Origin of the sequence: Bacillus sp. FSL R7-0646 (assembly GCF_037969865.1) — a bacterium.
Classification (GTDB): Bacteria; Bacillota; Bacilli; order Bacillales; family Bacillaceae; genus Bacillus; species Bacillus licheniformis.
In genome coordinates this window covers 3092119-3149789 of record NZ_CP150217.1, presented here as the reverse complement: position 1 = coordinate 3149789, position 57671 = coordinate 3092119, and the positions used below count along the sequence as shown (strand labels likewise).

Sequence of the window (57671 nt, the reverse complement as noted above, 5' to 3'; positions counted from 1 at the left end):
AGCGCTCATTCAGGAAATCGTCAATGAAATCGGAAAGTCGCTGGACATGTTCCGGGACGTCAACCGTGAAGTACAGTCGGGACTCACCATCACAGATGAAACAGATACAAGCTTTAAGCAGATTTATGACATGACAAACGAAATCGCGGGCAAGCTGCAGACGATGAATGCGGCAGTTGAAGAGCTGTCAGAAGGGTCACAGCAAGTCGCGGGAGCGGTTGAAGAAATTGCAGACGTATCGCGTGAAAGCTCAGGAAGCATTCAAGACATTGCCGCTTCGGCTGAAGAACAGCTCGCTTCAATGGAGGAAATCAGTTCTTCTGCGGCTACGCTTGAACAAATGGCTGAAGAACTGCGCGATTTAACGAAAAAATTTAAGATTGACTAAACATCAGGCTTCCGCCGATCCGGCAGCCTTTTGCCCGGGAAAAGCATCTTTTTAAAGGAACGGGGAAGGGTATAAATAGGTTTAAACAGACTGTCATCTATCGTACACTGGTTGTACAGGAAAGGATCAATCATGCGACTGGAAGGCAAGAAAGTGATCGCGCTTGTCAGCGATGAATTCGAAGATTTAGAACTGTGGTATCCAGTTTTGAGGTTGAAGGAAGAAGGAGCGATCGTACATTTCATTGGTGAAAAAGCGGATCATGAATACAAGGGCAAATACGGAGTGCCCGCTGTCTCAGATTATGAGCTGAAAAGCGTGAACATTGAGGAATACGACGCCGTTCTGGTTCCGGGAGGCTGGGCGCCTGACAAGCTCAGAAGATATCCCGAGGTCCTGGAGATGATTCGGTGGTTCAACGAAAGGAAGAAGCCCATCGGACAAATCTGCCATGCCGGCTGGGTGCTGATTTCTGCAGGAATATTGGAAGGCAGGAAGGTTACAAGCACACCGGGGATTAAAGACGATATGGAAAATGCCGGAGCCATATGGGTGAATGAAGCAGCGGTCGTCGACGGCCATATCGTGTCAAGCCGCCGCCCGCCGGACCTGCCGATCTATGTCAAAGCCTTTGCCGATCTTTTGGCGCAGTCCTAAAACAGATGAGCCGCCCGTTCATTCGAGCCGGGGCGGCTCATTTGCTACATGTGATCAGCGGGGAAAACGAGACCGATCTGTTTGCGCGCTTCATCTATGACCGCCAATGTGTCTATAGAACGTTCAAACGTGTTAAGCGAAGACTCGATCCGCCCTTGTTTAATTAAATTGATGAATTCCTCTGTTTCATAAAACATGGCCGGTTTGTCATCAGGCAGCGTAAGATGTTCAACCCGACCGTCCCGATAGCGGATGTCGACTTGTTCGGGGCGGTGGATTTTATCGATGACGATAGAGCCTTCTTCTCCTTGAATTTCAGCCGGGATGAAGGAATTTGAGATTTTCGAGTGCATCAGTACGGCTTCGTGCTCCTTGTATTTTAACAGCACTGTTCCTTCACCGTCCGCCCCTGACTCAAGGATCAGCCCGTTCGCTTTGACTTCGAGGGGTTTGCCGAACAGGACGATCGCGGGATGAACGCCATAGACGCCGATATCCATCAAGGAACCGTTCGATAAAGCCGGATTAAATGCGTTTAAGACGGTTCCGTTTCGATAGGCGTCATAGCGGGAAGAGTATTGGCAGTAGCTGGCTGTAAAACGGCGGACTTTGCCGATTTTGTGCAGGTTGCGACTGATGTTTTTAAAATTCGGAAGAAACGTCGTTTTCATCGCTTCCATAAATGTTACGCGGTGTTCCTGCGCTGTTTTTACCATTTCTTCCGCTTCTTTGACATGGGACGCAAGCGGTTTTTCGCACAGGACGTGTTTTCCGCTTTTCATGAATGTAACTGCCTGATCTTTATGTAAAGAGTTGGGACTTGCGATATATACCGCATCAATAACATCGCTCTCAGCCATTTCTCCGATATCGGTAAAAACCGCCTCGGCTCCGTATTTCTGCGCGAATTCACGTCCGCGCTCTCCGGTCCTTGAATATACCGCGGTTAATTGAAAATCTTCGATCAAACGGGCCGCCCCAAGAAACCGGTCGGTAATCCAATTTGTTCCGACTACCCCGAACCGCATCATGCTATTTTCCCCTTTCGCTGTAGGATATGTTTATTATACAGTGTTTTCTTTTGCCGGCGAAAGACAAAAAGACGGAAACGCCGGCGTATATCTATATAACAATAAACGTTTTCAAGCGGAAAGAAAGACCAATAGCAATGGTTTTATTTTTAGTATGAGGAGTAATAGTGTACAATTTAATTTATAAAACCAACGTTAATGGAGGATCGCCATGGACTCTTTGCATATGTGGGGCGGCAGGTTTAAAAAGTTTTTTTTAGACAATAAATTCGTCCTGTTTCTGCTTATTCTGCTTTTGATCGGACTGAACATCCTTGTATTTACAAAAGCATCGTTTATTTTCACGCCTTTCATCGTTCTTGTGGAAACCATCGCTCTGCCTGTCGTGCTGACAGGTGTCGTTTATTATTTGTTAAATCCGATCGTTGATTTTCTAGAGCGGAAAAACGTGAAAAGAATTTATTCGATTCTTCTTCTCTACATTGTGATCATCGGTCTGATCACGATTTCGATCGTCTCTGTTATCCCGCTGTTAAGGGAACAGATCACAAGCCTTGTCGATAACTTCCCAAGGTATGTCCACATTGTGGAAGACCAAATTAAACAGCTGATCGGAAGCCAGTTCTTTAATCAGGTCCAGCAGACGATGAACATCAATCTGACCGATTTGGCAAGCAAATTATCCGATCAGGCTACCACCATTTTAAACAGTACGTTTACCGGTGTGGGAACGTTCATAGGCGCCGTGACAGAGGTCGTGATTTCGATTGTGACCGTGCCGTTTATCCTGTTTTACTTGTTGAAAGACGGCAAAAAACTGCCGCTGTTTATTCTAAAACTCATACCGGTCCGCCTGCGGGAGCAGACGTATGTGATGATGTCCGAGATGAATCACCGGCTGAGTTCGTATATCAGGGGGCAGATCATCGTCAGCTTCTGTATCGGCTGCCTGTTGTTTATCGGATATATGATCATCGGTCTTGATTATGCTTCTCTTTTGGCCCTTGTGGCGGCGTGTACGAGCATCGTTCCGTATCTCGGACCGACGATTGCGATTACGCCGGCAATCATCATCGCTTTGGTCACTTCTCCGTTTATGCTTGTGAAGCTGATCATCGTTTGGACTGTGGTGCAGCTGTTTGAAGGAAAATTTATTTCGCCGCAGATTATGGGAAAAAACCTGCACATCCATCCGGTAACAATCATCTTTGTGCTGCTGACGGCAGCCAAGCTGTTCGGCGTGATCGGCGTCATTCTCGCCATCCCCGGATACGCGGTCATCAAAGTGGTTGTCACGCATTTATTTGAATGGTTTAAACAGCGTTCACACCTTTACGAAAAAAACGAAGAAGTCTGAATCCCGCTTGCATAATCGGCTTTTAATATAAATAGTTTATTAGAGGACAAGTTTTAAGGAAGCGAAAGGAATGACATATGAACATTTGGGATATTATTGTCGCTATCATACTTGGAATTGTTGAAGGATTAACCGAATATGCCCCTGTATCGTCAACAGGGCATATGATTATTGTTGACGATGTCTGGCTGAAATCGAAAGAACTGCTTACGCCGGAGGCGGCGAATACCTTTAAAGTCGTGATTCAGCTCGGCTCCATCCTTGCCGTCGCCATCGTATTTAAAGACCGGATTCTCAATCTTTTAGGCATGAAGAAAAACATTACGGAAGAGCAGAAATCGGGAAACCGCCTTTCCATCGCCCAAATCGCTGTAGGCCTTGTTCCCGCCGCTGTGCTTGGATTTTTATTTGAAGACTATATTGATCAATACTTGTTTTCCGTCCGCACCGTTGCGGTCGGTCTCATCGCCGGTGCGGTGCTGATGCTCGCAGCCGACTGGATCAATCGGCGCAAGGATACGACAGATTCGGTTGATAGGATGACGTATAAGCAGGCGCTTGGCATGGGGCTGTTTCAATGTCTGGCGCTTTGGCCGGGCTTCTCGCGCTCGGGTTCGACGATTTCAGGCGGGGTTATTCTCGGCTTGAGCCACAGAGCGGCCGCTGATTTCACCTTCATCATGGCGATTCCGATCATGATGGGTGCAAGCCTGCTCTCTTTAATCAAAAACTGGGCATATTTGAGTGCAGACCTGTTGCCTTTCTTTATCGCAGGGTTTATCAGCGCTTTTATTGTCGCTCTTTTTGTCGTCCGTTTTTTCCTCCGGCTGATCAACAAGATCAAGCTGGTTCCGTTTGCCATCTATCGAATCGTTTTAGGGCTGCTTCTGTTCATTTTGTTTCTGTAAGAGTGAAAATGCGAACCGATTTCCGGCTGGAAATCGGTTTTGTTATGGGTGAAAAGAATGATATTCTATTATTTCCCACTGTAAAACCGCCTGCCAACTTACTATACTAGTAAGAGGGAGGAGATATTGAAATGTTTATTATCGCATGTTTATTGATTATCTTAGGCCTCATGCCTTTTTTATATAAAGCGAACCACAATACAAAAGATGTGAAAGTCAACACGATTTCGGTCGAGCGCGTGCAGGCTCCCGCTTTAAAGAAAAAGCTGAACATTCTTCATCTGTCCGATCTTCATTTAGAAAACATTTCGATTTCACCTGAACGGATTCTTGAACTTGCCAATAAAAAACGAGTGGATCTCATTGCTTTAACAGGAGATTTTCTTGATAGGAAGAGAAATATTCCAAAGCTTGCAAACTACTTAAAAGCTTTGAAAAAACTGAAGCCGGCATACGGGATGTACGCTGTATTCGGCAACCATGACTACCTATTGAAAGACGAACACTTTCGGAAGCTGAAACGTGTACTGGAAGATAACGGATGCATCACCCTACAGAACCAGCATGTCTCCATTGAAGTGGAAGGCGAGACACTCAACATTATCGGGATTGATGATTACAGCACGAAGCGAAGCGATATTGCCGGTTCATATAAAGGGCTTAAAGAGGGCTACAACCTTGTATTGACGCATGATCCGAACGTTGTGCTTGATATGCAGGAATTTCACTTTGACTATCTTCTTTCAGGACATTTTCACGGCGGTCAGATTCATTGGCCGAAGCCTTATCATCTCGTGAAGATGGGAAAGCTTGTGCGAATGAATATGATAAAAGGTCTTCACTACCATCATGACAAACCGTTTTATATCAGCGAGGGATTGGGTCAGACTGGGGCGAACATCCGAATCGGAAGCCGTCCGGAAATGACGTTCCACCACATTTCTTAAAAAGAAGAGGCTGTTGCATTTTTTTGCATCAGTCTCTTTTTTATTTATTTCTGCAGATAGGACTTGAACAATTTTTCTTTCGAAATAAACAAATATTGGGAAGGGGGGATTTTGCGAAGAGAAAATTGCTTTGTTGTTAAATATAAGATCGGTATCTGCGTCAGCTTCTTGAACACTCTGTAAAACTGGTTCGCAGGCTCAACCGCTTCAAAACCGAGCCTCTCAACTCCTTTATGCAGCGTAGTGATGCCGATGATGCCTTTAATTTGGTCTGACCGGTGATGATTTTTGATATATTCGGCCAAGATCGGCATTGAAAAATACGCTTTTTGATAAATGAGAATGCCTCTTCTGACAGCGCTCTCAATATTTTGAAGCTCCTTGATCAGCTTAATATTGTGCAGATGAATTTTGATCAGAACATCGTTTTTCTTAATAACCGTCCCATCGCTTAACACCACATCGATCCCTTTGTACTTTGTTAGACGGACGCGAAAAATGCTCGTTTTCGTTTGGTCAATGAGTGTCAGTCTTGAAAAAAAATAATAAAACGGGTCAATTACACTCCAAATTGACAAAAAACAGTTTCTCAAGTCGTCACTTTCCTTTCCTGAAAAAATACACTTATATTTTGGCTGGATATTTGAAAAATATAAATGGAAAACATTTTTCTTCTGAAATGGAGGATGGAGATGACAAAGATTCTGATTTTCCCTTTTTTAAGCATTTCCACCGGTCATCATCACGTTGCCGATTCGCTGCAGACAGAACTGCTCCTCAAATCCCATCACTGTGAAAAAATCGACATTTTTTCACATGCTTATCGGCGGCTGGAAAAGGCCTCCTCTGCGGCATATTTGTCATGGATTCAGTATTTTCCGAAAGTCTACAGCTCGGTCTATCATCTCCTGGCGTGCGGGCGCCATGAAACGGCAAAGCGCCACCTCTTGTATGAGCTGATCTTTTTGAAAGGCATGCAGCAGATTATTGCAGAAAAAAAGCCTGATATCGTGTTCTGTACGCATGCATTGCCCTCCTATTTGCTGAACCGCTTAAAAGGCCAATTTCCCGACATGAAAGTGGCCAATGTATATACCGATTTTTTCGTCAACCGAATCTGGGGAAGAGAGAAGATTGATTATCATTTCGCGCCGATCAAAGACATCAAAGACCAGCTGATCGCAGAAGGCGTTGATGAAGAGAAAATTTTTCTGACCGGAATACCTGTGCACCGTTCCTATAAAACGGAGAGAAAGCCTGAGCAGGACGGGGACAAAAGAGCGTTTTGCAACATCCTCATAACCGGCGGAAGCATGGGGGTGGGCGGCATTTTTAAACTCGTGCGGGAACTGTCGCCGAACGGGGATGTCGCATACCAAATACTATGCGGAAAAAACCGAAAGCTCTACCGGTATGTTCGTGATTTAAACAATCCATATATTAAAGCGCTGCCTTATATCGAAAGCAAGACTGAAATGAACCGCTTATACGCGGAGGCGTCGGGCATTATTACGAAGCCCGGCGGCGTCACGATCAGCGAGTGCATTGAAAAACAGCTCCCTGTTTTCATCTATCATGCGCTGCCCGGACAGGAAGAGATGAATCTCGATATTCTGAAAAAGAAAAACCTTGTCATCGAACTGAATCAGCAAAAACAGCAGCCGATTGAACAGCAGCTGCTTTCCTTTTTCCGTTCGGATGAAGACATCAGGCGCTATCAAATGAGCGTCGATCAATATTTGCGCGAAAAATCGGACCGTGATTTCAGCGATATTTTAGACGGGATCATTCATAACCGGAGCGGTTTAGGGAATGCTCACGTATAAGGGAGGAGGAAGAACGATGTCTGAGAGCAGCAAGAAATCAGTCGTCATGTTGCTGATCGATTCATTAATGGATGAACCGCTCAAAGAAGCCGTGAAAAACGGACAGGCTCCTGGACTGCAATATTTACTGGAAAACGGGCGTTATGTGCCTGATATGATCAGCCCTTTTCCGACGATGTCTGTCAATGTCGACAGCACATTGCTTACAGGGGTGTACAGCGACCAGCACAAAGTGCCTGGCCTTGTGTGGTACAACGCGAAGGAAAAACGGATTATCAATTATGGCAGCCACATTCGAGAGCTTCTGAAATTAGGCATCAAACAATCCTCCAGAGACGTCTTTTACAATCTGAATCAGGTTCATTTAAGCCAACAGGTGAAGACGCTTCACGAAGAGCTTGATGAAAAAGGAATCGAAACGTGCTCGATCAATGCGCTCTTGCACAGGGGGAGCCGGGACGGCTATTTGCAGATTCCCTTTCTTTTTTCAATGATTTCCGGATTAAACCGGTCAGTCAAAATCAACGCATCCCAGCTGTTTTCGTACGGCGGTTTTTCCAAAGTGAATCCGGCCAACCGCTCGCTTTTCAAAAAATTCGGTTTTAACGACCGATTTTCAACCAATGAATTGGTCTATCTGATTCAAACAAACAAAGTACCGCCTCTTGCGCTCGTCTATTTTCCCGATCTCGACCAGCACGTGCATAAACACGGGAGGAACGACGCAGCGGGGGTGGCGAAAGCCGACCGGCATGTTCAAAGGATTTTAGACAGTTTTTCGTCATGGGAAGCCGCTTTAAAGGATCACATTTGGATCGTGATGGGGGACAACGGACAGGCCTGGATCAGCGGCAATAAAAAAGAAGCATTGATTGATTTGAGAAGCCTTTTGGACGCCTTTCGCATTGTGAAATTAAAGAAAGGTGTGACGGCCGATGACGACATCGTTCTTGCAGTTAACGAAAGAATGGCGTTCATCTATTCGCTCGATAAAGCGAAGCTTCCGCTCAAGAGGATAGCGGACATTCTGCAAAAGGACGAACGGATCGACATCATCTGCTGGAAAAATGAAGCGGATTCAATTGAGGCCGTTTCGGGGGAGCAGCACGGGAAGCTCACATTTCGGCCGGGAGGCAAATGCACGGACGAATTTGGACAAACGTGGACGCTGGAAGGGGATTTACATATTCTCGATTTGACGGTTGAGCAGAACAGCCTGACATACGGAAAATTTCCTGATGCGCTGGCCAGACTGTACGCTTCATTTTTTTCTCATGAAGGCGATTATTTGATCGCCAATGCAAAGCCCGGATACGAATTTATCGGCGAAGGGTCGCCGACGCACGTCGGAGGAGCCAGCCACGGTGCACTGCATAAGCAGGACACCCTCGTCTCCATGATCATCACCGGAACCGATACAATGCCGGCATACAATCGTCTTGTCGATATAAAAGAATGGATCCTCGATTTAGTCAAATCACGGGGAGCGGGGGAATGACTAAAGCCCCCTCCCCGCCATTATGACGGTTGTCTGATGCCTTTGACAAATGCTGCAAGCGCCGAAGCGATCATCACAAAAAGTGAAACTGCCTTTATGATTGTTTGTAAGAGCGCATGTTCTACGACAATGTTGGAGTGCACACATAATGCCAAAATAAATATGGCAATCAATGAACCGTATTTTTCCCCCATAACCGTTTCTCCTTTCGAGCCGTCATCCTCCAAAGAACAGGTCGAGAATGTTTCCGGCGGTTGAAGATTGTTTATTGTACAGCTCTGAATACCCGCAGTTTTTGCAATAAACGACGAGAAAACGGTTATGCTGCACATCGAACAATTTTGACAGGCCGGTGCCGGTCGTCGCGATTTCTTTTTGCCCCGCATCTGTGCTTCCGCACTTGATACATCCTTTATGTTCACGCATGGCGCTTCTCCTTTCGCGATGTAAAATCCAACCAAGTTCATTATAATGGAATGTTCTTCAAAAGAAAATATTTCTCAGGAAATGATCGGCCGGAAAACAAGGAAAATCAGACTGGATCTTTTTGCTTATAAAAGATCCTTATCGACTGGTAATTTTATTTTTGTGCCGCGGAAAACAATTCTTTTAACCTATTCATTCGTCTGGGACCATCCTGTAAGATAAACCTATTACAATATCATCCACTAGAGGAAAATAGTTTTTATTGACTAGGATAAACGAAAGGGGAAGCTGCTTTGAGCGAAGGTTTTTGGGATTCAGTAGGCAACTTTTTACACATATCCTACACGGAAAATGAACGAAAACGCGATGAGTATAAAAATTTATACGACTATTTATCTGATAAAGAAAGCGATGTCAAGACGAAATTAGCAGAAATTGATGCAAGTTTGAAGGCTTACCACAGCAATCTCCCGGACTTGAAAATCCCTTCACACGAATTTGAGGATACCCGCCATGAAAAGGATGCCAAGCTGAAGGAATTGGTCAAGCATTTTAAAGATATGGTCGATGACATCCAAAGCGCCAAGACGAAGGCGAAAAGCAAGTGGGAGTATTATAAAGCAAAAGCTGAAGCTGAAGAGAAAAAGGCGTAGAGGAGGAACAGCCGAGTCATGGACGGATATGGATACTACAACTATCAAGCGGCGAATCCGAAAGTAAGCGGAGAGACTGTGAAAATTTCACACAATGGAACAATAAAAGCGCATTCCCATGCGAAAGCGATCGAAAAACATGTCGGCGATTCGCTCAAAAAAGCAAAGGAATTGAAAGCGTACGTCGAAAGCGGCAAATGGAGCGGGAAAACCCGCGACGCATTTTTAAGCTACCTTGAGCTGATTATTGAATTGAATGCCGATATGAAAGACGCCTTGAAAGAGCATACCGCTGCATTAGATGCGCTGGAAAAACACATCGACGGTTTTTCGCAGCTCAGTGAAGTGCAGGAAATCAAAAACTTATAACAGGGAAGGAGAATGACATGCAGGTGAAAGCAGATACGCTGTCGGCGGCAGAACTGTATGTTTTAGCAGGAGCAGCCGGAGTTTCCTACATATTCGGTCTTCCGGAACGCGAACAGCTGGCCTTGGTCGAGCCGGATTGTGCAATAAAAGCAAAGGACAGCCTGATTGAAAAAGGCATTCTTTTAAAGGAAGGCAAGCTGACCAAGACCGCTTTTTTTCTGATTAAGCTGCTGCAACATTACCAAGAAAGCGGAGAATACGTGCGCTTTAATAACGTGATGTGCGCATTTCTGCCGGACGACGAGGAGCGCGTTATCGCCCTGACTGAAATAAGCCCGGGCAAAGGGTACACATTAGATTATGTGGAAAAGCGCGAAGTTTATTTATCGCTCATTTCAAAGGTGTCATTTTTAGTAAGGGAGCCGCGTGATCAAGACCGCGCCTTTTTGACAAAACCGATGAGCGCCGCTGAAAAAGCGGAAGTCAGGGCAATGAATCTTGATGAAAAAGAAGTTCTTGCTGTGGAAACGTTCAAGCTAGCCTCACAGCAAAAACCGGCAGACCCCGGCTTCCAGACGACAACACTTTACTTTACAAAAGGCGAAGACTTCATCTCGGTTGATCCTTTAAATGATCGATATGAATGGATCAGCCTTTATATCATGAACAACCGGATCTATGATGCACTGCAGATCAATTTCAGAGCAGGGAGGGCGATGATATGAATGCAGAAGGCGGAGCAGGAGGCGGCGGTACAAACATCCATCTCGAGTTTGAAGAAATGATCACCATTTCCAATAAGCTGAAAAGCATCTGCGATATTTATACAGAAGGGGTTCAGAAGGAAATCAAAAACCTCTCAGAATCCGATTTTTATAAAGCCGGACAAGCATCAAAAGCGATTGAAAGCTACGCGGATATTCTCGGAAAGACGATGGAGCTGTTTGATAATTACTGTATAGCTTCCCACATTGTCAGTTATGCGATGGAGAAAATGTATGAAACAGATAAAGAGCTCCAAAAACTCTACAAGATTCAGAAATAGAAATGAGGCGATCATCTAAATGGATGTGAAATACGTACCGGAAGAATGGCAGGGCATGAAAGACGGTCTTGATGCGCTGACGGGCGGCCAATACGGCGGCGGTATGAAATCCGGCCTTATAAAACTCAATGATCTCTTGGAAGATATCGAATCCAAAATCAAAGACAAGGACAGCGACAGGTCGATCAGCTTTACCCACACCAGCAAAAAAAGCAAGATCGAGGAACTGTTTAAGGATTATCAAAAGCTGGCCGACTTTTGCCTGAAAGCCGGCAGTTTGGTGGCAGACCACATTGACAGCCCTTTTTATAAAAAAATAGACGCGTTCGCCGAAAAAATGCGCGGACTGACCATACATAATTACACCACCGTAAACCGGATCGGCTCCAAGGAAACCACTTACGTCGGATACGGCATGTCCAAGCAAGCGGTTGAAACCGACAAAGCGAAAGTGAGCGTAAATGATATCTTCAAAGACTCGGAATCGTTTGATCACGTACTGAGCAAAGAATTTGAAGAATTCCAGATCAACCACCCCGACATTGAGTTATCGTATGAAGAATACACGAAAGCGATTGCCTCTTCCCGCGGATTTGAATACGAATCAATCGGCGATGTCCAAAAGAATCAGGAATTATGGCGGGATCTTCTGGCCGGAGCAGGCATTATCGTGCTCACCATCTTTTGCGCACCGGCAGGTCTCACGGTGGCCGTCGCCTACGGAGGAGCCAATATCGCGAGCGCGGCAACAGGAAAAGACTGGATGACGCAGCGGGAGTTAAACACAGGCGAAAGGTTTGAAAGAGGCGTGTTCGGCGCCCTTGACATCATCCCAGGCGCTGCCGCGGCGAAAGGCTCATTTAAAAGCGCAGCCACAATCGGCCAAATTTCAAGCAAAACAGAACATATGGTACAATCTCTTAAAGACAGCAAAAACATCTGGGCGAACCGCATGAAGGTGAATGGGCTGAAAGCTCAAGACCGGCTCAACGACGCAGGCTTCGCCATTAAAAAACAATTCGCCAAAAGCGCCGACGCTTTGAGCGATATTGCCCGCGGTGCGGAAGCAGGAGCAGGCGGCACCCTCGTCCGAAAAGGGTCCAATTACTCCGCCCACGTCAACGACGCCCATAAGGCTTCGAAAACGAAGATGCAGGATTCGATTCAGCGGGTTGAGAAGGAGATTGAGGCTGGATCCAGCAAAGCTGTTAAAGAAATAAGTAAAGCAGATAAGGCAAAACTGGAAGGCTGGTCTTATCCTCCAAGTGAAGAAAAATATTTAAAATACAAAGAGGTTTATGATAATCCCAAATACTATAATCAAGAGACTGGAGACATCAATTGGCCGCCAAATAACGGATTTGATGGTGAGCCTGTGAAAATGAAACTAGAACAAGGAACCATTATTGATAGATATGGAGGCCCGAATGGAACCTTTGTTTCTCCAGCGGGGATTCCATACGAACAAAGGGCTTTAGCTTTACATAGTGATGATGCACCTTATCATAAATACAAAATATTAATAGAATTTGAAGTCGAAGGTGGGAAAATTGCTCCTTGGTTTGATAGGCCTGGAGGAGGCATTCAATACTTCACAGGAAATACAAAAATTAAGCATTTAGAAACGGGTGAATTGTTCGAAGCTACCGTCGAAAATTTATTGAAATTAGGTTATATAAGGGAAATTAAATAAAAGGGGTGGACTTTTAGTGAATATTAATCAAACACATAAAATTTTGAATAAGTTGGGGAAATCAACTACTCTTGAAGATAGTTGCATTAAAGAGAATGTTGCTCCGTATGAAAATTTTTATATATTGAAGAAAGACAAAGATAAATGGGTTTATGGTTTGTTTATGGTTGAAAGACAAAATAATCCTTATTTGCAAATAACAAAAGAATTTGACAATGAAGTTGAAGGGGCAAAACACTTTTTATTGGATAGGTTATCTTCTTTTTATTTTTTAGAAAAGTTTCAGCTTTTTGTGATGGAACATGAAGAGTTGGATATAGGTGGACCTACATTCGATCAAAGTAAACTTTTTGAAGGCATGTATATATTAGGGATCCCTGCTTCTTTATTTGTTTTGGGACAATCACAAGTAAAAAATAGAGCGATTATGCTAGAGAAGAAAGACGAAACAAGTTCAATTGTCTCTTTTGTCAACGATAAAGGTAATGTGATTCAATCTACAGTAGCAATCCAAAATCAAAGAGCACTGTTTATTGCGTTCAAAAAAGTTTATTTGCTTTATCAATTTGAAAATGAAGTGAAAAACTTGTTGGAAACTGAAGGAATAGCAAATAATTTCTCTGAAGGAGACATAAATACTTTTCTTTCGTAGAATTTTTCATCGGTCACTATAACAGAGGGTTTTGTTTTAATTTAATATCTTTCTGAAAATGAAAAAGGAAACGACAAGTTAGATAGAATAGTTAGTGAATTTTTTAATAATTAATTAAATGGATTTTCTAAACCGAAATTTGAAAAATGAAGAGCAAAAAAACTAAAACGCATGGAAATCGATCTCCATGCGTTTTAAAGATTATCTAACAAAGCAGGTGTGCCAAATGAAAAGACGAACAATACCGTTTCAGTGGAACGAAGATAACCATTTATCTAACTTTAGAAAAAGACTGTACTCCACTATCATTGGCGGAATTATCGGTGATGCACTGGGCGTCCCTGTGGAATTTAAAGCCAGAAACTTAAATATAACTGGAATGACAGGGTACGGGACATATAATCAGCCGCCTGGAACATGGTCAGATGATACATCACTCACTTTGTGTTTAATGGAGAATCTGATCGAAGAAAAAGATGAGACCGAATTGATGAAAAAGTTTGCTGCGTATCGGGAAGGGTATTGGACTCCATACGGCAGCATGTTTGATATTGGCAGAGCCACTGATGATGCAATCGAGCGTTTCAAAAGGGGTGTTCCGATTGAACAATGCGGCGGAGCAACTGAGTTCGATAATGGAAACGGAGCGTTGATGAGAATATCTCCGTTGGCTTTTACACTATGGAACGAATCCGATTTTTCAAAAAGGCAAGCTGAGATCGAACGGTGGGCCTTTATTACACATCGTCATCCCCGATCAACGCTGGGATGCTTCATTTATATAGAATTTTTAATAAACTTATTTGATCATTCTCCTGAAGAGGCATATAAACAAGCTGTTCATTCTTGTCTGGAGAATTTGAGAGGAACCGAGTATGAAAATGAGTTTTCTGCGTATAAGAGGATACTTAATGATGACATTGCGAGAGTTAAAAGAGAAGACATTATGTCAGACGGCTATGTTGTGCACTCTTTAGAAGCGGCATTGTGGTGTTTCCTCAATTCAGACCGTTATTCTGATGCCGTATTGGAAGCAGTGAACCTAGGGGAAGACACAGATACAATTGCCTTTATTACAGGTACGATGGCTGGAATGTATGATCAAATGAAAAGCATCCCGGAAGAATGGATCGCTGCCTTGGCAAGGAAAGAAGACATTCTGGATTTGTCTGAAAGGTTCATTCAGTTCTGCTTTGAAAAATCGGAGCGATAGATTGTCTATGTGAAAAAGAAAATGGCCGGCTGACAGAGCATTTTCTTTTTCACATCAAAAACCACTTGCTTTTCTCCAAAATTCCATCTATAATAAATCATGTCTCAAATATACGGGGCATTAGCTCAGCTGGGAGAGCGCTACACTGGCAGTGTAGAGGTCAGCGGTTCGAGCCCGCTATGCTCCATCTTTAAAACCCTTGATCATTCAAGGGTTTTTTTGTTGCCTTTTTTCGCGAGCCATTTTCCTAGGTTTATGGCCTAGCTGTCCGTACGGTATTTGACGACTGGCCATTTTTCTTTTCGCAGAGCGTTCATCAGCTCAGGGCCTGCATGCAAATGCTCTTCAACCAGTTCTCTCGGAGTCAGCGCCATCCACTGATTTAATGAAATGTCTGCGAAGCGGCTGCTTTTGAATATTTCTAAAAACCACAGGCTTTCGCTGCCTGTATTTTGAATGTAATGTCCCATGGCAAACGGGACATATCCGACATCCCCCGCCCGGTAATTAAAGGTCCGGGCAGTCCCGTTTGCGGCGAATACTGTCATTCGCCCGGTCCCTGAGATATAGTACTGCCATTCATCGTTGTTCGGGTGCCAATGCATTTCCCTCATTCCGCCGGGCTTGACTTCGACAAGCGCGGCGGCGATCGCTGTCGAAATCGGAAAGTTTGAAGAATCAACAATTCGCACCGTTCCGCCGGGTGTTACAATAGGCTTTTGTGCAAACAGCCTGTATGCGAAGCTTTTTGGTACGGTTCCATACGGGTCCGGCACTTTTTGGTTTTCGAGCGGTCCCGGCGCTTTTGCTTGGAAGATGTACCGCTGTTTGTCGGGGATGCGGGCGAAGGCGCTTTCGTGTACACCGAAATTCGCGGCCAGAACATCTTTCGGTGTGTGTGCGAACCAATCGGTAATCGTGAAGGTATCGAACTCGGAGAAGTTCCCGTCATCAAAAACGAGGAGAAATTCGCAGCCATCCTCAAGCCCTTGAATCGAGTGCGGTATTCCGGCGGGAAAGAACCACAAATCTCCGGGGCCGACATCGGCGATAAAGTTTCGGCCGTCCTGATCGACGGCGGTAATGCGCGCATGGCCCAAAATCATGTAAGCCCATTCCGATTGCTTATGCCAATGCAACTCGCGAACCCCGCCTGGCGTCAGCCGCATATTGACGCCGGCAATCGTCGTTGATACCGGCAGTTCCCGGGCTGTTATTTCACGGGACCAGCCGCCATGATTTAACTGCATATGTGTGTCTGAAAAAGAAAACTTTAAATTAGGGATTGCTCCGGCATCTGTTTTTGGAGGAACGAACATGTCGGGATTCTCTAAATCCCGCATCACGTCGCGGGGGCCAAAATCGGTCGCGCCCGCACCATCGTTTCTTATTGGATGCGGCACGTGATTGTACCAAGCTGGAGTCCCGGCTGTTCTTTTCATGCGGAAAGCTCCCTTCACAGGTCGTGTATACCGAAATTTATGACAGGGACGCTTAAAATATATCAAATCGGAGCCTTATTAAGACACTTTTAAAAAACTAGATGGACAGATTTGCATTTCCTTTGGCAGCAGAAGGAAACCTTCGATTTAAAGTCTGCACGGCACGGGCTCCTGCTGTTTGCCTTCCACCGCTAACGATTACTGGCTGAATGATTTCGCCCGAAGCTGAATAAGAATGAGATAGAAAGCATCCGGGCAATTTTCGAACGGCTACATGAAATGAATACTATGGGACAAGAAAGAAGGGAGCGTTGATGAAAAAGCTTTGCCGTGAAGTTTGGGTAGAGGTAAATCTTGATGCGATCAAAAAAAATTTGCGCGCGTTTCGGCGGCATATTCCGAAAAAGAGCAAAATTATGGCTGTCGTAAAAGCGAATGCTTATGGTCACGGATCGGTGGAAGTTGCACGCCATGCACTTGAACATGGTGCGAGTGAGCTCGCCGTTGCCTCGGTGGAGGAAGCGGTCGTTTTACGAAAAGCGGGGATTAAAGCGCCGATCCTTGTGCTTGGTTTCACCCCGCTGAGCTGTGTGAAAGAAGCGGCAGCTTGGAATATATCGTTATCAGCTTTTCAAGTTGACTGGATTAAAGAAGCGAACGAGATATTGGAAAATGAAGCAGATCCTAACCGGCTGGCTGTTCATATCAATGTGGATACCGGCATGGGGCGTTTAGGTGTACGAACAAAGGAAAAGCTTTTAGCAATCGTGGAAGCGCTGACGGCAAGTGAAAACCTCGAATGGGAAGGAATTTTTACGCATTTTTCCACAGCTGACGAACCGGATACTGAGCTAACCATGATTCAACACGAAAAGTTTATCAGCTTTCTTCGCTTTCTGAAAGAACAAGGCTTTAAGCTGCCTACGGTGCATATGAACAATACGGCCGCGGCGATCGCTTTTCCGGAATTCAGCGCTGATATGATTCGCTTAGGCATCGGAATGTATGGATTATATCCTTCCGATTATATCAGGCAGCTTAATCTCGTTAAGCTTGTGCCTGCACTAAGCTTGAAGGCGCGAATCGCTTATGTGAAAACCATGTTGACTGAACCGCGGACGGTTAGTTATGGTGCTACATATGTTGCAGAGCGCGGGGAAGTCATTGCCACAATTCCGGTCGGCTATGCTGACGGCTATTCCCGTGAACTTTCCAACCGCGGTTTTATTCTTCATCGAGGAAGACGAGTGCCGGTGGCGGGAAGAGTAACAATGGATATGATAATGGTCAGTCTGGGAGAGGGTGAAGGTAAACAAGGAGAGGAAGTCGTGATTTACGGCCGGCAAAAGGGAGCAGAGATATCTGTTGATGAAATTGCGGAAATGCTTGATACGATCAACTATGAAGTGGTATCTACCATAAGCTGGCGCGTCCCTCGTTTTTATATAAGAGACGGCGAGATTTTTAAAAAGTCGACCCCGCTGTTATACGTGTAGTTTTCCCATACTCACAGGCCGTTTGCTCGATCATTGATCAAAATAAAAAAGAGCAATTTCTTGACAAAAAAATTTATTTATGCTATAATTTACTAATTAAATATTGGTGTGTATAATAGGATTCTCCTGGCCGGGAGAATCCTATTTTTTTGCGTTTATGAAGGAGTGTCCGACATGAAAAAAGATGAATCGAGTATAACGTCCCTTATTTCGGCTTTTGGCAGAGCTTATCACAGCCAGTATGATGAACCAAAAATCTTTGATGATAATCTGGCCAAATCGCTCATTTCCCAACAAGAATTTGCTGATATCAAAAACAGCTTCATTCAAGGCATACAGTTCTTCAACAAAGCTATAGCGGAAAAATACGAGGGAGACGATGAAGAAATATTAAGATGGATCACACAAGTTCAGCTCTCTCCGACGCCGCTCGCCCGTGCCGCTTATTGCGAAAGAGTGCTGCATCATGAGATTCGGCTTGGGACAGAACAATACGTGATTCTTGGGGCAGGGCTGGATACTTTCTGTTTTCGGAACCTAGAGTTAAAGGACAAAATTGATATCTTTGAAATTGACCACCCAGCGACACAGAAATTGAAAAAGGAAAAGCTGGACAAAGCCGGTTTTCACATCCCGGACCACCTTCATTTTATTCCTTTGGACTTTGCCAAGTCGTTTTCTTATCAAGAATTGGCTGATAAGGGTTTTCATTTTAACAAAAAAACGTTCTTCAGCTTTTTAGGCGTTTCTTACTACTTAACAAAGGAAGAAACCGAAAAACTGCTCGGGGAATTAATGGCTGACCTCCCTTCAGGCAGTTCGATCGTTTTCGATTATGCTGATGAAAACTTGTTTAAAGAGAAAGGCTTCTTCAACAGGGTGGAAAATATGGTAAAAATGGCAGCGGCAGGAGGAGAACCGATGAAATCATGCTATTCGTATCAGAAAATACAGCACATGCTGCAGCAATCCGGACTGCTCGTTTACGAGCATTTATCACCTTCAGATATTCAAGGGCGTTATTTTAAAAATCGAAAAGATGATCTGTCAGCCTTTGAAACGATTCATTACATTCATGCCGTAAAAAAATAAACATAAATCTAGAAAAACGCCCGGGGCCGGGCGTTTTTCCTATTTAAGCCGCGCGGTCGTCTTTCTGTTTTTCTTGGGGGAGTACAAGCTGTTTAGGAGGGCATTTGCGCTGCGTCAATTCGGACACAGCGAAGATCGTCATAAATGCTGTGACTGCAGCCAGCGTCCGGAAAGGAAAGAGGACCGTGCCGTCTTCAATCATCGGATACGGCAGAAGCGGCGGAATGCCGAATGCGGGTTCACCACCGCCGAGCCTCAGAATGACTGCAACTGCAAATCCAGCAATCGACCCGTAAAGATTTGCTCTTTTATAAAAGAGGGCCATTGTTAACTGGGGAAAAAGAATGCAATAAACTAAATCCGAAGCCAAATACCATAAAGTATAAACGCTTTTGACATTCAGCGCGATGACCGCTGCTCCCGCGCCGAACAAAATGATTGAGCGTTTGACGACTTTTTGCAGCTGTTTTTGGGTGGCCTTCGGCTTGATGAGCGGACGGTAAATATTCCATGCGGCCATTGATGATGCCGATAGAATCGATGAGTCCATGCTTGACATGACGGCTGCTGCGATTGCACCCAAGCCGAGGCCTGCGATGATTCCTGGCGTCAAATACGCAAGCGTTTGCGGCAAAATCATCGCCGGGTTATCCGGAGCGCTCGCTCCGAACAGGCTCCAATCGGTACTGTTTCCGGCAGCTCCGATGATTACGCACGGAATGGCGGCAATGATGCAGATCACTCCGGCAATTATCGACTGCCACATGGCGGCGCTTTCCGATTTTGCCGAAAGAACGCGCTGAAAGTACACCTGCCATGCGATACCTCCGAAAATTAAGAGGAGCGCATTATCCCACCAGTTCCAAAACAGGTTTCCCCAATCCGGGTTTTTCCAGCCGTCCAACGGTGGAAGCAGATTGGCGCTGCTGCCGAAATCGTGCCTGTAATTTGCCCATACGCTATCGAGAGCACCGACATTCGACAATACAAATGGGACGACTAAAAACAGCCCGAGCAAAATGACAATCATTTGAAAGACATCTGTGAAAGCAACTGCCCACATGCCTCCGGCCACCGTATAAGCGATGGCGATCATCGCCGAAAGAATAATCGACGTTTGGAAATCGATATTCAGAATCATTCCGAAAGTCGTGCCCAATGCCGTTAAGATCGCGGCGCTCCAAAACAATTCTCCTAACAGCGCCGGTATATATAAAACGCCGGCCATCCGCTTACCGAAGCGCTGTTCGAGAGGATCGATAATGGTCATAAATTGATGACGGCGCATTTTTCTGGCGAAGAAAATACCGCCGATAATCAGGCTCAATGCGTAGCCCCAAGGCGCTTGGGCCCAGATGAGGCCGTCGCTGTAAGTCGATTCGGCCGTTCCGTTAATATATCCGCCGCCGACCCATGTTGCGGCCATCGTCACCATTCCGACGAAAAACGGCATGCTCCTTTTTGCCACGATCATATCGGAAAAAGAATTTGATTTCTTTGCTGCGTAAAAAGCGCCTAAATAATAGGTGAAAGCAAAGAATATCATCATGGAGATAAAGCCGCCCCAATGAATGTCCGCATTCGAAATGCCGATATACGCGAGTATGCCTCCCGCAAACAGCGCAAAAATACCTAATTTGATCCAGTTTTTTTTCTTCTCAGCATAATTCATGTATGCACATCGCCTCCGAAAATATTTTTTGAATTTTCTTGAAATTAAAATATGAAAAAAGGTTTTGCCCCACTCTGGGAAGTATGCAAATTGCTGACTTCAGAGCGGATAAAACCTTTTTATTTCTTGTTATCAATCGGTATAAACTCAAAAATCTCTCCGGATTGGACAGATTTAGCGAGTCTCAGCAGCCAGTCATAATACGGTTTTGAATGTTCAAGCTGGTCATAAAGAGTTCTCGCTTCCTCTTTTATGCTTTCGTCAAGCCCTTCGCTTTCGATGATGTCCTCCAATGCTTTTTGAGCGTCTTGAATAGCCATGAGATTCACTTTGACTTCCCTTTCCCATTTTTTAGGGAAAAAGCTTGTGAAAAATTTGAAGAAATCCTTTTCAGCAACAAAGCTGTGTTTTCTTCTTCCTCTGTGGAATGTCTTTTTGACGACGTTTAAGTCTTGGAGCTTTTTTACGCTTGTGCTCATGCTGGGCTTGCTCATTTGCAGTTCTTCCCGCATTTCGTCCAGCGTCATTTCATCCGAAAGGTACATCGTTCCGTACAAAATGCCCGCACTCCGGGTAATGCCGTACAGATCCATTGTTTCTGCGATTGAATCAATGACAAGATCTTTTGCCTGTGCGATCGTTTCTTTTGCTGAAACATCACGGGGATTGTCCATAACTTGCCTCCTTTCACAGGAGCGGAACATCGGCATTGCAGATTCAATGCCCCCCGAAAAATCGGGGATTGTTCTAAAATCCGCGTTAAGTTTGTTAAGTTATTTCTGTATGTTCTTTATCTTAACGAAAGAAATTGAAATGTCAAAATCAAAAATTTTTTTCAAACGGTCTCAGCCCATGTGAGCTCTGCATTCACATAAAATTCAAAAAAAATAATCAGCCTGATTTGCTTTGACACAAAAAATGGCGCATGATAAATTCAAAGTGTTCAAAACATTAAATTTTTATTTAACAAACTTTGCGTAATGAGGAGGCTGCTTTTATGAGTCAAACACTTTTCATTGACGGAAAGTGGGTGGGCGCCAAAAAAGGCGAGACTCGCCAAATTATCAATCCTTACAATCAAGAGCATATTGAAACCGTCAGTGAAGGAGACAGAGAAGACGCTGTTAGGGCGATTGCTGCAGCGCGCCGCGCATTTGACGACGGCGAGTGGGCGAATACGCCGGGTCTTGAACGAGGCAACATCGTATTAAAGATCGCCGAACTGATCAGACGCGACCACGAAGAGCTGGCAGAACTTGAATCGCTTGATACCGGCAAGACGATTGAAGAAAGCAGAGCCGATATGGATGATATTGCAAACGTATTTCAATATTATGCAGGGCTTGCGGATAAAGACGGCGGAGAAGTCATTTCTTCACCGATCCCCGATTCTAAAAGCAAAATTGTCAGGGAGCCGGTCGGTGTCTGCGGGCAGATCACACCGTGGAACTATCCGCTCCTGCAGGCAAGCTGGAAAATCGCTCCGGCTTTGGCGGCGGGCAACACGATCGTTGTCAAACCAAGTGAAATCACACCGCTGACAACCATTAAGATCTTCAAGCTGATGGAAGAAGCCGGTGTGCCTGAAGGGGTGGCCAACCTTGTTCTCGGCCCCGGGGCGACTGTCGGCGATGAACTTGCCAGAAATAAAGACGTCGACTTAATTTCCTTCACCGGCGGAATTGAAACCGGAAAGAAAATCATGCAGGCTGCAAGTACGAATGTGAAAAAAATTGCGCTTGAGCTTGGCGGGAAAAATCCGAATATTGTGTTTAAAGACGCAGATTTTGACGTAGCGGTTGACCAGGCGCTGAATGCGGTATTTTTCCACGCAGGACAGGTTTGCTCTGCGGGCGCTCGTCTTCTCGTTGAAGAGTCCATTCATGATGAGTTTGTCGCAGAGCTTGTCAAGCGTGCGAAAAAAATCAAGCTTGGCAACGGATTTCACGAGGAGACACAGAGCGGTCCGCTTATTTCAGCTGAACACCGCAGCAAAGTTGAAAAATATGTGGAAATCGGCTTGCAAGAAGGCGCCAAGCTGGAAACAGGCGGAAAACGTCCGGAGGACCCTGAACTTGCAAATGGCTTCTTCTATCTGCCGACAATCTTCTCGAGCTGTACATCAGATATGAGAATCGTTAAGGAAGAAGTATTCGGTCCTGTATTAACAGTTGAAACATTTAAAACAGAAGAAGAGGTTGTCTCACTTGCGAACGATACGATTTACGGCCTTGCCGGCGCCGTTTGGTCAAAAGACATCGAAAAAGCGGAGCGCGTCGCTTCCAAACTGCGCATGGGAACCGTCTGGATCAATGACTTCCACCCTTATTTCGCACAAGCGCCTTGGGGAGGTTACAAGCAGTCAGGCATCGGCCGCGAGCTTGGCCGCATGGGCCTTGAAGAATACACAGAAGTGAAGCATGTCTACCGCAATACGAAACCGGCGGCTGTCAATTGGTTTAAAGCATAAGAAGGAGGAGACTATTCATGGCTTTAAATATGAAAGTAGAAGCGATGAACAAATTCCACACGTTTGAAATCCCTACCGTCATTAAGCATGGAATCGGAGCCGTTAAACATGTGGGGGAAGAAGTGAAAAAGCTTGGCGTTTCAAAAGCGCTGCTTGTCACAGACCCTGGCATCTACAAAGCCGGTGTAACAAACCCGGTCGTTGTATCCCTTCAGGAAGCAGGCGTAGAAGTTGCCGTCTTTAATAAAGTCGAGCCGAATCCGCCTGTCCGTCTTGTCGCTGAAGGTTCCAAACTGTATGCTGAAGAAAACTGCGACGGCCTTGTCGCGGTCGGCGGCGGAAGCTCAATGGATACGGCGAAAGCGATCGGAGTTGAAGCCACTCATGAAGGCTCAGTCCTTGACTATGAAGCGGCAGAAGGAAAAAAGCCGCTTGAAAACCGGATTCCTCCGCTTACAACGATCCCGACGACTGCCGGAACCGGCTCAGAAGTTACACAATGGGCGGTTATCACAGATGAAGAGCGCGAATTTAAATTCAATACGGGCGGCCCGCTGATTGCAGCTCATTTGACAATTATCGATCCTGAATTGCATGTATCAATGCCTCCGCACGTAACAGCGATGACCGGCGTTGACGCTTTGGCTCATGCCATCGAGTGCTATACGATGAAATTTGCCCAGCCGATTACTGACGCGGTGGCCCTTCTTGCGATCGAATACGGCGCACATTACATCCGCAGAGCGTTTGCCGATGGAGAAGATCTTGAAGCGAGATACGGCATGGCGCAGGCGGCCATGCTTGCAGGCCTTTCTTACGGAAGCGAATCCGCAGGCGCTGCTCACGCGATGAGCCAGACGCTCGGAGGGATCATCCCTGTCGCGCACGGCCAATGTGTGGCGGCGATGATGGGCCCTGTAATGGAATACAACTGGAAAGGCTACCCTGAAAAATTTGCCCGCATTGCAAAAGCGTTCGGAATTGACACAAGCGGCATGTCTGCAGTTGAAGCGGCTAAAGCTGCGGTGAACTGGATGTATCAGCTTGTGGAAGACTTAGAGATTCCTAGTCTTGAAGAGCAAGGCGTATCATCTGACATGATCGACCGCCTTTCAAAAGAAGCGATGAAAGATCCGCAAACGGTCGGTAACCCTAGAGACCTGAACGAAAAAGCGTACAATTGGATTTACAAACGCTGCTTCAATTTAACCCCGAAAACTGTCTGAAAAAATTGAAAAAGCCCGTTGTGTGCAGCACACAGCGGGCTTTTTCAATTTGAGAAAAAAAGGGAGGCAATGTAAAATAAATCACATCTTGAAAAAAAGGGGATGGGTTGAATGTGGAAGAAGCGCACGGCTGTGGCGGAGCACGTATACATAGCGGACACAGCGTCATTTGTGACAGAGAAACAGGCAAAGATCGTAATCGATTACGGGGGCATACCGGGGGATCTGCATTTTGGACTGACGAAAAAAGCCGGGGCAAGGGAGCCGATGTATAAAAGAGGAACGGAGATTTTCAACAGGAGGCAGATTTCTATCGTCTCGGTAGAAGAGTGCCTTGAAATTGCCGGACGGCTGAACATTCCGGCGGTCCTTCCGGAATGGCTCGGGGCCAATATCGCATTAAGCGGCCTGCCTGATTTAACCTCATTAAGAGAAGGAAGCAGAATCGTTTTTCCAAGCGGCGCCTCTTTGTTGAGCGAGGGCGAGAATGAGCCGTGCATTCAGCCCGGAGAAGTCATTCAGGAGCAGTTTCCCGACAAACCGAAGCTTGCTTCGCGCTTTGTGCGCCATGCGATGGGAAGAAGGGGAATCGTCTGCATCGTTGAACGCCCGGGCCTGATCCATCAAGGCGACCAAGCAGAAGTGTGGGCGTATTCGCCTGCTGCCATGAAAGACGCCAGGTCGTTTGCCTAGGCGGATGAAAAGCCCCGAGTCTCTAAGAGCCGGGGCTTTCCGCTTATTACAACAGTTTCTGCTTGACTTCTTTGATCTGTTTAATATGTCTTCTTTCATGATGGCCGATGAAGTCGAGCCACTGCCTGACCGTAAGCTCTTCGAAAATCGGATGCGGCAGCACCCTTTGAAAATCTTCATCGTGAAAGGCGGCGATGACTGAAGTTAATTGTGTTCTGACATTGTCGAGCTCAGCTTTGAGGGTTAAAGCATCCGCTGTTTTTCTTTCCGGCTCCGCATATGGAGGCGCCTTTCGTTTGGAGCTTCTGTCTTCCAACTGATGAACCGGTTTATCTTCGATTGATTTAACCGGTGCATGCTTGATTTGTTCCTTCAAGATTTGAAGTGCCATCAGATCGATTTTTTTCAGGTGGTCGATCACTTCTTGAATGCTCCATTCGTCTTCCGCCGGCCTTTTATTCAGCATTTCGTCTGACAGGCCTTGAATCTCGCTCCAAAGTTCTTTTCTCGCTTCATTAAAAATGCTCATCATATCCCCTCCTAGTTTTAACTGTACCATATCGAAGGCTGGTAAAATAACCAAAAAACACTCGATTTTCGCATCGCCATCGGATATGCTTAAGAAAAAAATGAAAAGAAGGAAGGATTTCATTTTGAGAACCACATTGTACCCGTATATAGCATTAGTGGTCGGGGTGTTGGCTGTGTCTTCCTCCGCCATCTTCGTCAGGCTGTCAACAGCTGATGCTGGAATCATCGCTTTTTATCGTCTCTTTTTTTCCGCTTTGCTGATCTTTCCTTTTTTCTGGGGAAAAAGAAAAGAAGTCTTGGGTTTTTCGAAAAAAGACTGGCTGTTTTCCGCGGCAGCGGGATTCTTTTTAGCATTTCATTTTATTTTATGGTTTCGCTCGCTTGAATACACGTCTGTGGCGAGCTCGGTTGTTCTTGTTACGCTGCAGCCGATCTTTTCCTTTATCGGTACATATTTTTTATTTAAAGAAAGAGTCTCGTTCGCTGGGATCATCAGTGCGCTTCTCGCGATCGGCGGAAGCGTGTACATCAGCTGGGGGGATTTCAAAGTAAGCGGCCAGGCGCTCTACGGCGATATCCTGGCGCTTTTGGCATGTGCGCTTGTGACGGCATATCTGCTGTTTGGCCAGCATGTCAGAAAACGCCACAGCTTGACCGTTTACACTTTTATTGTATATGGAATCAGCGCCCTCACTTTATGTCTATACTGCCTGTTTTCGGGCGCCGCCTTTTTTTCTTATCCTGCGTCAGATTGGGGTTACTTCTTTCTGCTTGCCGTCATTCCGACTTTGCTCGGCCACTCGCTCTTTAACTGGGTGCTGAAATGGCTGAGCACAAATATGATTTCTGTGGCGATTTTATTTGAACCCGTCGGAGCGGTTGCGCTGGCGTATTGGATTTTAGACGAATCCGTCATGATGACGCAGGTGATCGGCGGAGCGGTCATTTTTTCAGGCATCATCCTGTTCATGGCCTCGCAAAGCATACGGAAAAACAACGTCCCGGCGGTGAAAGGGAAAACGCCCAAGGCGCTTTAAAGTCCGCGCTTTATCCAGTCAAAATATCTTCGCTTGAATAGCGGATGTTTTCCTTTTCAGGTCTGGCCAGGGAAAACGCCAATGTGAGCGGCCCGAGTTTTCCGAGAAACATAATGAAAACAATCAGCATCTTCCCGATAGGGGACAGGTCGGCCGTAATCCCCATTGACAGGCCGACCGTGCCGAAAGCTGAAACGACTTCAAACAAAATCGCCAAAAACGGTATAGGTTCTGTCATATTTAAAATAAAGATGGCCGTTAAAATCAACAGCACGCTGATTGTTGAAATAGCGAGCGACCGGAGGATCAATTGGTCTTTCAGCGTTTTTTTGGCTATTGAAATATGTTTTTTGCCCTTTAAAAAAGTGATAACCGACAGAAGAATGACAAGAAACGTCGTCAGCTTGATTCCTCCGCCGGTCGATGCGCTCCCCGCTCCGACAAACATAAGAAGGAGCAAAAGCGTGATCGTGCTTTCGCGCAGGCTTCCGATGTCTGTCGTGTTAAATCCTGCTGTTCTCGGGGTCACAGCCTGAAAATAGGCGCCCCAAAGTTTTTCAGCTAGCGGAAGCATTCCCAGCGTTTTTTGATTTTGATACTCAAGCAGAAAAATAAGGATCATGGCTGCCAAATTGACGATAAACGTACCGTATATCATCAATTTCGAATGAAGGCTCAACTTTTTAAAGCTCCGCTTATGCCATAAATCGGACAATACAGTAAATCCTATCCCGCCGACGATGAACAAAAAACTGATCACCAGGTTGACGAGCGGATCGCCTTCATACCGCATTAAACTGTCCGGCCATATGGAAAATCCCGCATTGTTAAAGGAGGAAACCGCATGGAACAGGCTGTAGTAGATGCCGCGGGCGAGACCGTATTCAGGAATCCATTTGACAGCAAGTATCAGCATGGCCAGCATTTCAATCGCGAAGGAGTAAATAAACAAACTCTTGATCAGTTTAATAATCCCGCCTAAAGAAGTCTGATTAAGCGACTGCTGAATCAACAGCCGTTCTTTCAGGCCGATTTTTTTCCCGAGCATGATAAAAATGAGCACCGCAAAAGACATGATGCCGAGTCCCCCGAGCTGGATGAGAACGAGAATAATAAGCTGACCAAACATCGTATAATCCGTGCCTGTATCAACGACGGCCAGACCGGTAACAGTCATCGCCGAGGTCGATGTAAAAAGCGTATCAATCCAGCCTATAGGCTTGGGCGTTGCTGCCGGCAGCTTCAATAAAAGGGTTCCTAATATGATGAAAAATAAAAACACTAGCACGAGCAGTTGGGACGGGCTTAATTGTATCTGTTTAAACTTCACGGTTAATCGCCCTTTTTTTCAAAGGTCTCAATATCTTTATTTTGCCCGATCACAATCAAAATATCGTTTTCATATATCATGTCATCAGCGCTCGGTGCGATGATGAAATGCCCGTCCCTTTTTATGCCGACGATATTGCAGCCGAAGTTGGCGCGTACGTCGATATCCCCCAGGCTTCTTTTGTCCAGCTTTTTAGTGGCCACAATTTCGACGATGCTGTAGTTTGGCGACAGCTCGACAAAATCGATCATCTTTTCCGACGTGATATGGCTGGCTATCCGCTTGGCCATATCTTTTTCAGGATGAATGATACGATGGACGCCGATTTTATGGAGAACTTTTTGGTGATAGTCATTTTGTGCTTTCGTCCATACTTTGGGGACGCCCATTTCAATCAGCAAAAGCGAGGTCAGAATGCTTGCTTCAATGTCATCGCCAAATGATACAAATGCGTGGTCAATGTTGCGTATCCCGATTTGTTTCAAGGTCTTTTCATCAACGGCGTTGGCGCAAATGGTGTAGGTTGCATAAGTAGAATATTCGTTTACTTTTTCTTCTGATTTGTCGATGCCTAAGACTTCCGCCCCTTTTGCGTGGAAGGCTTTCACAAGGCTGCCGCCGAACTGGCCGAGCCCGAAAACGGCGTAAGATTTCTGCATCCGTATTCACCCTTTTACCTGTTTTTCTTATAGTGTTTACTTTTTTTAAGAAAAACACACTGGGATGTACAAGAATCCGGAAGGTGAAGCCGGAGGGCGCTTTGAGGCGGCTGCGGTGTCAGCTGATCGATCCGCCCGTTTCGCGAATATCTTTTTCGTGCAGGGCGGAGATGACCGCAGCTATTCTAAGTCCTTCGACGATCGTTTCAAGGCTGAGACTCGGCTCGGGTTTATCGATTGTTTGTTCGGGGAGAAACGGAATGTGGATGAACCCTCCGCGGATGTTTGCCGAGGTGCGGTCTATACGGTGCATTAACTGGTAAAAGAGATGGTTGCATACGAAAGTTCCCGCTGAATTGGAGACGGAGGCCGGTATTCCGTTTTTTCTCAACTCTTTCACAATGAGCTTGATCGGAAGCGCGGACCAGTAAGCAGCAGGCCCGTCTGCCGCGATGGGTTCATCGATCGGTTCCCGGTCTTCATTATCCGGAATGCGAGCATCATCGATGTTGATTGCGATGCGTTCCGGCGTAATATGAGCCCTGCCGCCTGCTTGCCCTGCGCAAATGACGACATCGGGTTTGTGCTTTTCGATCGCTTTTTTCAAAACGGCCGCTGAATGATGAAAAACGGTCGGAATCTGCTCCGCTGCGATAGAGACGCCTTCTGCTTCCTCTCCGTTCAGCCGTTTTACAGCTTCCCAGGACGGATTGACTGTTTCTCCCCCAAAGGGGTCAAATCCTGTCAGCAGTACTTTCTTTCCCATATCGATCACTCCTGAATATGAATGTAAAGTGCAAAATACCCATTCAGCAGATGTCTGAATGGGTATTTTGAGGATGTAGTCACCCGCCTGCTCCACGAGAAGCCAAAAGTATCTCATTGCTTTGGGAAGCCGCTTCAGGAGCGTGATTTGCAAACGAAAAGCTGAAAACAGTGCCTAATACAAATACAGCTAACAACACTTTTTTCATCCTATTCTCCTCCTCTTCCGGCAAGTTTACTTGCCTTGTCTGTTTTAATGTAGAAATATATGGCTTCTTCGTATAACTTATTTTCCCTATAGTAATTCGCTACGTCCATCAGCAATTCCTCCAGATCAACCCATGCTTTTTTATCTTCTAATTGGTGAATAAAGTCCTTGATTACTTCCAGTTTATTCTGACAATCGGAATGTAATGTATATAAAGTTTTGAATTTTAATTCGAAAATTTCGCTATTCACTTCTTGAGCTTTTTTAAAGCCTGTGTCGATCCATTTAAAAGCTTGGTCGGGATCGTTGGTTTTGAAAAGAGACCTTGTGTTTTCATATACACATAGAAGGTAAGCATACTTGGCTTTCGTTTCAAAGTCTTTGATTGCAAAAGCTTTATTATAATACTTCAGCGCTTCTTCGTGTTTATCTTCCTTACTCTTCAAAAAGCCCATATTATAGTAGGTATAAGGCAAAAGATATTGGTCGCCGATTTTTTCGGTTTTTTCAATTGCTTCCTTTAACAATACTTCACTTTCGGCAAACTTAAATTGGTCAATATAATTGAGCCCGATCAGCATTTTGCAGTTGATGACCCGCTTGGCATACCCGTCATACCCTTGGAAGATGCCTGAGGCAATGTTGATGTGGTGAATCGACAGCCATGTCGCTTTTAAGTTGTAATACAAAACACCGATTTTATAATGAAATTCGGCTTTTTCAATTTCATTTTGAATGACGCTCAGCCTTTTTTCCGCTATTCTGAAAAAATTAAGCGCTTCTGTATGGTTTTGCTTGTAGTCTTCATAAATCCCTTTGAACAGATAAAAATAATAATTCAGCTTATCGTCCGTACTTTTTGGATCTTTGTCCTTAAAACTGATGGCTTCCAATTTTTCTGTGGAAGATTGGGAGATATCTTCAAGAAGAAGCCTTAAGCGAAAATCCAGCATTTGATAATAGAGAAGAACGTCATGATCTTCTTCCATCTTTTCAATTGCTTTATCTATGTCATCTTTCATTTCGATTGAACCTGAAATGTCTCGTTTTTTCATCAGTATGTACCAGTCGTTCAGCATATTGGCGACTTCTTGAGAAGCCACGGCTTTGGCCATTCTTTTCCCTCCAATCTTTGTGAATTTTTTGTAAATTGAAGTTCTATTAATCATAGCATAAACTGCCGCCGTCTGTGAATAACACGGAAATGCATGTTTGTTGGCGAAAAAATTCATTCCCGAAATTAAATCGTCATTTTCCAAAAAAAGTGCGCGAAAAAAGCGAAAACCGCGCCAAGCGGAATACAGGAGATCATTGCGGTTCCGTTGACCAGCCCGTCAGCCCCGCTTATTTTCAGGGCTTCCCGATAGCCTATTAAAAAGTGGATGATCGATAGGACATAACATAAGAGCATCATATAGTAAGGATTCATTTGTATACCCTCCTCTATTCGCTTTACTATATTACATTCAATAGAGGGAAAGATTATGCCTGTTTAAGTAGGAAAAAGAACAAAATATTATAGACGAAAAGATTTTCAATTACAATACATGTTTTTAAAAATATTTCCACTATAATCAAAATGAAAGATAAATTTAGGGGGTCATACAAAATGAAAAAAAGGCTGATGTCACTATTGGTCTGCATCCTGGTTTTAGTGCCGGCAGCAGGAGCTTTTGCCGCGCCGAAACAGGCCGAGCTTAAAGATTATCTTGAAGAAATAGGAATGACAGAAAAAGAATTGGAAGCCTATTTGCAGGATACATATGATGAGAGTTTAAAAGGTTTTGACTCGGTGGAAGAGTTGAAAGACTTTTTAGGGCAAAGACTGACTAAAAAGCTTTTGGCATCCTATTTGAAAGAATACGGATTGAGCGAAAAAGAAGCGGCTGACCTATTTGTTGAAAATGGCTATATGGAAAGCGGCCAAAACATTCTCGACGTGTTTATGTTTGAATACGAATTGGACGATGCGCTCTACACCGTGACATATGAAGAAGACGATTTTCAGATCGGAAACATGTTTCAAGAATTGGGTGTGGATGATCAGGAGTGGGAAAGACTCGTGAATCACCTCCGAAAAGTGCGCGATAACAATCCGAACCTTGAAAATGACTTGATGGCTCTTGGAGAACGTCTTGAAGCGGTAGCCGATTTCGAGTCTGTATCAGAGCTGTCAGCTCAGGATATCGCTGAAATGCTGTCCATTTTAAACGATCTTCAGAAGACGCTCGAAGTGAAAACGAAATATTATCTTGTTAAAGACGGAAAGAAAAAAGAAGTGTCTTTGACGACGCTTGTCAGTGCTGAAGATCTGAAGGGAGCAAGCCTCCTAGTGGAAGTATACGATCTGCAGGGCAATTTCATTTTGGATGTATTGCTGACGCCTGAAATGATCGGATCTGATTTAATTCATGACACAGGGTCGAAAGTGAAGCAAACCCAAACGGCTGTTAAACACGACGCAAAGAAATCTCATGTGAAAAAGACGGTTAAAGGTGCAAAGCTTCCGAAAACGGCCGGGCATTACGCAGAATGGTCGATCTTTGGCGCCGTTCTGATGTTTGGCGGATTGTTTATGGTCAGAAGGCTTCGAAAAGCGGCTTAACATTTTACTTCCCATTCTAAGTCTGTATAGAATGGGAAGTTTTTATAAGGAGTGAAAGGAAATTAAGGCACATCGAAAAAAGATCATCTGGCTTGCAGCCATTGCGATGGTTGCGTGCGGCGCTTATTTTACAACAACGAATGTGTTCAAGCTGATGCACGGCTACGCTCTATTTTCATTTCAGCAGATGAAAGAAGAGGAAAAGCCTGAAAAACCTCCGATTCAGACGACGAAAAAAGAAAAGACGGCAATTGATCAAACATTTGAAACCGGGGAGAAAATCGGTGATCTTGTTATTCCGAAAATCAATGCAAGGCTTCCGATATATCACGGAACAGATGAAGACGAGCTGCAAAAAGGCGTGGGCCATTTCGCAGGATCCGTTCTGCCTGGAGAAGATGACAACTCGGTTTTATCAGGCCACCGGGATACGGTTTTCCGAAAACTCGGCCGAGTGGGGAAAGGCGATCAGTTAATTGTTGAAGCTTCCTACGGAACTTTTACATACAAAGTGAAAAAGGTCCGAATCGTGGATGCGGATGACCGGACGGTGATAGTTCCAAAGCCGAGAGCGACATTGACGGTTTCCACCTGCTATCCTTTTGACTTTATCGGTTCAGCACCGGAGCGGTATATATTGGTCGCAGATTTGATTAAAACATAAAAAACAGCGGAATCTCAGGCGAATCCGCTGTTTTTTTATGTTATCTCATGTTTGTTCTGTTTTCTAGAAGTCTTGGTGCGGTTAGCAGCAGTATACAAAGGACGATTGTGCAGACAATGAAAGACGGAAGCATATACGTTCCATTATATACCAATGAATAAATCCATACCGGAGTGCCTTTAGGCGCATAGTTTCCAAAAAAGACAGCGCCGCTGATGACATGTGCGAGAAATTTCAGTCCGCTTCCAAGAAGGACGGCCAGCATAACATAGGAAATGATCTTTCCTTTTTGTTTCTCAAATGAAGCATTTCGGATCGATCCGGCAAAAAAGCCGCCGATTCCCGCGGCCGTAGGCGCGATAAAGTAATCAAGAAGAAGCTGCAGAGGATGAACAACGTAAAATCCTCCAGTGACAAATTGAAGCAATCCGGCTAAAAACCCGGTCGCCAGCCCTGCCTTGAGCCCCCATCTAAAGGAGATCAGGAAGATCGGAATCATCATGACGGCGATTGAACCGCCTTGAGGCATTTTTAAAAACATTCCGGACACCATATCAAGTATAAGTGCTATTCCTGTCATAATCGCAATTTCAATCAGCTGTACAAGTTGTTTAGATTGATTCATCATAACCCTCACTTTTGATGAACAAAGGGATACTGGACTTCTTTCCCAATAAAAAAAGCAATGCGGGGAAGGAGTAGGACAGTTTTCCACGCACTGCTTTGGATGCAATTAGAAATGACTTTGCCACATTCCTACGCCAGCATTAACTAACAGGTTCGAAGGGTCAGAACGGTCGTTCACTCTCAGCCCGGAGGCTCCCCTTGTGGTCATCAAGTTATTTAGTTATATTCTACTATACTAAAAAAAGAAACGGACGACAAGCTAATTTTTCGAAAAACTTTTGCTGAAACCCTCCAATATGTAGCAATGCAAACATCTTTTCCTTATAATAGAACTTATTCATACGTACAAGATGCAGTAAAGGGTTGATCTGATGAGTGAACTCACAAAATACAGCATGGTGAAAAATGAAATTAAATCGTGGATATATGAAGGCAAAGTGAAGCCGGGCGAAAAAATCCATTCGGAAAACGAATTGATGAAAATATTTGATGTGAGCAGGCATACGATCCGGCAAGCAATTGGCGACCTTGTTCATGAAGGGCTTTTATACAGAGAGCAAGGCTCGGGGACGTATTGCTCTCACCGCCTGCAGCTTTCTGAAAAAGGAAGGGAAAGAAATAAGATGATTGGGGTCATTACGACTTACCTTTCGGATTACATTTTTCCTTCTATTATAAGAGGAATCGAATCTTCATTGTCGAGTGCAGGTTACACCTTGGTCGTCGCGAGCACGAATAATGACATTGAAAAAGAAAAACAATGTCTTGTAAATATGCTTGACAAAAAAATTGATGGGTTGATTGTGGAGCCGACGAAAACCGGCAGCTTTAATCCGAATTTAAATTACTATCTGACCCTTGAACAGCACCATATACCATATTTGATGATCAACCAATTATATCAGGAGTTAAACCCGCCTCATTTCATTTTGGATGATGAGCACGGCGGTTTTATCGCCACGGAGCATTTGATTAAGCTAGGCCATGAAAAAGTGTTCGGTTTCTTTAAACAGGACGATATGCAGGGCGTCAACCGGATGAAAGGATTTATCCGGGCTTTCAGGGAAAACGGCTTGTCGTTTTATCCGGAGATGGTCGTGACTTACACAACAGAGAACAAAAAAGAAAAAACGATTGCTGAGGCAAGGAAGCGGCTTTCCTCAGCAGACCGCCCGACTGCCATATTCTGCTATAATGATGAGATAGCACTTATAGTGTTGGATGTCGTAAGGGAATTCGGTTTGAAAGTACCGGACGACATATCAATTGTCGGATATGACGACTCACACTTGAGCGAGGCGTCTGAAGTGAAGCTGACATCAGTCACCCATCCGAAAATGCAGATGGGGATTGAGGCGGCAAAATGGATGATTGCCAAAGTTGAGGGACGGAACACGGATAAGCTTGAGCATTCTACCGTCTATAAACCTGAACTTGTTGTCAGACATTCGACCGCCAAGCCGAAAAGGTAGGCTGATCAGCTTTACCCATACAAGCGATTCGAGTATTCGGCTGCTTTCGTTGCCAACAGCACGACAGAGTGAATGTCATGAGACAAAGATAGATCCTTTAAAAAGCTCCGAATTCGGAGCTTTTATTAAATTGAAGGCTGATAGCGGAGAGTTTAAGGGCATTTCCGCAGCTTCGGGAACAATGGTACAGCGTCTCGATTTTTTTGGCCGCTGTACATCTTTTATATAGAAGAAAACAGTAAGTAAGAAGGAATAAGTTGCGTCAATTGTCGGCTGGTCCGGGATGATCGGGAATTTCATTTGATTATTATTTTTTTAAAAAAGCTATTGTGCAAAACGAAAATAGATGTTATATTAGTATCCGCCCTAAAAAGAAGGCTTTATAAATACAACTTCAAAAAAACTTTTAAAAAAAGTTGTTGACATTCACATTGATAGAATGTTATATTAATAAAGTCGCTTCGGACAGGAGCGGAAATGATCTTTGAAAACTAAACAAGACAAAACGTACCTGTTAATTCATTAAATAAATCGTACATGCGAATGTGCGTAGTCAGGGGCCTGCACGATGCAGGTCATGCAGATGTTGTCACAGGATGTGACGAACTTAATCTGCGCTCCATTACTTCATGGAGAGTTTGATCCTGGCTCAGGACGAACGCTGGCGGCGTGCCTAATACATGCAAGTCGAGCGGACCGACGGGAGCTTGCTCCCTTAGGTCAGCGGCGGACGGGTGAGTAACACGTGGGTAACCTGCCTGTAAGACTGGGATAACTCCGGGAAACCGGGGCTAATACCGGATGCTTGATTGAACCGCATGGTTCAATCATAAAAGGTGGCTTTTAGCTACCACTTACAGATGGACCCGCGGCGCATTAGCTAGTTGGTGAGGTAACGGCTCACCAAGGCGACGATGCGTAGCCGACCTGAGAGGGTGATCGGCCACACTGGGACTGAGACACGGCCCAGACTCCTACGGGAGGCAGCAGTAGGGAATCTTCCGCAATGGACGAAAGTCTGACGGAGCAACGCCGCGTGAGTGATGAAGGTTTTCGGATCGTAAAACTCTGTTGTTAGGGAAGAACAAGTACCGTTCGAATAGGGCGGCACCTTGACGGTACCTAACCAGAAAGCCACGGCTAACTACGTGCCAGCAGCCGCGGTAATACGTAGGTGGCAAGCGTTGTCCGGAATTATTGGGCGTAAAGCGCGCGCAGGCGGTTTCTTAAGTCTGATGTGAAAGCCCCCGGCTCAACCGGGGAGGGTCATTGGAAACTGGGGAACTTGAGTGCAGAAGAGGAGAGTGGAATTCCACGTGTAGCGGTGAAATGCGTAGAGATGTGGAGGAACACCAGTGGCGAAGGCGACTCTCTGGTCTGTAACTGACGCTGAGGCGCGAAAGCGTGGGGAGCGAACAGGATTAGATACCCTGGTAGTCCACGCCGTAAACGATGAGTGCTAAGTGTTAGAGGGTTTCCGCCCTTTAGTGCTGCAGCAAACGCATTAAGCACTCCGCCTGGGGAGTACGGTCGCAAGACTGAAACTCAAAGGAATTGACGGGGGCCCGCACAAGCGGTGGAGCATGTGGTTTAATTCGAAGCAACGCGAAGAACCTTACCAGGTCTTGACATCCTCTGACAACCCTAGAGATAGGGCTTCCCCTTCGGGGGCAGAGTGACAGGTGGTGCATGGTTGTCGTCAGCTCGTGTCGTGAGATGTTGGGTTAAGTCCCGCAACGAGCGCAACCCTTGATCTTAGTTGCCAGCATTCAGTTGGGCACTCTAAGGTGACTGCCGGTGACAAACCGGAGGAAGGTGGGGATGACGTCAAATCATCATGCCCCTTATGACCTGGGCTACACACGTGCTACAATGGGCAGAACAAAGGGCAGCGAAGCCGCGAGGCTAAGCCAATCCCACAAATCTGTTCTCAGTTCGGATCGCAGTCTGCAACTCGACTGCGTGAAGCTGGAATCGCTAGTAATCGCGGATCAGCATGCCGCGGTGAATACGTTCCCGGGCCTTGTACACACCGCCCGTCACACCACGAGAGTTTGTAACACCCGAAGTCGGTGAGGTAACCTTTTGGAGCCAGCCGCCGAAGGTGGGACAGATGATTGGGGTGAAGTCGTAACAAGGTAGCCGTATCGGAAGGTGCGGCTGGATCACCTCCTTTCTAAGGATATTATACGGAATATAAGACCTTGCGGTCTTATAGACAGGTGCGTTTGGATCTTGTTTAGTTTTGAAGGATCATTCCTTCAAAGCGTGTTCTTTGAAAACTAGATAACGAAAGTAGACATTCACATTCAATTGTAATGCAAGATATCACGTAGTGATTCTTTTTAACGGTTAAGTTAGAAAGGGCGCACGGTGGATGCCTTGGCACTAGGAGCCGATGAAGGACGGGACGAACACCGATATGCTTCGGGGAGCTGTAAGCAAGCTTTGATCCGGAGATTTCCGAATGGGGAAACCCACTGCTCGTAATGGAGCAGTATCCATATCTGAATTCATAGGATATGAGAAGGCAGACCCGGGGAACTGAAACATCTAAGTACCCGGAGGAAGAGAAAGCAAATGCGATTCCCTGAGTAGCGGCGAGCGAAACGGGAACAGCCCAAACCAAGAGGCTTGCCTCTTGGGGTTGTAGGACACTCTGTACGGAGTTACAAAAGAACGAGGTAGATGAAGAGGTCTGGAAAGGCCCGCCATAGGAGGTAACAGCCCTGTAGTCAAAACTTCGTTCTCTCCTGAGTGGATCCTGAGTACGGCGGAACACGTGAAATTCCGTCGGAATCCGGGAGGACCATCTCCCAAGGCTAAATACTCCCTAGTGACCGATAGTGAACCAGTACCGTGAGGGAAAGGTGAAAAGCACCCCGGAAGGGGAGTGAAAGAGATCCTGAAACCGTGTGCCTACAAGTAGTCAGAGCCCGTTAACGGGTGATGGCGTGCCTTTTGTAGAATGAACCGGCGAGTTACGATCCCGTGCAAGGTTAAGTTTGAAAAGACGGAGCCGCAGCGAAAGCGAGTCTGAATAGGGCGCATGAGTACGTGGTCGTAGACCCGAAACCAGGTGATCTACCCATGTCCAGGGTGAAGTTCAGGTAACACTGAATGGAGGCCCGAACCCACGCACGTTGAAAAGTGCGGGGATGAGGTGTGGGTAGGGGTGAAATGCCAATCGAACCTGGAGATAGCTGGTTCTCTCCGAAATAGCTTTAGGGCTAGCCTCAAGGTAAGAGTCTTGGAGGTAGAGCACTGATTGGACTAGGGGCCCCTACCGGGTTACCGAATTCAGTCAAACTCCGAATGCCAAAGACTTATCCTTGGGAGTCAGACTGCGAGTGATAAGATCCGTAGTCGAAAGGGAAACAGCCCAGACCGCCAGCTAAGGTCCCAAAGTATACGTTAAGTGGAAAAGGATGTGGAGTTGCTTAGACAACCAGGATGTTGGCTTAGAAGCAGCCACCATTTAAAGAGTGCGTAATAGCTCACTGGTCGAGTGACTCTGCGCCGAAAATGTACCGGGGCTAAACGTATCACCGAAGCTGCGGACTGTTCTTGCGAACAGTGGTAGGAGAGCGTTCTAAGGGCTGTGAAGCGAGACCGGAAGGACTCGTGGAGCGCTTAGAAGTGAGAATGCCGGTATGAGTAGCGAAAGAGGGGTGAGAATCCCCTCCACCGAATGCCTAAGGTTTCCTGAGGAAGGCTCGTCCGCTCAGGGTTAGTCGGGACCTAAGCCGAGGCCGAAAGGCGTAGGCGATGGACAACAGGTTGATATTCCTGTACCACCTCCTCACCATTTGAGCAATGGGGGGACGCAGGAGGATAGGGCAAGCGCGGTATTGGATATCCGCGTCCAAGCAGTTAGGCTGGGAAATAGGCAAATCCGTTTCCCGTAAGGCTGAGCTGTGATGGCGAGCGAAATATAGTAGCGAAGTTCCTGATTCCACACTGCCAAGAAAAGCCTCTAGCGAGGTGAGAGGTGCCCGTACCGCAAACCGACACAGGTAGGCGAGGAGAGAATCCTAAGGTGATCGAGAGAACTCTCGTTAAGGAACTCGGCAAAATGACCCCGTAACTTCGGGAGAAGGGGTGCTCTGTTAGGGTGCAAGCCCGAGAGAGCCGCAGTGAATAGGCCCAGGCGACTGTTTAGCAAAAACACAGGTCTCTGCGAAGCCGTAAGGCGAAGTATAGGGGCTGACGCCTGCCCGGTGCTGGAAGGTTAAGAGGAGCGCTTAGCGTAAGCGAAGGTGCGAATTGAAGCCCCAGTAAACGGCGGCCGTAACTATAACGGTCCTAAGGTAGCGAAATTCCTTGTCGGGTAAGTTCCGACCCGCACGAAAGGCGCAACGATCTGGGCACTGTCTCAACGAGAGACTCGGTGAAATTATAGTACCTGTGAAGATGCAGGTTACCCGCGACAGGACGGAAAGACCCCGTGGAGCTTTACTGCAGCCTGATATTGAATGTTGGTACAGCTTGTACAGGATAGGTAGGAGCCTTGGAAACCGGAGCGCCAGCTTCGGTGGAGGCATCGGTGGGATACTACCCTGGCTGTATTGACCTTCTAACCCGCTGCCCTTATCGGGCAGGGAGACAGTGTCAGGTGGGCAGTTTGACTGGGGCGGTCGCCTCCTAAAAGGTAACGGAGGCGCCCAAAGGTTCCCTCAGAATGGTTGGAAATCATTCGCAGAGTGTAAAGGCACAAGGGAGCTTGACTGCGAGACCTACAAGTCGAGCAGGGACGAAAGTCGGGCTTAGTGATCCGGTGGTTCCGCATGGAAGGGCCATCGCTCAACGGATAAAAGCTACCCCGGGGATAACAGGCTTATCTCCCCCAAGAGTCCACATCGACGGGGAGGTTTGGCACCTCGATGTCGGCTCATCGCATCCTGGGGCTGTAGTCGGTCCCAAGGGTTGGGCTGTTCGCCCATTAAAGCGGTACGCGAGCTGGGTTCAGAACGTCGTGAGACAGTTCGGTCCCTATCCGTCGCGGGCGCAGGAAATTTGAGAGGAGCTGTCCTTAGTACGAGAGGACCGGGATGGACGCACCGCTGGTGTACCAGTTGTTCTGCCAAGGGCATCGCTGGGTAGCTATGTGCGGACGGGATAAGTGCTGAAAGCATCTAAGCATGAAGCCCCCCTCAAGATGAGATTTCCCATTCCTATAAGGAAGTAAGATCCCTGAAAGATGATCAGGTTGATAGGTCTGAGGTGGAAGTGTGGCGACACATGGAGCTGACAGATACTAATCGATCGAGGACTTAACCTAAATATTTGTGAATCGTCTGTCCGTTATCTAGTTTTGAGAGAACACCTCTCAGAAAGCCAAAGGCAAGGAAACTCGGCTAAAGGCCCTCACATCCTGTGAGGAACGCCCAGTACCTTCGTCCTGAAGGCATAGTTTGGTGGCGATAGCGAAGAGGTCACACCCGTTCCCATGCCGAACACGGAAGTTAAGCTCTTCAGCGCCGATGGTAGTTGGGGGCTTCCCCCTGTGAGAGTAGGACGCCGCCAAGCGCTTAAGAAGACCAGCTTATATAAGCTGGTCTTTTTTGCGGGTGTTCGATTGTATATACCGGAAGGGCAGGAGTGCATAGACGATTTCAACCCTTCAGGCCCCGCGAAACGGTGTGAAGAATAGGCAAGCTGTCTTCATCTTCTCTGGCCCGTGTTCTGGGTGTTCAAATCCGAATTTTAAAGCGGAAATATGAAGCCAATAAGCACATTGGCATGCATAAAATCAGTGAAGCCAGGGAGTAAAACCCATGCAAATAGAAGAGTGGATGCTGGATGTTCCGGCAAATGGATTTCGAGGGATTGAGGTAGCTGGAGGATTGACAAATGAATGCGTATATTTTGAGCAGTACGACGTTCATTTTCAAAACACGCCGCTTGCTATTAAGAGTCGGGATAGAGAGAGTCGAGAAGCGAAATATATTGCTTATCGTTCGAAACGGGCTTAAAATTGTTTTGAAAAATCAATTCGAATACAAATTTACCATGGGGAAGAGACAGGAATTCATGGAGCGTCTGGAGAACCTATTATAAGCCGTCAATAGGGATAAATGTTGCTCCTAAGCTTTTGATGCCATCATGCGGATTGAGCGGAACGAAGTATCCATATTCGTCTGTTGTGATAGAATAAACTGAAAATAAAATTTTTTTAATATAGCCTTTACAAATGGGTGTATTCCCGTATATAATAGTCCTTGTCAGATCGAGAGTTACTCCAACAACTGACGCGGAGGATTAGCTCAGCTGGGAGAGCATCTGCCTTACAAGCAGAGGGTCGGCGGTTCGATCCCGTCATCCTCCACCATTCATATTGGAATGGGCCGGTGTAGCTCAATTGGTAGAGCAACTGAATCGTAATCAGTAGGTTGGGGGTTCAAGTCCTCTTGCCGGCACCACGATTTTATGATACAATATAAAAGTTGCTGAAAAAAGACAGATAGCTTTCGAAAAAGTCTTCAGATTTCATTGCAGTATTGGAGCCATTAGCTCAGTTGGTAGAGCATCTGACTTTTAATCAGAGGGTCGAAGGTTCGAGTCCTTCATGGCTCACCATTTCATGCGGATGTGGCGGAATTGGCAGACGCGCTAGAATCAGGCTCTAGTGTCTTTTAAAGACGTGGGGGTTCAAGTCCCTTCATCCGCATTGCCAATCTATTTTGCGGAAGTAGTTCAGTGGTAGAACACCACCTTGCCAAGGTGGGGGTCGCGGGTTCGAATCCCGTCTTCCGCTTAATCATCCAGCGCCCGTAGCTCAATTGGATAGAGCGTTTGACTACGGATCAAAAGGTTAGGGGTTCGACTCCTCTCGGGCGCGCCATTATATAACGGGAAGTAGCTCAGCTTGGTAGAGCACATGGTTTGGGACCATGGGGTCGCAGGTTCGAATCCTGTCTTCCCGACCACTATTCGGGGCCTTAGCTCAGCTGGGAGAGCGCCTGCTTTGCACGCAGGAGGTCAGCGGTTCGATCCCGCTAGGCTCCACTTTGTTATCTTTAATATTCACCATGGCGGTGTAGCTCAGCTGGCTAGAGCGTACGGTTCATACCCGTGAGGTCGGGGGTTCGATTCCCTCCGCCGCTATTAAAGGACCTTTAGCTCAGTTGGTTAGAGCAGACGGCTCATAACCGTCCGGTCGTAGGTTCGAGTCCTACAAGGTCCACCATTGTTACGGAGGAATACCCAAGTCTGGCTGAAGGGATCGGTCTTGAAAACCGACAGGGGTGTCAAAGCCCGCGGGGGTTCGAATCCCTCTTCCTCCGCCATATATTATTTATTATTTTGATCATCGCGGGGTGGAGCAGTTCGGTAGCTCGTCGGGCTCATAACCCGAAGGTCGCAGGTTCAAATCCTGCCCCCGCAACCAAATTCACTCATTAAATGAGGATTGCCCGAAAGGTGCAGCCAAAATGGTCCGGTAGTTCAGTTGGTTAGAATGCCTGCCTGTCACGCAGGAGGTCGCGGGTTCGAGTCCCGTCCGGACCGCCATTTTAACAAAGGCTCGGTAGCTCAGTTGGTAGAGCAACGGACTGAAAATCCGTGTGTCGGCGGTTCGATTCCGTCCCGAGCCACCATTTTACAATTCTATATATTGCGGCGGTTGTGGCGAAGTGGTTAACGCACCAGATTGTGGCTCTGGCATTCGTGGGTTCGATTCCCATCAACCGCCCCATGCGAAATGCGGGTGTAGTTTAGTGGTAAAACCTCAGCCTTCCAAGCTGATGTCGTGGGTTCGATTCCCATCACCCGCTCCATTTGCATATCATGGGCCTGTAGCTCAGCTGGTTAGAGCGCACGCCTGATAAGCGTGAGGTCGATGGTTCGAGTCCATTCAGGCCCACCATGATATTCCGCAGTAGCTCAGTGGTAGAGCTATCGGCTGTTAACCGATCGGTCGCAGGTTCGAATCCTGCCTGCGGAGCCATGGAGAAGTACTCAAGTGGCTGAAGAGGCGCCCCTGCTAAGGGTGTAGGTCGCGTAAGCGGCGCGAGGGTTCAAATCCCTCCTTCTCCGCCATTTTTTCAATAAGGCCCGTTGGTCAAGTGGTTAAGACACCGCCCTTTCACGGCGGTAACACGGGTTCGAATCCCGTACGGGTCATCATGTTAAACTCTGCATCATTTCGATGCGGAGTTTTTTTATATTCAAATATGACATCAGTCAATGTTTAAAAGGAAAATTGTTGAACTTTGTCAATAAAAAGAAGCGCTTTCATTAAAGGGATCAAGCCATATTATCCGAATAAAAGAGTATTCTTTAAATATAGTGGCAGAAAGGATGAAATCAATGGCTGGTGTGAGTGCCTCGGATATTAAAGCGCATCTCTTTCATGAAGGTCGGCTTTATGAAAGCTACAGGTTCTTCGGCGCTCATCAGACGGAACAGGACGGCCGCCAAGGCTTCCGTTTCTGTGTTTGGGCCCCGCATGCGAAGGAGGTTCGAATCGCCGGAACGTTTAACGGCTGGTCCGGTGTCCTGCACCGAATGGAAAAGCGTCATCAGGAAGGCATATGGGAACTGTTTATCCCCGGTATTGGAGAAGGGGAGCTGTATAAATATGAAATGATTACAGCCGCAAATGAAACGAAATTGAAGGCTGATCCTTATGCTTTTTTTTCTGAAGTGAGGCCGAAAACGGCATCGGTCACTTATCAATTGGCCGGATACCAATGGGGCGACCGGAAGTGGCAAAAGAAAAAGCAGCAAAAAGCCGTGTATGAAAAACCGATTTCCATCTACGAGCTTCATATCGGTTCGTGGAAAAAGAAAGCGGATGGACGTTTTTTCACATACCGGGAACTGAGCGAAACGGTCATTCCTTACGTCAAAGAACACGGATTCACACATATCGAGCTGATGCCGCTGACAGAGCACCCGTTTGACCGTTCATGGGGCTACCAGACAACAGGGTACTACAGTCCGACGAGCAGATATGGCGAACCGCATGACTTGATGTATTTCATCGACCAGTGCCATCAGCATGAGATCGGCGTCATTATGGATTGGGTTTCCGGCCATTTTTGCAAAGATGACCACGGCTTGTATTTGTTTGACGGTATGCCTCTGTATGAATATAAACACGAGCATGACAGGGAAAATTGGGAATGGGGGACCGCCAATTTTGACCTCGGAAAACGAGAAGTTCACAGTTTTTTAATCTCGAATGCGTTGTATTGGATCGAGATGTATCATATAGATGGATTTCGAGTCGATGCGGTTGCGAACCTCCTGTATTGGCCAAACCGTCCTCAGCCTGAAGCGAACGGCTTTGCGATCGAATTTATTCAAACGTTAAATGAACAGGTTTTTGCAAAAGATCCCCACTTTTTGATGATTGCAGAGGACTCCACAGACTGGCCGCTTGTGACGCATCCGACCTATGAAGGCGGTCTCGGGTTTAATTATAAGTGGAATATGGGTTGGATGAACGATGTATTAACCTATATGGAAGCTTCCCCAGAACAAAGAAAACACCTGCATCATCTTGTTTCATTCTCCTTAATGTATGCCTACTCAGAAAATTACATCCTGCCGTTCTCCCACGATGAAGTGGTGTACCGCAAAAAGTCTCTGCTTCATAAGATGCCCGGCGATTATTGGCAGAAATTCGCCCAGTACCGCCTGCTGATCAGTTATTTTATGATGCACCCGGGAAAAAAGCTTCTTTTTATGGGCGGTGAGTTTGCTCAATTTGATGAATGGAAAGACGAAGAAGAGCTCGATTGGTTTTTGGACGATTTTGACATGCACCGCAAAGCCCGAATGTTTACAAAGGAGGCTCTACACCTCTACAAAAAAAGCCGTATCCTTGTATGAAAATGATCATCGGCAGCAAGGATTCGAGTGGATTGACGTTAACAATGCGGAACAGTCGATTGTATCGTTTATCCGCTATGGAAAACAGCCCGGTGAAGCGCTGATTATCGTCTGCAATTTCACGCCTTCCGTCTATCACGAATATCGGGTCGGCGTCCCTTTTCAAACCGAATATATCGAAGTGCTTAACAGCGATGATGCAAAATACGGAGGTTCACACCAAATCAACCCAAAACGCCTTCAGGCAAGAAAAGGCGTTCTGCACGGCAAACCATACAGCATCAGCATGACAGTCCCTCCGCTGGGAGCTGCGGTTTTCAGAGCAGTCAAAAAGAGAGGAGCGAAAAAGGGATGAAAGAACAATGTGTGGCTATGCTTTTGGCAGGCGGCAAGGGAAGCAGGCTGAATGCCTTAACCAAAAACCTCGCAAAACCCGCCGTTCCATTTGGCGGCAAGTACAGAATCATCGATTTTGCCCTCAGCAACTGCGCCAACTCGGGAATTCATCATGTCGGTGTGCTGACTCAATACCAGCCTCTTTTATTAAACTCATATATCGGAATCGGCGAGCCATGGGATCTTGACCGCAATGACGGAGGGGTCTCCATTTTATCCCCTTATGCTGAAGCGTCGGAAGTGAAGTGGTACAAAGGGACGGCTAGCGCGATTTATGAAAACCGCCATTTTTTAAAGGAGCTTCAGCCTGAACATGTACTCATCCTATCAGGAGATCATATCTACAAAATGGACTACGGAAAAATGCTCGAATACCACGCGGAGAAACAAGCTGACGCCACCATCGCAGTCATTGAAGTCAGCTGGGCAGAAGCCGGCCGTTTCGGCATCCTTCATACGAATGACAAGATGGAGATTACAAGCTTCGAGGAAAAGCCGAAATATCCAAAGAGCAATTTGGCATCAATGGGTGTCTACGTTTTTAAATGGAGCGTGCTTGAAGATGCGTTGGAACGCGATGAAAAAAATTCCGCGTCAAGCCACGATTTCGGAAAAGATGTCATTCCGGCTCTTCTCGAAGAAAATAAGAGGCTGAACGCTTATCCGTTTAAAGGATACTGGAAGGATGTCGGTACGGTCAGAAGTTTATGGGAAGCCAATATGGATCTGCTTGGAGATCATCCTCCGCTTGACCTGTTCGAACGGAACTGGCGGATTTATTCAGTCTCCCCGAATCTCCCGCCGCAGTTTGTTGCCGATCTGGCGGAAATCAAAGAATCGCTCGTCAGCGAAGGATGCACCGTGTATGGGTCGGTCACCCGTTCGGTTATATTTCAGCGCGTTGCCATCGGCAGACATTCCGCCATCAAACGTTCAGTCGTGATGCATGACGTTTCAATTGGAGAGTATGTTGAGATCGAAAATGCCATTGTATCGGCAGGAATTCGAATTCCGGACGGTTTTTGCGCGAAGCCGGAAGATGGCGAAGTCCTGCTGATCACAGAGGAGTATGTCAAAAAACATAAGGTTGTTTAAACAACGCGGAGAGGCGGATGGTGTCAATGAATAATCAAATGTTGGGAATTATTGATGCAGCTGTAAACCAGCACTCTCTTCAGGACTTAACGGCCGGCCGCTCGACCGGAGCCGTTCCGTTTGCAGGAAGGTACCGGCTGATCGATTTTGCGTTGTCAGGCATGGTTCATGCAGGCATTCGGAGTGTCGCTGTATTCTCCAAGTCCCCGTACCGCTCCTTGATGGACCATTTAGGATCGGGAAAAGAGTGGGATTTAAACAGGAAAAGGGAGGGCCTTTTCTTTCTTCCATCTTCACTTCCCCATGATGAGCATGTTGGGCTTGGATCGTTTCGGCAATTTGCGGAGCATCTCGATTATTTTCAAAGAAGCACTCAACAATATGCTGTTGTGGCAAATAGCTATACGGTCTGTCACATACCTTTTCAAGAAGTGCTCAAACAACACCTTGAATCCGGGTGTGATCTGACTGAAATTTGTCACGAAGGAAAGCCTTTAGGAATGTATGTCACTAAGAAGAGTCTGTTGTGGGAGATGGTTGAAGGGCATTGCCCTGAAGGAGCCCAATCTTTTGAAGAAGTCTGCCGGAAAGAGCGCGGCTCTCTATCCGTCAACAGCTATGAGCACTCGGGATATACAGCCGTGATCGATTCCCCCGAAAGCTACCTTTTTCATAGTTTGAACCTTATTCAGCCTGTGTTTTGGGAGCAAGTCTTTCATATGGGCCAGCCTGTCTACACAAAAATAAAAAACGATCCTCCTGTAAAATACGCTAAAAACAGCAGGGTAAAGCAATCGATTATCGCTAATGGGTGCGTAATCGAAGGTGAGGTTGAGAATTCGGTCTTGTTCAGAGGGGTTCACGTAGGAAAAGGAACAACCATCAAAAACAGCGTTGTCATGCAAAAAACAAGGATCGGAGAAAACTGCCGGCTTGAGCACGTCATCTGCGACAAAGACGTCAAAATCGGCCATCATATCGAAATGTCCGGCACCATGAGCCTCCCTTTCATATTAAAAAAAGGAGCCATACAAGGAGCGCTGATGAACTCTTGAAAGTCTTATTTGCTGTTTCTGAATGTGTGCCGTTTGTTAAATCAGGCGGGCTCGCCGATGTCGCCGGGGCGCTCCCGAAAGAGCTCGCCCTTTTAGGCATAGAAACGGTCGTCATGATGCCGAAATACAGTTTGATTGCGGAAGACGTCAGAAGACGGATGGTTAAAACGGCTGAATGCGAGGTTCGCGTCGGGTGGCGCAGGCAGTTTTGCGGCATTGAACACCTTGAACATGACGGAGTTTCCTATTATTTTCTTGATCATGGGTATTATTTTAATCGGGATTCCCTTTACGGCCATTATGATGATGGAGAGCGGTTTGCTTTTTTCTCGCGGGCTGTTTTGGAAGCACTATACGCGCTGAATTTTGAAGCTGATGTCATCCATACCCACGATTGGCACACAGGGATGGTCAATTATTTATTAAAAGAAGAATATCGAAAAAAGCCGTTCTATCAGCACATGAAAAGCGTATTTACAATTCATAACCTTCAATTTCAGGGCATTTTCCCGAAGGAAGCGGTTCATGACCTGCTCGGACTTGATATTTCCCATTTCACGACCGAAAAGCTCGAGTTTTATGGGAACATTAATTATATGAAAGGCGGCATTATCGCCGCTGATCAGGTGACAACGGTCAGTCCGACGTACCGCGATGAAATCTTGACTCCATACTACGGCGAGCGGCTTGAAGGGGTGCTGTCAGACAAGAAGGATGCACTGACAGGCATTTTAAACGGGATTGACGATGTGCTGTACGACCCTTTAAACGATCCGCACATCGATTATCATTACGATGCCGTCAACCGGGACGGAAAACGGAAAAATAAAGCCGTGATCCAGAAGACATTCGGTCTGCCGGTGAATGAAGACATTCCGCTCATCAGCATGGTGGCAAGGCTGACGAAGCAAAAAGGCTTCGATTTGATCAAGCGGGTATTGCATGAACTGTTTGAAGAGGAAGACATGCAGCTGATCGTTTTAGGAACCGGAGAAGCGGAATTTGAAAATTACTTCCGCTATATGGAGCATGCTTTTCCGGACAGGTGCAAGGCGTATATCGGTTTTAATGAACCGCTCAGCCGCAAGATTTATGCCGCGAGCGATCTTTTCCTGATGCCTTCAAAATTCGAGCCGTGCGGTCTTGGACAGCTGATTGCCCTCAGGTACGGCGCGGTGCCGGTTGTCAGGGAAACAGGCGGGCTTCATGATACGGTGACCGCTTACCGGGAAACAACCGGTGAAGGCAACGGTTTTACGTTCGCCCATTTTAACGCCCATGATATGAAGCATACGATCAAAAGAGCACTGTCATTTTATCACAGGAAAGAAGAGTGGGGCAGGATCGTTCAAAAAGCGATGACACATGATGTCAGCTGGGCTTTGTCAGCCCGTCAGTATCAGCGGTTATACAGCCGGGAGATAAAGGGGGAAGCGCATGTTCTCAAGTAAAGAAAGCTTTAAACAATGCTTTTTGAAACGTGTTGAACGGTTGTGCGGAAAAAGCTTTCGGGACTCTTCAACGCTTGACCAGTATCAGACGCTCGGCATCATGGTCAGGGAACATATCAGCGCAAACTGGATCGAGACCAATGAAAGGAGCCGCTCCAACCAAAATAAACAGACCTATTACTTATCGATTGAGTTTCTCCTGGGCAGACTGCTCGGCCAAAACCTCCTCAATCTCGGGGTTCGTGAGATTGTCAAAGAAGGTCTTACCGAGCTTGGCATTTGTCTTGAAGACATCGAAGAGGCCGAAATGGATGCAGGCCTTGGCAACGGGGGATTGGGCAGGCTCGCGGCGTGCTTTTTGGATTCACTGGCTTCGCTCGACCTTCCCGGGCATGGAATGGGGATTCGCTACAAGCATGGGTTTTTCGAACAAAAAATCGTCGACGGTCATCAAGTCGAATTGCCTGAACAATGGCTCAAACATGGTTACGTATGGGAGATCCGCAACGCCGATCAGGCTGTTTGTGTTCGTTTCGGCGGGCGGGTCAAGATGGCGCAGGAAGGAGGGCGCCTCCGCTTTTGGCAGGAAGATGCGGAAGTGATGACAGCCGTGCCTCACGACATCCCAATCATCGGCTATGAGACCAAGACGGTCAACACCCTTCGGCTGTGGAATGCGGAGCCTTGCTCGCTCCATCATGAACCGAATATTTTGAAGTATAAGCGCGAGACAGAAGCTGTATCTGAATGCCTGTATCCGGATGACACGCATGACGAAGGCAAGATTCTCCGTTTGAAGCAGCAGTATTTTTTAGTATCGGCAAGCCTGCAAAGCATTGTGAAACGCTATAAGAACACTCACCCGTCACTGCATGATTTTCACCAAAAAGTCGCGATCCATATCAATGACACCCATCCCGCTTTGGCGGTGCCGGAATTGATGAGAATTTTGCTTGACGAAGAAAAAATGACGTGGGATGAAGCGTGGCATGTTACCGTACATACGATCTCATATACGAATCATACGACGCTTGCCGAAGCGCTGGAAAAATGGAGGATCGATTTAATTAAACCGCTTCTGCCGAGAATTTATATGATCATTGAGGAGATCAATGAGCGGTTTTGCGGCTGGCTGTGGGAAAAATACCCGGGTGAATGGGAAAGGATCGAAAAGCTTGCCGTCATCGCCCACGGCGAAGTGAAAATGGCCCACTTGGCGATTGTCGGCAGCTACAGTGTTAACGGTGTCGCCAACATTCATTCGACCATATTAAAAGAGCGGGAAATGAACGACTTTTATTCCGTTTTCCCTTTTAAATTCAATAATAAAACGAACGGCATCTCACATAGAAGGTGGCTGTTAAAGGCAAATCCGCCGCTTGCGAACTTGATAACTGAAGCGATAGGAGACAGGTGGCTGAAAGATCCGGAAAGCCTTCTGGATCTTCGTCCATTTGCGAACGATTCCGCGTTTCTCGAGTCGTTTCAGCGCATTAAAAGGGAACGAAAGCAGCTTTTGGCAGACATGATGAAAGGCAGCGTCGGCTTCGCCGTCAACCCTGACAGCATCTTCGATGTTCAAGTCAAGCGTCTCCACGCTTATAAGCGCCAGCTTTTAAATGTGCTCCATATCATGTATTTGTACAACAGGCTGAAGGAAGACAAAGGCTTTGCCATTTATCCGCAAACCTTTATTTTCGGAGCGAAGGCATCGCCGACTTATCATTATGCCAAAAAGGTCATCAAGCTGATCCATTCAGTCGCAGATAAAATCAATCATGATCCGGATGTCAGACATTCGATCAATGTGATCTTTCTGGAAAATTACCGGGTATCAACCGCCGAGCGTATTTTTCCGGCGTCAGATGTCAGCGAGCAAATATCTGCGGCCAGCAAAGAAGCCTCCGGAACAGGGAACATGAAGTTCATGATTAATGGGGCTTTGACGATCGGCACGCATGACGGCGCCAATATTGAAATGCTTGAGAGGGTGGGGACAGAGTGTATCTACACGTTCGGTTTAAAGGCGGATGAAGTGCTGGACTACGCGGAAAAAGGCGGCTATCTGTCAAGGGAATACTATCAGCATGATGCAAGGATCAGACAAACGGCCGATCAGCTGATCAATGGTTTTTTCGAAGGAGAAGCCGGCGAATTTGAGCCGATTTATGACTCGCTGATCGCTTATAATGATGAATACTTTGTTTTAAAAGATTTTGCTTCTTATATTGTAGCGCAGGAGCGGATTCAAAAAGACTACTTGAATAAGCGTCTTTGGGCTGAAAAAGCCGTCACAAACATCGCGCATGCCGGATATTTTTCAAGCGACCGCACCATCCGGGAGTATGCGGACGACATTTGGGAAATTAAGCCGTACCAGCATTGAATTTAAAAACACTAAGCCCCGCTGGTCAGGGGCTTAGTCGTCGTCTTCAGTATAAGGATCCTTTTCATAAGCCGGGAGATCGCCGAAAGAGGTCATGATGCCTTCTTCATCAAGCAGGTCTTCATATTTTTCGTGTTCTTTCGTCGGATAGACGGTAACTTCTTTTCCGGTAATGTCTGTTGCGGCATAGTTTTCGTAATCTTCCACATATCCGAGCGGCTCTTCATACTCCATGTACATCTGGCTGTATGACAGAGGCGGAACGGCCAGATCTTGAGGCGTTTCCGAATTGCCGTAGCGTTCGACATCCTGGTAAGCGTCCTCTGAATCGTATGCGACATTTTCATCGTCCTCGTCTTGTTCAAAATGTCCAAACGGCGGGTTCAGCACTTCTTCCTCAATCGGCCGATCTTTTGAAACGGAGACGGTTGACGAATGTTCACTGCACGTCGTTGCGGTTGGAAGTACGGACAGCCTTTCATACGGGATGTCCTTTCCGCATACTTCACAGCGGCCGTATGTTCCTTTTTCGATCATGGCTAAAGCATGTTCGATATCGTGTAAATGCTCTCTTTCATGTTCAAAAAGGGCAAGGTCTTTTTCGCGTTCGTACAGTTCTGTACCTTCATCTCCTGGATGATTGTCATAAGCCGAAAGATCGCCCGTCGAGTTGAACGGGTGCGTCGCATCGATGCCAAAATGTCCGTTTTCTTTAAAGCGGCTGATGATCTGTTCTTTTCCGGCTTTCAGTTCATTTTCGAGTTTTGTCAACTGTTCTTTTGTTAGCACATGCATCGCCTCGTTTCTTTAAAGTGCTCGCGTTTTTAGTATGAACGAATTCAAACAGAACTTTCATTGTAAATAAAAGCAAAAAAAAGAGCCGTATAGGCTCTTTTTTTAAAAAACGTACTGAATAAGCAGGGCGATGGCGAGCAGAAGGCCGAAAAAGGTGTTCGTCTGCGCAGTCGATTTCATGGCGACCATCAGTTCTGCCGGCTTTTCTTTTGCCTTGAACTCCTGGATGGCTTTAATCGGTTTAGGCAGGCTTAAAAGAACGAGGCAGCTCCACAGAGAAACGATCTCAAAGCCGATGTATATACCGATCAATATATAGGAAACAGCAAAAACCCAGCTTAAAATCTGCACGGCGTTTTTTCTTCCGGCCAAAATCGGAAGCGTCTTCCTTCCGTTTTCTTTATCTCCGACCAAATCGCGGATATTGTTGGAAAGATTGATGCCTCCGACTAAAATCGTAATCGGAAGGGAGATCAGAAAGACGTTCCAAGTCAGCCCGCCGGTTTGAATATAGTATGAAATCAGGATGATGACCATTCCCATAAAAACGCCTGACATAATTTCACCAAACGGCGTATAGGAGATCGGAAACGGCCCGCCCGTATAAAGATAGCCGACGGCCATGCAAACCAATCCGATCAGCGCAAGCCACCAGCTTGAAGAAGCGCAGATGTACACGCCGAGTAAAACGGCTGCTCCAAACAGTCCGTATGCCAGGTATAAAACCGTCTTCGGTTTCATTCCATAGCGGACGATAGCGCCTCCGATGCCGACCGAGTTTTCATTATCAAGTCCTCTTACAAAATCAAAATACTCATTGAATAAGTTCGTTCCGATTTGAATCAATATTGATGCGGCCAGCATAGCTAAAAACAGCCAGATGTCAATTTTCCCCGATTCAAGGGACATCACGGTCCCGAGCGTTACAGGGACAAAGGCGGCTGTCAGTGTATGGGGTCTTGTTAACATCCACCATACGCGCCATTTTTCCGGCTTTATTTCAGAAACACTCCCTGAAAGTGATTGATGCTGCATAAAGTATGACTCCTTTAGTTTTAATACGTACACGTCCATACTAAGTTTAGAAAAAGTTAAAAAAGGTGTCAATATAATGGGTGATATTGTTAGAAAAAAAGCGGCCGTCCTGCAATTCGAAAATAATAAATGACCTTGTCTTTTTCAATCGGCCGATTACGTTTATAATAGGTGGTGGCAGTTGTTAATAAAGTGTCGTTTTGTTGACACATACCGTTCACAGGTGTATGGTTATAAAAGCATTTTACGGATTTTGGAGGAATGTATCATGGTGACAACAGTGCAGCGCACTTTCCTCAAGGAAGCGCCTGAAGCATTAAACATCGTCAAAAAAGTCAACCATGCTGTTTTAATAAGCTATTCCAGAAAAATTGAGAGCATAGATGCTCTTTCCTTTTTCATAAACGGGAAAGAACAATTTGCCGGGGAACGGTTCTTCTGGTCTGATCCGGACGGCGGGCTGACGCTTGTCGGGCTGGGAAAGGAAATATCGGTTTCCACAGATCTGAAGGATGCCGGACGTTATCAGGCTGTACATGAAAAATGGGAGCGCTTAAAAGAGAAAACCTATCACTTTCATGAAGATCAAAGCAGAGGTCAGGCAGCGGTGGGGCCATTGCTGTTTGGCGGTTTTTCATTTGATCCGCTGGAAGATCGCAAGCAGCATTGGAACGGCTACCAGGAAGGCGCTTTTTTTATTCCCGCCGCTATGCTGACACAGGACGGAGAGGAAACATTCATAACGGTCAATAGATGGAAGACTCCTGAAGAAGACGTGCGCAAAGTACTTGAAGAAATAAAGGGCGCTGCTTCACAGCTGACCAAGGCGGACGATTCCCGTTATCCGGAAAAAGGTCATACGCAATATACCGCCAAGGAAGAGCTTGATGTTCCTGAATGGCTTGAAGCGGTCCGGAGGGCGACAGACGACATTAAAAACGGGAAGTACGATAAAGTCGTGCTCGCCAGAGAGATCCTTTTAACGTTCGATCAGCCTGTCGAACTTCACAGAGTATTATTCAATCTGATGTCTGAACAAAAAACGAGCTATATATTCGCCATTGAAGAAAACGGCAAAAGTTTTGTGGGCGCGTCTCCGGAACGTCTTGTCAAAAAAGACGGAGAGAACGTTCTGTCGACCTGCCTCGCCGGTTCAATCAAGAGAGGCGAAAGTGAGCAGGAAGACCGGATGCTCGGTCTTGAGCTGTTAAACGATGAAAAAAATCTAATCGAACATGACATTGTCGTCAATATGATTCATCAGGCGCTTTTGTCAAATTGCAGCAATATCAAAAAGCCGGCCAAGCCGGGACTTTACAAAACAAAAAATGTGCAGCATTTGTATACGCCGATTGTCGGCAAAATGAATGCGGAGTCCTCGATTTTTGATTTAATCGAGAAGCTTCACCCAACTCCTGCGCTCGGAGGAGCACCACAGCAAAAAGCGATTGAGGTTATCAGGGAGTTGGAACCGATGTCAAGGGGCTGGTATGCGGCACCGGCGGGCTGGATCGACATGTCCGGCAATGGGGAATTCGCGGTGGCGATCAGGTCGGGACTTATCGATTCAAATGCGGCCAGAATTTTCGCCGGCTGCGGGGTTGTGGCTGATTCCGATCCTCTTATGGAATACGGAGAAACACAAATTAAGATGAAGCCGATGCTGTCTGCTCTTGGAGGCGATATCCGTTGACTGAAAATCCGATTACAAAATATATAGGGAATTTTATTGATGAGCTTTCCCTTGCAGGCGTGACAGAAGCGGTCATCTGCCCGGGATCAAGATCGACGCCCCTTGCGATTTTGGCCGCGAGTCATCCGGACATCAATGTTCATATCCATGTGGATGAAAGATCCGCTGCTTTTTTTGCAATGGGCATGGCAAAGGCAATGCGGAAGCCAGTCGCATTGATCTGTACATCCGGGACGGCTGCAGCGAATTTCTACCCGGCTGTGATCGAGGCTCATTATTCTAGAATACCGCTTATGATCTTAACGGCTGATCGGCCGCATGAACTGAGAGAAGTAGGAGCACCTCAGGCGATTGATCAGCAATTCTTATTCGGAAACTTTGTTAAGTTTTTCACAGACTCGGCTTTGCCTGACAGTCATCCTGACATGCTGGCGTACATCCGGTCTTTGGCAGCACGTGCAGCCGGAGAAGCCAAAAAAGCGCCGCGCGGGCCCGTGCATATCAACTTTCCGCTGAGAGAGCCGCTCATGCCGAACCTTGAGGATGAACCTTTTCAAAGGCTGAGAAGCGGCAGTCATGTGACGGTTGAAAGCGGCCGCTTCCGTGCTGATCGGCATGAGCTTGTAGCGCTGAGTGCTCTGATTAAAGAGACCGAAAAAGGCGTAATCGTCTGCGGAGAGCTGCAAGATGATGATGCAAAAGAACATATTGTAGCTCTTTCACAGGCAACAGAATACCCAATTTTGGCTGACCCGCTCTCAAACTTGAGAAACGGCACCCATTCAAAAGAAACCATTATCGATGCATACGACTCATTATTGAAAGAAGAACAGCTGAAACGCGAGCTCATGCCTGAGCTTGTCATCCGCTTCGGTGCGATGCCGGTTTCCAAGCCGCTTTTTCAGCTGCTGAAGCAAAATCCGAGCATTAGGCAAATCGTCGTTGATCCAGATGGAGGATGGCGCGATCCGACTCAGCTCAGCGCACATATGCTGCATTGCACGGAAGAGGAGATTGCTGTTCTTGCGGATTCCGCTGTCAATTCAGAAAATAGGACAGGCAACTGGCTTGAGAAGTGGCGGTTTGCCAACAGCCGCTTCCGCGCTCTTTTAAGAAATCTTGAAGCTGAGGATCTTACCTTTGAAGGAAATATCTACCGGAACCTTCAGCATTTGATTCCGGACAACAGCTCCGTGTTTGTCGGAAACAGCATGCCGATCCGCGATGCGGACACATTTTTTGAAAATCAGGAACGGACCTTCCGGATTTTTGCCAATAGAGGGGCGAACGGGATAGACGGTGTTGTCTCAACGGCGCTGGGCATATATGCCGCAACGAAAGAACCGGTAACCCTTGTCATCGGCGATCTGTCATTTTATCACGACTTAAACGGCCTCCTCGTCAGCAAAACGCTCGATATTCCGCTGACTGTCGTTCTCGTCAACAATGATGGCGGCGGCATTTTCTCATTTCTTCCCCAATCTGCTGAAGAAAGGTACTTCGAGCTCTTGTTCGGAACGCCGACGGGTCTCGAATTCGAGCATGCTGCCAAGCTGTATGGGGGACGCTATATATGCCCTGAATCATCCGCACATTTTGCCGATGCGTATTTATCCTCCGTCAACCGCCGCGGCTTGGATATCATTGAGGTGAAAACGAAGCGCGATGATCGTGTGGAGCAGCATCGCCGGATGCTTGATTCCGCGCTGCATGAAATAAGAAAAGAGTGGCCGTTTTGAAATTGACACTGAAAGACGGCGTTTCCTATAAAATTGAAGACAATGGCCTGTCTGCAGAAAAAACGGCGGTGTTTTTGCATGGCTTTACAGGAAGCGCGGCCACATGGGACGGGATAGACGGCTATTTTCAGGGGATGCGTCTGATCAAGCTGAATCTGCTCGGACACGGCGGAACCGACTCGCCATCGGACAGCCGGCGCTACACAACAGAGAAGCAGGCAGCGGATCTCATCGAAATTTTTGATCGTTTAAATGTAAAACAGGCTTACCTCATCGGTTATTCAATGGGCGGCCGGCTTGCCTTATCCTTGGCGATGATTCACCCCGAGCGTGTGTCCGGTCTTGTGCTGGAGAGCAGTTCTCCGGGGCTTGATTCGCCTGAAGAAAGAAAAGCGCGCAGGGAGCAGGACAGCCGGCTCAGCAGGCGGATACTTGAAGAAGGAATCAAGTCTTTCGTAGATTATTGGGAAGGCATTCCGCTGTTTGCATCCCAGCTTTCAATGGACCCTTCAAAAAGAAAAAAAGTGCGCGAAGAACGTCTGAACAACAATCCGATCGGCCTTCGAGGCAGCTTAATCGGAATGGGGACCGGATCACAGCCGTCTTGGTGGAACAAACTGAGCGGGATCAATTATCCGGTGCTTCTCATCGCGGGAAGCCTGGATCAGAAATTTGTCGCCATCAATGAAAGCATGGCAAAGCGGATTCCAGCCGCCCGCCTCGAGATTGTTGAACATACCGGTCATGCGGTTCATGTGGAAGAGCCCGATTTTTTTGGTAGAATAGTAAGTGAGTTTATTTTAAAGTAGGAGGTACACATCAATGACTGTAGAATGGAAAAGCGAACGTCAATACGAAGATGTATTATATGAAACATATAACGGCATCGCCAAAATCACGATCAATCGCCCTGAGGTACATAACGCATTTCGTCCAAAAACGGTTTCAGAACTGATCGATGCGTTTGCATATGCGCGGGATGATGCCAATATCGGTGTCATTATCCTTGCAGGTGCCGGGGATAAAGCGTTCTGTTCAGGAGGAGACCAGAAAGTAAGGGGACACGGAGGCTATGTCGGTGAAGACGAGATTCCGCGTTTGAATGTGCTTGATCTTCAGCGGCTGATCCGCGTCATTCCGAAGCCTGTTGTAGCGATGGTGTCAGGCTATGCGATCGGCGGCGGCCATGTGCTCCACGTCGTATGCGATTTGACGATTGCTGCGGACAACGCGATTTTCGGACAAACAGGGCCGAAAGTCGGCAGCTTTGATGCGGGCTACGGATCAGGCTATCTGGCGCGTATCGTCGGACATAAAAAAGCGCGCGAAATCTGGTACCTGTGCCGTCAGTACAACGCTCAGGAAGCAAAAGAAATGGGCCTTGTCAATACGGTTGTACCGCTTGAAAAGCTTGAAGAAGAAACGATTAAATGGTGTGAAGAAATGCTTGAGAAAAGCCCGACAGCACTCAGATTCCTTAAAGCGGCCTTTAACGCCGATACGGACGGGCTTGCCGGCATCCAGCAGTTTGCCG

The 57671-nt window shown here is 46.5% G+C and carries 49 protein-coding genes, 21 tRNA genes, 3 rRNA genes, 1 pseudogene and 1 riboswitch (2 of these 75 only partly in view); of the genes and pseudogenes, 57 read left to right on the top strand and 17 right to left on the bottom strand.

Going from position 1 to position 57671, the window contains the following annotated elements:
* Positions 1 to 388, top strand: the end of a protein-coding gene (locus MKY62_RS16420) for a methyl-accepting chemotaxis protein (RefSeq protein ID WP_003184747.1). It extends 1595 nt beyond the left edge of the window; the window shows 388 of its 1983 coding nt (coding positions 1596–1983); its start codon lies off the left edge, out of view; the stop codon is at positions 386 to 388.
* Positions 389 to 520: 132 nt separating this feature from the next.
* Positions 521 to 1045: a type 1 glutamine amidotransferase domain-containing protein gene (locus MKY62_RS16415; RefSeq protein ID WP_003184745.1), complete on the top strand. Its 525-nt coding sequence runs from the start codon at positions 521 to 523 to the stop codon at positions 1043 to 1045.
* Between the two features lie 44 nt (positions 1046 to 1089).
* Here MKY62_RS16415 and MKY62_RS16410 read toward each other — a convergent pair whose 3' ends face one another.
* Positions 1090 to 2076: a Gfo/Idh/MocA family oxidoreductase gene (locus tag MKY62_RS16410; RefSeq protein WP_003184743.1), complete on the bottom strand. Its 987-nt coding sequence runs from the start codon at positions 2074 to 2076 to the stop codon at positions 1090 to 1092.
* Positions 2077 to 2287: 211 nt separating this feature from the next.
* Between MKY62_RS16410 and MKY62_RS16405 the strand changes: the two genes are divergently transcribed.
* The 3 genes from MKY62_RS16405 (at position 2288) to MKY62_RS16395 (ending at position 5288) form a co-directional block, all read left to right on the top strand.
* Positions 2288 to 3433 carry an AI-2E family transporter gene (locus MKY62_RS16405; protein WP_003184738.1) on the top strand — a complete coding sequence of 382 codons (1146 nt, stop codon included), beginning with the start codon at positions 2288 to 2290 and terminating at the stop codon, positions 3431 to 3433.
* A gap of 77 nt (positions 3434 to 3510) precedes the next feature.
* Positions 3511 to 4341: an undecaprenyl-diphosphate phosphatase gene (locus tag MKY62_RS16400; protein ID WP_003184736.1), complete on the top strand. Its 831-nt coding sequence runs from the start codon at positions 3511 to 3513 to the stop codon at positions 4339 to 4341.
* Positions 4342 to 4472: 131 nt separating this feature from the next.
* Positions 4473 to 5288 (top strand): metallophosphoesterase, encoded by an 816-nt coding sequence (locus MKY62_RS16395; protein WP_003184734.1) that lies wholly within the window; start codon positions 4473 to 4475, stop codon positions 5286 to 5288.
* Between the two features lie 44 nt (positions 5289 to 5332).
* Here the strand turns inward: MKY62_RS16395 and MKY62_RS16390 are convergent, their stop codons facing one another.
* The gene (locus MKY62_RS16390) at positions 5333 to 5881 is read right to left on the bottom strand and encodes a hypothetical protein (RefSeq protein WP_003184731.1); all 549 of its coding nucleotides are present in this window, start codon (positions 5879 to 5881) and stop codon (positions 5333 to 5335) included.
* A gap of 99 nt (positions 5882 to 5980) precedes the next feature.
* On the opposite strand from MKY62_RS16390, the gene MKY62_RS16385 reads away from it, so the two are divergent.
* Positions 5981 to 7114, top strand: a complete 1134-nt coding sequence (locus MKY62_RS16385) for a glycosyl transferase (RefSeq protein ID WP_003184730.1) — start codon at positions 5981 to 5983, stop codon at positions 7112 to 7114.
* 16 nt (positions 7115 to 7130) lie between these two features.
* A complete protein-coding gene (locus tag MKY62_RS16380; RefSeq protein ID WP_003184728.1) occupies positions 7131 to 8612 on the top strand; it encodes an alkaline phosphatase family protein in 1482 nt (493 codons plus the stop codon).
* 20 nt (positions 8613 to 8632) lie between these two features.
* Here the strand turns inward: MKY62_RS16380 and MKY62_RS16375 are convergent, their stop codons facing one another.
* Both MKY62_RS16375 and MKY62_RS16370 read right to left on the bottom strand, forming a co-directional pair.
* Positions 8633 to 8806, bottom strand: coding sequence for a hypothetical protein (locus MKY62_RS16375; protein WP_003184726.1), 174 nt, complete (start codon positions 8804 to 8806; stop codon positions 8633 to 8635).
* Between the two features lie 22 nt (positions 8807 to 8828).
* On the bottom strand, positions 8829 to 9038 hold the full coding sequence (locus MKY62_RS16370; protein ID WP_003184724.1) for a zinc ribbon domain-containing protein: 210 nt from the start codon (positions 9036 to 9038) through the stop codon (positions 8829 to 8831).
* Between the two features lie 293 nt (positions 9039 to 9331).
* Here MKY62_RS16370 and MKY62_RS16365 point away from each other — a divergent pair, with 293 nt between their 5' ends.
* The 8 genes from MKY62_RS16365 to MKY62_RS16330 all read left to right on the top strand — a co-directional run bounded on the left by MKY62_RS16365 (position 9332) and on the right by MKY62_RS16330 (position 14850).
* Positions 9332 to 9691 carry a hypothetical protein gene (locus MKY62_RS16365; RefSeq protein WP_003184722.1) on the top strand — a complete coding sequence of 120 codons (360 nt, stop codon included), beginning with the start codon at positions 9332 to 9334 and terminating at the stop codon, positions 9689 to 9691.
* Positions 9692 to 9709: 18 nt separating this feature from the next.
* The gene (locus tag MKY62_RS16360; protein WP_003184720.1) at positions 9710 to 10060 is read left to right on the top strand and encodes a WXG100 family type VII secretion target; all 351 of its coding nucleotides are present in this window, start codon (positions 9710 to 9712) and stop codon (positions 10058 to 10060) included.
* Positions 10061 to 10077: 17 nt separating this feature from the next.
* Complete coding sequence (locus MKY62_RS16355) at positions 10078 to 10785, top strand: DUF5081 family protein (protein WP_003184719.1); 708 nt, start codon at positions 10078 to 10080, stop codon at positions 10783 to 10785.
* Positions 10782 to 11105 (top strand): hypothetical protein, encoded by a 324-nt coding sequence (locus MKY62_RS16350; RefSeq protein WP_003184717.1) that lies wholly within the window; start codon positions 10782 to 10784, stop codon positions 11103 to 11105. Before MKY62_RS16355 ends, MKY62_RS16350 begins: the two co-directional genes overlap by 4 nt.
* A gap of 19 nt (positions 11106 to 11124) precedes the next feature.
* Entirely contained in the window at positions 11125 to 12798 is a 1674-nt protein-coding gene (locus MKY62_RS16345) for a glycohydrolase toxin TNT-related protein (RefSeq protein ID WP_003184715.1), read from the top strand.
* Between the two features lie 16 nt (positions 12799 to 12814).
* The gene (locus MKY62_RS16340; RefSeq protein WP_025807450.1) at positions 12815 to 13450 is read left to right on the top strand and encodes a hypothetical protein; all 636 of its coding nucleotides are present in this window, start codon (positions 12815 to 12817) and stop codon (positions 13448 to 13450) included.
* Positions 13451 to 13676: 226 nt separating this feature from the next.
* Positions 13677 to 14663 carry an ADP-ribosylglycohydrolase family protein gene (locus MKY62_RS16335; protein ID WP_003184713.1) on the top strand — a complete coding sequence of 329 codons (987 nt, stop codon included), beginning with the start codon at positions 13677 to 13679 and terminating at the stop codon, positions 14661 to 14663.
* A gap of 114 nt (positions 14664 to 14777) precedes the next feature.
* A tRNA-Ala gene (locus MKY62_RS16330) sits at positions 14778 to 14850 on the top strand.
* A 73-nt stretch (positions 14851 to 14923) separates the two neighbouring features.
* Here MKY62_RS16330 and MKY62_RS16325 read toward each other — a convergent pair.
* A complete protein-coding gene (locus MKY62_RS16325; RefSeq protein ID WP_016886467.1) occupies positions 14924 to 16105 on the bottom strand; it encodes an oxalate decarboxylase family bicupin in 1182 nt (393 codons plus the stop codon).
* A gap of 314 nt (positions 16106 to 16419) precedes the next feature.
* On the opposite strand from MKY62_RS16325, the gene alr reads away from it, so the two are divergent.
* Both alr and MKY62_RS16315 read left to right on the top strand, forming a co-directional pair.
* Entirely contained in the window at positions 16420 to 17601 is a 1182-nt protein-coding gene (alr, locus tag MKY62_RS16320) for an alanine racemase (RefSeq protein ID WP_003184708.1), read from the top strand.
* Between the two features lie 174 nt (positions 17602 to 17775).
* The gene (locus tag MKY62_RS16315; RefSeq protein WP_003184707.1) at positions 17776 to 18693 is read left to right on the top strand and encodes a class I SAM-dependent methyltransferase; all 918 of its coding nucleotides are present in this window, start codon (positions 17776 to 17778) and stop codon (positions 18691 to 18693) included.
* 43 nt (positions 18694 to 18736) lie between these two features.
* Here the strand turns inward: MKY62_RS16315 and MKY62_RS16310 are convergent, their stop codons facing one another.
* Entirely contained in the window at positions 18737 to 20365 is a 1629-nt protein-coding gene (locus tag MKY62_RS16310; protein WP_003184705.1) for a sodium:solute symporter family protein, read from the bottom strand.
* A 119-nt stretch (positions 20366 to 20484) separates the two neighbouring features.
* Entirely contained in the window at positions 20485 to 21039 is a 555-nt protein-coding gene (locus tag MKY62_RS16305; protein ID WP_003184703.1) for a GbsR/MarR family transcriptional regulator, read from the bottom strand.
* Positions 21040 to 21362: 323 nt separating this feature from the next.
* On the opposite strand from MKY62_RS16305, the gene betB reads away from it, so the two are divergent.
* The 3 genes from betB (at position 21363) to MKY62_RS16290 (ending at position 24754) form a co-directional block, all read left to right on the top strand.
* Positions 21363 to 22835 carry a betaine-aldehyde dehydrogenase gene (betB, locus tag MKY62_RS16300; protein WP_003184701.1) on the top strand — a complete coding sequence of 491 codons (1473 nt, stop codon included), beginning with the start codon at positions 21363 to 21365 and terminating at the stop codon, positions 22833 to 22835.
* A gap of 17 nt (positions 22836 to 22852) precedes the next feature.
* Complete coding sequence (locus MKY62_RS16295) at positions 22853 to 24061, top strand: iron-containing alcohol dehydrogenase (protein ID WP_003184698.1); 1209 nt, start codon at positions 22853 to 22855, stop codon at positions 24059 to 24061.
* A gap of 111 nt (positions 24062 to 24172) precedes the next feature.
* Positions 24173 to 24754 carry an MOSC domain-containing protein gene (locus tag MKY62_RS16290; protein WP_003184696.1) on the top strand — a complete coding sequence of 194 codons (582 nt, stop codon included), beginning with the start codon at positions 24173 to 24175 and terminating at the stop codon, positions 24752 to 24754.
* A gap of 46 nt (positions 24755 to 24800) precedes the next feature.
* On the opposite strand, the gene MKY62_RS16285 is transcribed toward MKY62_RS16290, so the two are convergent.
* The gene (locus MKY62_RS16285; RefSeq protein ID WP_003184694.1) at positions 24801 to 25286 is read right to left on the bottom strand and encodes a DinB family protein; all 486 of its coding nucleotides are present in this window, start codon (positions 25284 to 25286) and stop codon (positions 24801 to 24803) included.
* Positions 25287 to 25407: 121 nt separating this feature from the next.
* Between MKY62_RS16285 and MKY62_RS16280 the strand changes: the two genes are divergently transcribed.
* Entirely contained in the window at positions 25408 to 26322 is a 915-nt protein-coding gene (locus tag MKY62_RS16280; protein ID WP_011198226.1) for a DMT family transporter, read from the top strand.
* A 10-nt stretch (positions 26323 to 26332) separates the two neighbouring features.
* On the opposite strand, the gene MKY62_RS16275 is transcribed toward MKY62_RS16280, so the two are convergent.
* From MKY62_RS16275 to MKY62_RS16250, 6 genes are all read right to left on the bottom strand, one after another.
* Positions 26333 to 27652 (bottom strand): TrkH family potassium uptake protein, encoded by a 1320-nt coding sequence (locus MKY62_RS16275; RefSeq protein ID WP_009329440.1) that lies wholly within the window; start codon positions 27650 to 27652, stop codon positions 26333 to 26335.
* A 2-nt stretch (positions 27653 to 27654) separates the two neighbouring features.
* Positions 27655 to 28311 (bottom strand): TrkA family potassium uptake protein, encoded by a 657-nt coding sequence (locus MKY62_RS16270; RefSeq protein WP_003184686.1) that lies wholly within the window; start codon positions 28309 to 28311, stop codon positions 27655 to 27657.
* 118 nt (positions 28312 to 28429) lie between these two features.
* A complete protein-coding gene (gene pcp, locus MKY62_RS16265) occupies positions 28430 to 29077 on the bottom strand; it encodes a pyroglutamyl-peptidase I (protein WP_003184683.1) in 648 nt (215 codons plus the stop codon).
* A gap of 79 nt (positions 29078 to 29156) precedes the next feature.
* Entirely contained in the window at positions 29157 to 29285 is a 129-nt protein-coding gene (locus tag MKY62_RS16260) for a hypothetical protein (protein WP_003184681.1), read from the bottom strand.
* A gap of 1 nt (position 29286) precedes the next feature.
* The gene (locus MKY62_RS16255; RefSeq protein WP_003184679.1) at positions 29287 to 30399 is read right to left on the bottom strand and encodes a tetratricopeptide repeat protein; all 1113 of its coding nucleotides are present in this window, start codon (positions 30397 to 30399) and stop codon (positions 29287 to 29289) included.
* A 125-nt stretch (positions 30400 to 30524) separates the two neighbouring features.
* The gene (locus tag MKY62_RS16250; protein ID WP_003184678.1) at positions 30525 to 30713 is read right to left on the bottom strand and encodes a hypothetical protein; all 189 of its coding nucleotides are present in this window, start codon (positions 30711 to 30713) and stop codon (positions 30525 to 30527) included.
* 180 nt (positions 30714 to 30893) lie between these two features.
* On the opposite strand from MKY62_RS16250, the gene MKY62_RS16245 reads away from it, so the two are divergent.
* On the top strand, positions 30894 to 31889 hold the full coding sequence (locus MKY62_RS16245) for a processed acidic surface protein (protein ID WP_003184676.1): 996 nt from the start codon (positions 30894 to 30896) through the stop codon (positions 31887 to 31889).
* Between the two features lie 106 nt (positions 31890 to 31995).
* The gene (locus MKY62_RS16240; RefSeq protein WP_003184674.1) at positions 31996 to 32553 is read left to right on the top strand and encodes a class D sortase; all 558 of its coding nucleotides are present in this window, start codon (positions 31996 to 31998) and stop codon (positions 32551 to 32553) included.
* A 40-nt stretch (positions 32554 to 32593) separates the two neighbouring features.
* Here the strand turns inward: MKY62_RS16240 and thiT are convergent, their stop codons facing one another.
* On the bottom strand, positions 32594 to 33178 hold the full coding sequence (gene thiT / locus MKY62_RS16235) for an energy-coupled thiamine transporter ThiT (RefSeq protein WP_009329439.1): 585 nt from the start codon (positions 33176 to 33178) through the stop codon (positions 32594 to 32596).
* A 111-nt stretch (positions 33179 to 33289) separates the two neighbouring features.
* Positions 33290 to 33389: riboswitch (TPP riboswitch) on the bottom strand.
* A 162-nt stretch (positions 33390 to 33551) separates the two neighbouring features.
* Between thiT and MKY62_RS16230 the strand changes: the two genes are divergently transcribed.
* The 30 genes and pseudogenes from MKY62_RS16230 to MKY62_RS16085 all read left to right on the top strand — a co-directional run bounded on the left by MKY62_RS16230 (position 33552) and on the right by MKY62_RS16085 (position 50875).
* Positions 33552 to 34652, top strand: coding sequence for a GntR family transcriptional regulator (locus tag MKY62_RS16230; RefSeq protein ID WP_003184669.1), 1101 nt, complete (start codon positions 33552 to 33554; stop codon positions 34650 to 34652).
* A gap of 626 nt (positions 34653 to 35278) precedes the next feature.
* A 16S ribosomal RNA gene (locus MKY62_RS16225) occupies positions 35279 to 36828 on the top strand.
* A 174-nt stretch (positions 36829 to 37002) separates the two neighbouring features.
* Positions 37003 to 39933: ribosomal RNA gene (locus tag MKY62_RS16220) — 23S ribosomal RNA — on the top strand.
* Between the two features lie 132 nt (positions 39934 to 40065).
* Positions 40066 to 40181: ribosomal RNA gene (rrf, locus tag MKY62_RS16215) — 5S ribosomal RNA — on the top strand.
* The 16S, 23S and 5S rRNA genes sit together here, the layout of an rRNA operon.
* 248 nt (positions 40182 to 40429) lie before the next feature.
* Entirely contained in the window at positions 40430 to 40627 is a 198-nt protein-coding gene (locus tag MKY62_RS16210) for a hypothetical protein (RefSeq protein WP_003184666.1), read from the top strand.
* 280 nt (positions 40628 to 40907) lie between these two features.
* Positions 40908 to 40983, top strand: a tRNA-Val gene (locus MKY62_RS16205).
* Positions 40984 to 40998: 15 nt separating this feature from the next.
* Positions 40999 to 41074: transfer RNA gene (locus MKY62_RS16200), tRNA-Thr, on the top strand.
* Between the two features lie 81 nt (positions 41075 to 41155).
* Positions 41156 to 41231 (top strand) — tRNA-Lys (locus MKY62_RS16195).
* A 6-nt stretch (positions 41232 to 41237) separates the two neighbouring features.
* Positions 41238 to 41322: transfer RNA gene (locus tag MKY62_RS16190), tRNA-Leu, on the top strand.
* Between the two features lie 15 nt (positions 41323 to 41337).
* Positions 41338 to 41409: transfer RNA gene (locus MKY62_RS16185), tRNA-Gly, on the top strand.
* A 10-nt stretch (positions 41410 to 41419) separates the two neighbouring features.
* A tRNA-Arg gene (locus MKY62_RS16180) sits at positions 41420 to 41496 on the top strand.
* Positions 41497 to 41504: 8 nt separating this feature from the next.
* A tRNA-Pro gene (locus MKY62_RS16175) sits at positions 41505 to 41581 on the top strand.
* Between the two features lie 6 nt (positions 41582 to 41587).
* Positions 41588 to 41660, top strand: a tRNA-Ala gene (locus MKY62_RS16170).
* Positions 41661 to 41685: 25 nt separating this feature from the next.
* Positions 41686 to 41759 (top strand) — tRNA-Met (locus MKY62_RS16165).
* A 5-nt stretch (positions 41760 to 41764) separates the two neighbouring features.
* Positions 41765 to 41841, top strand: a tRNA-Ile gene (locus MKY62_RS16160).
* A 7-nt stretch (positions 41842 to 41848) separates the two neighbouring features.
* A tRNA-Ser gene (locus tag MKY62_RS16155) sits at positions 41849 to 41941 on the top strand.
* A 24-nt stretch (positions 41942 to 41965) separates the two neighbouring features.
* Positions 41966 to 42042: transfer RNA gene (locus MKY62_RS16150), tRNA-Met, on the top strand.
* Between the two features lie 45 nt (positions 42043 to 42087).
* Positions 42088 to 42164: transfer RNA gene (locus tag MKY62_RS16145), tRNA-Asp, on the top strand.
* A 10-nt stretch (positions 42165 to 42174) separates the two neighbouring features.
* Positions 42175 to 42250, top strand: a tRNA-Phe gene (locus MKY62_RS16140).
* A 22-nt stretch (positions 42251 to 42272) separates the two neighbouring features.
* Positions 42273 to 42348 (top strand) — tRNA-His (locus tag MKY62_RS16135).
* A gap of 8 nt (positions 42349 to 42356) precedes the next feature.
* Positions 42357 to 42430 (top strand) — tRNA-Gly (locus tag MKY62_RS16130).
* A gap of 12 nt (positions 42431 to 42442) precedes the next feature.
* A tRNA-Ile gene (locus MKY62_RS16125) sits at positions 42443 to 42519 on the top strand.
* A 6-nt stretch (positions 42520 to 42525) separates the two neighbouring features.
* Positions 42526 to 42600: transfer RNA gene (locus MKY62_RS16120), tRNA-Asn, on the top strand.
* Position 42601: 1 nt separating this feature from the next.
* Positions 42602 to 42692 (top strand) — tRNA-Ser (locus MKY62_RS16115).
* Between the two features lie 12 nt (positions 42693 to 42704).
* Positions 42705 to 42776 (top strand) — tRNA-Glu (locus tag MKY62_RS16110).
* 186 nt (positions 42777 to 42962) lie between these two features.
* Positions 42963 to 44847 (top strand): annotated as a pseudogene (gene glgB, locus MKY62_RS16105) (1,4-alpha-glucan branching enzyme).
* A complete protein-coding gene (locus tag MKY62_RS16100; protein WP_003184656.1) occupies positions 44844 to 45983 on the top strand; it encodes a glucose-1-phosphate adenylyltransferase in 1140 nt (379 codons plus the stop codon). Before glgB ends, MKY62_RS16100 begins: the two are co-directional and overlap by 4 nt.
* Positions 45984 to 46009: 26 nt before the next feature.
* Positions 46010 to 47038: a sugar phosphate nucleotidyltransferase gene (locus tag MKY62_RS16095; protein ID WP_021837664.1), complete on the top strand. Its 1029-nt coding sequence runs from the start codon at positions 46010 to 46012 to the stop codon at positions 47036 to 47038.
* Positions 47035 to 48489, top strand: a complete 1455-nt coding sequence (glgA, locus tag MKY62_RS16090) for a glycogen synthase GlgA (protein ID WP_003184652.1) — start codon at positions 47035 to 47037, stop codon at positions 48487 to 48489. Before MKY62_RS16095 ends, glgA begins: the two co-directional genes overlap by 4 nt.
* Entirely contained in the window at positions 48476 to 50875 is a 2400-nt protein-coding gene (locus MKY62_RS16085) for a glycogen/starch/alpha-glucan phosphorylase (protein ID WP_003184651.1), read from the top strand. The genes glgA and MKY62_RS16085 overlap by 14 nt, the downstream gene beginning before the upstream one ends.
* A 33-nt stretch (positions 50876 to 50908) precedes the next feature.
* On the opposite strand, the gene MKY62_RS16080 is transcribed toward MKY62_RS16085, so the two are convergent.
* Entirely contained in the window at positions 50909 to 51664 is a 756-nt protein-coding gene (locus MKY62_RS16080; RefSeq protein ID WP_003184649.1) for a TraR/DksA C4-type zinc finger protein, read from the bottom strand.
* A gap of 108 nt (positions 51665 to 51772) precedes the next feature.
* Positions 51773 to 52705, bottom strand: a complete 933-nt coding sequence (locus MKY62_RS16075) for a 1,4-dihydroxy-2-naphthoate polyprenyltransferase (RefSeq protein ID WP_003184647.1) — start codon at positions 52703 to 52705, stop codon at positions 51773 to 51775.
* A gap of 268 nt (positions 52706 to 52973) precedes the next feature.
* On the opposite strand from MKY62_RS16075, the gene MKY62_RS16070 reads away from it, so the two are divergent.
* The 4 genes in view from MKY62_RS16070 to menB are tightly spaced (at most 13 nt apart) and all read left to right on the top strand, a layout consistent with a single transcriptional unit that may run on beyond the window.
* On the top strand, positions 52974 to 54398 hold the full coding sequence (locus tag MKY62_RS16070; protein WP_003184644.1) for an isochorismate synthase MenF: 1425 nt from the start codon (positions 52974 to 52976) through the stop codon (positions 54396 to 54398).
* Positions 54395 to 56137 (top strand): 2-succinyl-5-enolpyruvyl-6-hydroxy-3-cyclohexene-1-carboxylic-acid synthase, encoded by a 1743-nt coding sequence (menD, locus tag MKY62_RS16065; RefSeq protein WP_003184641.1) that lies wholly within the window; start codon positions 54395 to 54397, stop codon positions 56135 to 56137. The genes MKY62_RS16070 and menD overlap by 4 nt, the downstream gene beginning before the upstream one ends.
* Positions 56125 to 56946 carry a 2-succinyl-6-hydroxy-2,4-cyclohexadiene-1-carboxylate synthase gene (gene menH, locus MKY62_RS16060; RefSeq protein ID WP_009329430.1) on the top strand — a complete coding sequence of 274 codons (822 nt, stop codon included), beginning with the start codon at positions 56125 to 56127 and terminating at the stop codon, positions 56944 to 56946. Before menD ends, menH begins: the two co-directional genes overlap by 13 nt.
* 13 nt (positions 56947 to 56959) lie before the next feature.
* Positions 56960 to 57671 carry the 5' portion of a 1,4-dihydroxy-2-naphthoyl-CoA synthase gene (gene menB, locus MKY62_RS16055; RefSeq protein ID WP_003184637.1) on the top strand. 107 nt of this gene lie beyond the right edge of the window, so only the first 712 of its 819 coding nucleotides appear in the window; its start codon is at positions 56960 to 56962; its stop codon lies beyond the right edge, outside the window.

Coding starts and splice junctions, on each gene's coding strand:
- MKY62_RS16345 (WP_003184715.1), top strand. CDS start 11,125: ATGGATGTGAAATACGTACCGGAAGAATGGCAGGGCATGAAAGACGGT.
- pcp (WP_003184683.1), bottom strand. CDS start 29,077: ATGGGAAAGAAAGTACTGCTGACAGGATTTGACCCCTTTGGGGGAGAA.
- MKY62_RS16415 (WP_003184745.1), top strand. CDS start 521: ATGCGACTGGAAGGCAAGAAAGTGATCGCGCTTGTCAGCGATGAATTC.
- MKY62_RS16255 (WP_003184679.1), bottom strand. CDS start 30,399: ATGGCCAAAGCCGTGGCTTCTCAAGAAGTCGCCAATATGCTGAACGAC.
- MKY62_RS16230 (WP_003184669.1), top strand. CDS start 33,552: ATGAGTGAACTCACAAAATACAGCATGGTGAAAAATGAAATTAAATCG.
- MKY62_RS16400 (WP_003184736.1), top strand. CDS start 3,511: ATGAACATTTGGGATATTATTGTCGCTATCATACTTGGAATTGTTGAA.
- MKY62_RS16385 (WP_003184730.1), top strand. CDS start 5,981: ATGACAAAGATTCTGATTTTCCCTTTTTTAAGCATTTCCACCGGTCAT.
- MKY62_RS16240 (WP_003184674.1), top strand. CDS start 31,996: ATGGTTGCGTGCGGCGCTTATTTTACAACAACGAATGTGTTCAAGCTG.
- MKY62_RS16085 (WP_003184651.1), top strand. CDS start 48,476: ATGTTCTCAAGTAAAGAAAGCTTTAAACAATGCTTTTTGAAACGTGTT.
- MKY62_RS16270 (WP_003184686.1), bottom strand. CDS start 28,311: ATGCAGAAATCTTACGCCGTTTTCGGGCTCGGCCAGTTCGGCGGCAGC.
- MKY62_RS16380 (WP_003184728.1), top strand. CDS start 7,131: ATGTCTGAGAGCAGCAAGAAATCAGTCGTCATGTTGCTGATCGATTCA.
- alr (WP_003184708.1), top strand. CDS start 16,420: ATGAAAAAGCTTTGCCGTGAAGTTTGGGTAGAGGTAAATCTTGATGCG.
- MKY62_RS16310 (WP_003184705.1), bottom strand. CDS start 20,365: ATGAATTATGCTGAGAAGAAAAAAAACTGGATCAAATTAGGTATTTTT.
- MKY62_RS16285 (WP_003184694.1), bottom strand. CDS start 25,286: ATGATGAGCATTTTTAATGAAGCGAGAAAAGAACTTTGGAGCGAGATT.
- MKY62_RS16395 (WP_003184734.1), top strand. CDS start 4,473: ATGTTTATTATCGCATGTTTATTGATTATCTTAGGCCTCATGCCTTTT.
- MKY62_RS16250 (WP_003184678.1), bottom strand. CDS start 30,713: ATGAATCCTTACTATATGATGCTCTTATGTTATGTCCTATCGATCATC.
- MKY62_RS16410 (WP_003184743.1), bottom strand. CDS start 2,076: ATGATGCGGTTCGGGGTAGTCGGAACAAATTGGATTACCGACCGGTTT.
- MKY62_RS16305 (WP_003184703.1), bottom strand. CDS start 21,039: ATGGACAATCCCCGTGATGTTTCAGCAAAAGAAACGATCGCACAGGCA.
- MKY62_RS16295 (WP_003184698.1), top strand. CDS start 22,853: ATGGCTTTAAATATGAAAGTAGAAGCGATGAACAAATTCCACACGTTT.
- MKY62_RS16335 (WP_003184713.1), top strand. CDS start 13,677: ATGAAAAGACGAACAATACCGTTTCAGTGGAACGAAGATAACCATTTA.
- MKY62_RS16210 (WP_003184666.1), top strand. CDS start 40,430: ATGCAAATAGAAGAGTGGATGCTGGATGTTCCGGCAAATGGATTTCGA.
- MKY62_RS16355 (WP_003184719.1), top strand. CDS start 10,078: ATGCAGGTGAAAGCAGATACGCTGTCGGCGGCAGAACTGTATGTTTTA.
- thiT (WP_009329439.1), bottom strand. CDS start 33,178: ATGAATCAATCTAAACAACTTGTACAGCTGATTGAAATTGCGATTATG.
- MKY62_RS16260 (WP_003184681.1), bottom strand. CDS start 29,285: ATGAAAAAAGTGTTGTTAGCTGTATTTGTATTAGGCACTGTTTTCAGC.
- MKY62_RS16405 (WP_003184738.1), top strand. CDS start 2,288: ATGGACTCTTTGCATATGTGGGGCGGCAGGTTTAAAAAGTTTTTTTTA.
- MKY62_RS16315 (WP_003184707.1), top strand. CDS start 17,776: ATGAAAAAAGATGAATCGAGTATAACGTCCCTTATTTCGGCTTTTGGC.
- MKY62_RS16325 (WP_016886467.1), bottom strand. CDS start 16,105: ATGAAAAGAACAGCCGGGACTCCAGCTTGGTACAATCACGTGCCGCAT.
- MKY62_RS16095 (WP_021837664.1), top strand. CDS start 46,010: ATGAATAATCAAATGTTGGGAATTATTGATGCAGCTGTAAACCAGCAC.
- MKY62_RS16360 (WP_003184720.1), top strand. CDS start 9,710: ATGGACGGATATGGATACTACAACTATCAAGCGGCGAATCCGAAAGTA.
- MKY62_RS16375 (WP_003184726.1), bottom strand. CDS start 8,806: ATGGGGGAAAAATACGGTTCATTGATTGCCATATTTATTTTGGCATTA.
- MKY62_RS16350 (WP_003184717.1), top strand. CDS start 10,782: ATGAATGCAGAAGGCGGAGCAGGAGGCGGCGGTACAAACATCCATCTC.
- MKY62_RS16370 (WP_003184724.1), bottom strand. CDS start 9,038: ATGCGTGAACATAAAGGATGTATCAAGTGCGGAAGCACAGATGCGGGG.
- MKY62_RS16070 (WP_003184644.1), top strand. CDS start 52,974: ATGGTGACAACAGTGCAGCGCACTTTCCTCAAGGAAGCGCCTGAAGCA.
- MKY62_RS16290 (WP_003184696.1), top strand. CDS start 24,173: ATGTGGAAGAAGCGCACGGCTGTGGCGGAGCACGTATACATAGCGGAC.
- MKY62_RS16245 (WP_003184676.1), top strand. CDS start 30,894: ATGAAAAAAAGGCTGATGTCACTATTGGTCTGCATCCTGGTTTTAGTG.
- MKY62_RS16075 (WP_003184647.1), bottom strand. CDS start 52,705: ATGCAGCATCAATCACTTTCAGGGAGTGTTTCTGAAATAAAGCCGGAA.
- MKY62_RS16100 (WP_003184656.1), top strand. CDS start 44,844: ATGAAAGAACAATGTGTGGCTATGCTTTTGGCAGGCGGCAAGGGAAGC.
- betB (WP_003184701.1), top strand. CDS start 21,363: ATGAGTCAAACACTTTTCATTGACGGAAAGTGGGTGGGCGCCAAAAAA.